This window comes from Acinetobacter sp. VT 511, assembly GCF_001077515.1.
In the GTDB taxonomy this organism is placed as follows: Bacteria; Pseudomonadota; Gammaproteobacteria; order Pseudomonadales; family Moraxellaceae; genus Acinetobacter; species Acinetobacter schindleri.
The window spans coordinates 1-57,671 of record NZ_LFRE01000117.1 but is presented as its reverse complement, the minus strand read 5'-3'; the positions used below and the strand labels follow the sequence as shown (position 1 = coordinate 57,671).

Sequence of the window (57,671 nt, the reverse complement as noted above, 5' to 3'; positions counted from 1 at the left end):
GCGTGCATAAATACCGTATTCGGGAACTGCTTGGAAACTTTCTCCATGGCATTCATATAGCCAAATGAGGTGGCAAAAACGACTTTATTCCCCTGCTGCGCCAGGTTACGGATAACACGCTCTGCGTCGGCAGTTTCTGGAACATTTTCGATATAGGAGGTTTTATATTTGCCGGCCAGCGCCTTTTCAGTCTTGATCCGGCCCTGATCATGTGAATAGGTCCAGCCATGGTCACTGGTTGGGCCAATATATACAAATGCTGCTTTATCCTGTGCTTGAGTCATTGATGCCGCCATCAGGCCACCCGCACACAGCATCCCCATCAGTGTTTTGAATCCGGTTTTAAAGGTCTTTTTTTCTTTCATTCTCTTCCGCTCTTTTTGTACTTGTGCCCCATGCACACTAATCAATAACTTTACTCAGATGAGTAAAATCGGTTCTTTTTATAATTAGCAATAACTATTCCAACTTAATTAAAAAATGATTTATTTAATTTATTTCTTTTAAAATAAAAGTATTTTTTTAATATTTTAATTTTTATTAATAAATAATTTTTTTAATATTAAATAAAATGAATTAAATAAGTGCATTTAATACAATTAAATGCTATTAAGATGTGCATTTATATTTAAAATAATTTATGTAAAATAAAAAATCCCATTTTTAAAATGGGATTTTCTTCTAAAAAGGCTTATCTGCTTTGCCAGAATTGCTGTTGTAAACTGACCGTTTCAGCTTCAATCTCAGGTACTGGTCCAATCAAGTCAATGTCCTTTTGTCCATGGCTAAAGATATAGTGTGAGCTGACACTCATCGTTGGGTTTTCCTGATGATTACCGGTACATTCAAGTAAATGTCCTTCCGAAATACCATAAACTACACGGCCTATATTGGCCCAATAGATGGTTCCAGCACACATACAGCAAGGTTCTACTGCCGTATAAAGCGTACATTGCCATAAATAATCTGCTGGATAATTGGTCGCAGCAATACGGGCTAATGTTGATTCTGCATGATTGACCGTATCAATATTACATTGGGTGAGCAGCACCGTTTCATGATCTGGCGCCACCAGTACTGCTCCAAAAGGATGATGTCCCAGCTGGGTAGCACGCCGTCCCACGTCATTGGAAAGTCTTAAAAACTTTAATATCTGCTGATGATTTGGACAGCTCATTTATTTATACCAGAATAAATTTTAAATGATTGAATATTTAAATAGATTCTTTGCATTTTAAGAAAGTGTAATTTATTTAAATATAGTCCCCGCTTATTAAATAAAATCTACTGGTTTATTTTAAACAATATAACGTTTACTTAATCCCCATTCTGCCAATATACGTCGATAAGTTGTTGACGAGCGGTCTGCTTCAAAATGTGCTTCCATGGAAATATCCAGTGGCAGCTCTTCCGGTTTTTGACTTTCTACCAGTTCCTGGTCTTCAGCAAAGATCTGTGCGTTAAAATCATAAACTGCCTGTAAATCGCCAGTGGTATCAAAATTTCGGGTTAATGGTACAAAGAGTCTGGTTTGGTTGTGTGACACTGGACAGCAGGCATTCAGGATTTTAAGAATGCCTTCATTTGGAAAATGTACAGTTAATATGGCGGAAAATGGTGGATAGACATCAAACACGCGTTTCCATAAAAAGCCTTCAGGTGCCAGATGCTGCATGCCATGAGGATAATTGCTGACATTACTGACATATTCAGTATGCAGACCATAAGACGTACGTTCGGTATTGTATTTCGGCACCACCGGATTATCGCGATCGGCAAAAGCATTGTGATGCACCCAGGCAAAATGCGCTACATCAATAAAGCCTTCTAACTGACGACCACTCGAACCGGCAATATCCACAAATGGCGGTAAAATAGATTGATGTTCTGCGGTATCCCAGGTATCTAGTACCGGGAAATTGGCAGCAATTTCATTCCGGCTAAACAGGCTGGTCCAGATCAGACCGTATTTTTCTACGACTGGAAATTTTGTGAGCGAGAAACGGTCTGAGATTTTAGTCAACTCGGGTTGCGCTGGGATTTTGATACATTTTCCCTGTTCGTTGTATTGCAGACCATGATAGGGACAGACAATATTTCCCCCAGAAACCCAGCCCTTGCTCAGTGGTACACCACGATGCGGACAGATATCGCGTACCAGATGAATGACGCCGCTTTCAGTTTTATAAATTGCCAGTTTGACATCCAGCAAAGTGACTTGCTGTGGCTTTTCGTTCACGTCCTGAATACGTGCAACCGGATACCAATGATGCGCCAGAATTTCCCAATCCTGATCATCAAACTGGCTGTAGCATGGCTTGCTAAATACATTGATCATTGGAATAGCGTTCATATCAAACCTTTTTTCTGCAAAATCCTGAATATTTTTAATCCCCTGAAACGTGGCTTGTGCTGGCTAGCGTTCCAGTTATTTACAATTGAAATTACTCGTTTTTTTACTTTTTCGTCTATTAGAATGTTTCGTATAAATCATTCTAAAAATTAGAACAGTACCTTGTAATACTTGCTTGGCTTGGACCTTAGCTTCCTGCTTTGGCATAAAACTCGCATAAAGCTTTTATTGAATTTTAAGTACAGGTGAAACAGGCTTGCGTAAATTGATAAATACCCCGTTTTCGCGCTTTTCTGATTACTTTATTGCAGTGGCGAAAAGTGGCAGTTTACGTAAGGCTGCAGATCAGTTATTTATTTCGGTATCTGCAGTTCACCGGCAGATCGCCCTGGCTGAAGAAGAGCTAGGTATTGACCTGTTTGAACGTTTGCCAAACGGACTGAAGTTAACTTTAGCGGGTGAAATGCTATATGCCGATATTCTAAAATGGCAAAAGGAGTTTCAGCAGACCTGTATTCGCTTTGATGAAATTCAGGGACTCAAACGTGGCAGTATCGAATTTGGATTAATTTCTGCCTTGAGCGAAGGCTTTGTAATGCAGTCACTACAGCATATGTATGCGCAGTATCCTTGGATCAATTTCAATATACGGGTGGCAGACAGTGAAGTGATTGCCCGAAAAATTATCGATACCGAACTGGATTTCGGGCTGATTCTTAATCCCAAAGCCCATCATCAGCTGGAAGTACTGCATTTTCTGGAATTGCCTTTGGGCTTTGTCATGTCCAAACAGCATCCCCTAGCTGAGGCTGAACGAATCTATTTTTCAGATACCTTGGATGACAATCATTTTATCGCAGCAGAGCCGCTGATCATTCATGACTATGTACAGGCCATGTACAAACATCACAAATTCATTCCGGCACGCAAAACGGAATCCAATGATATCCGCCTGATGAACAGCATGATCAAGGCCAATACCGGTATTGGCATCTTGAGTTATCTGGATGTCTTCCCGGAACTGCAACGCGATGAACTGATCTTTAAACTGATTACGGAAAAAGGTGTACGTCCTTTGACCATTGCCCTTTGCGTGGCGCCAAAACGTCAGATTTCACGAGCCTCCCAGCTAATGATCAAGCATATTATTGAACAGATGGAACAGCTAAAAAGTCAGATTTCTCAGCCAGCAGCCTAATAAATGATTTGTGAGGTCTACCTTTTCCATAAAGACGCGTTAATTCTCAAAATATGCTCACATATAAAAGAGAATGATCTTCAAATGGTAAAGAGTGTTCTAATTTTCTCAATACCTCATACGGATTTCTCTAATTTCAGTGAATAGGCTGTTGATCTATATTCAATCGAATAACACCGATTTGAGCCAATCATGAATAGTAAAACCATCCTCACGCATCAGCCTGACTTACCTGTTCATATGACATTTTCAGAACATGACTGGCACCTGTTAGCGCAATACTGGTATCCGGTAGCCTTGGCACGCGAAGTCTCTGAACAGCCAATCGGGACCATGTTGCTGGATATGCCCTTGGTAATTTATAAAATGAAGAATGAAATTATTGTGGCGCGAGATACCTGTCCACACCGAGGGGTGGCTTTAAGTCTGGGAAAAAATGATGGACAAGGTGTGGTTTGTCCTTATCACGGTCTACGCTTTGGATCAGGTGGAAAATGTAATCGTATCCCGGCCCATCCGCAGCAAAAAATCTCTGAGCGTTTCAATCTAAAAACCTATGCCGCCGTAGAAAAATATGGTCTGATCTGGTGCTCACTGCTGGCAGATAAACAGGCTGAGGCAAATATTCCGCAAATGCCTTACTGGGATGAAGCAGATTACCAGCAACTGGTTTGCCCGAAAGTTGATATTCAGTGTTTTGCCGGTCGGCAGCTAGAAGGTTTCATTGATGTCGCACATTTTGCATGGGTGCATCCAGATACTTTTGGCGATCCGGATAATTCAGAAGTACCCGATTATCAAACCTATGAAACCGATTATGGTTTTGCTGCTGACTATATCAGTACCGTTGGACGCTATCCGATCGGGCTGGATCAGCGCGGTGCAAAAGACTTTAAATGGCTACGCCATTTTGAAATCAGTGTACCCTTTACCGCGACCTTGACCATTCATTTTCCCAATGATGCCAAACAGGTCATTATGAATGCAGCTTCGCCTATGACAGCACGTACTACGCGGCTGTTTGCACCCATCTGCCGGAATTATGACAAAGACCTGCCAGTTGAAGATGCCTATGACTTTAACCTGAAAATTTTTGAAGAAGACCGGTTAATCGTCGAAAACCAGAAACCTGAATATCTGCCTTTAGACTTGTCTTTAGAAGCACATTTCCCGGCAGATCGCAGTTCTAGCATGTACCGGAAATTGCTGCGTAAGCATGGATTCAGTCCTTTATTTGCAGCTTGAGTTGAAATGAAAGGCTCTGATTTTGGCGGGATTATTTTCAAGCTTTCAGTTTGAACAGTGGATCAGAGTCTTTCTTGCATTACCTATGTTTAAAAAATAATAACAAGCGTTAATCATAATATGCCTCTCTTTTCTTGGAGAACCGTTCTAACTGCTTCAGGAACCCTTCAAAATAATCTTTCTGTTTTTCTTCAGTGCGATAGCCTGCAAATAAAGTACGGCGTAATCCTTCAGGTGCGACGCAATCCAGACGGCGGGAGCTTACCCAGCCTTTCTGTTCATATTCATTCACCACCCAGTCCGGTAATGCTGCAATTCCGCGTCCACTTGCCACCAGCTGAATCAACATCTGGGTTAAATCAGTCGTCCGGATCTGTTTTGGCAAGATATTGGCTGGAATAAACAGGCGTGACATGATGTCTAGGCGATGTTTATCCACCGGGTAAGTCACCAGTGTTTCTTCTGCCAGTTGCTGTACGCTAATCTCTTTGGCACGTACCAGTGGATGAGTATTGGAAAGTACCAAACGTGATTCATATTCAAAAATCGGAAAATACTCTATCCCTTTTAATGCGATCGGATCGGTGGTAATCAGCAAGTCAAACTCACCAGTTTGTAAAAGCTCATGCGGATTGGCTTCAAAGCCTGAAGCAAAGTCTAAATCTACATCTGGATATTGGATGCGATACTGATTGAGTAAAGGCATCAGCCAGTCAAAGCAGCTATGACATTCAGAGGAGAAAATAATACGTCCCGTCTGTCCATGGACAATACGAGTAATATCACTTTGGGCAATCTGTACCTGAGGCAATATTTCATCTGCCAGTTTAAGTAATCGCTGTCCAACATTGGAAAAGCTCACAGGCCGACTACGGCGATTTACGACTTCTACGCCAAACCATTGATCAATTTCACGCAATTGATGAGATAAGGCTGAAGGTGTAAGACACAAATCTCCTGCAGCGGCGACCAATGAACCATGTTCTCGTAAAGCAACTAAAGTTTTTAAATGACGAAGTTCTAACATGTCTTCCTGCAGAATTTTCATAAAGCAATTTCAATATGCTGATCATAAAGCATAAAATTTTTATCTGTTAGTTTTTTTCAGTTTTAAATAATAATAATGATATTTATTCAATTTGTATTTATATCTACTAACATTCCCAGCAGTTAACCCGACTTATATTTTAAAAGCTAATTTTGAAAACAAGAATGATTTGATGGTGAGGCTTTGCCTTCAGCAAATTCTGAATTTTATCCAGCCCTAGAGTAATACCATTCACTGGATCAGTTTGAATCGCATCAACTGGTAATGCGCCAAGCAAGCCAACCCGACTCATCCACAATAGGATAAAGTTGGTATTAAACTGCCCGTCATTGTATAAAATATCACGCTCACCATCACCAATTGATACCATTGGAAATGCGGCTTTTAATGCCGGATGCTGGGTAGATGCCCCCAGCAGACTGGTAATACCTAGATAAGAAACACCATAGAGACCAATATTGCCATTTGACCATAACTGTTTGCCAGCCCAGTCAATAATTTCAAAACTGTCCTGCTGTTTAATGCCATCAAATGCCTGCCATACCCCTTCTGAAGAACCGGTACCATGTACATCTGCAGCTACTGTGGCATAACCACGGCCTACAAACTCAGGATTCGGGCCGCCTGCCATATCCGCAATCTGGCCTGCAAGGCCTGTATTGTAGAGTGTCTGGATTAAAATCACTGGATGTGGTTTAGTAAAATCGGGTTGTTTATTCTGATCAGCTGGCAAGGTAACACGAATTGCGATTTTGGTACCATCACGCATTTTAATCCACTGTACAGGCAAAGTGACCATATTGGGATAATCATAATCGCGAGTGTAATTACTCCATTGTGCATCTGAATTTGTGAGTAATGGTCGTTGAACTTGACTTTCGAACTGTCGTGTTCCTAATTTAGTATTTTTTAATGTAATGGCAGGTTGTGTCATGCCTGTAGAGTCAGTAAAAGATTGTGGTTCTAGGTAACTTAAATCTGAAGTGACTTGCTAGGGGGAGAGTTTTATTGACCACACCCGCGGTCACTGCAACCACAGTGACCGTCGCTGCCATGGCAGCATAAAATTTATTGAGAGCTTAATTGCTTATATCCTAATTATTATGATGATGCATTCCTCGATCAATGAGCCGTGCATTTTTATCTATGCTCATAGTTTTTAGTAAGTTTGCTTTGACAAAATGATCTTCTTCTCTCTGTTTTTCTTTTTAGATCACTTCTTAACACTGCATTTATAAACTGACAATGCTCCTTGGGTGTTATAAAAATTCTTATACAAAACTATGCTTATTCATATCTTGATAGATTTTTGAAATCTCTGATTGAGAGAGAATTTTATAAAAATGTGATTTTCAAGACATTTTTACAAGATATTGCAACGTTACAGTAGATAGGTGAAATGTATTATTCATTATAGGAATAAGCAGATCCCAGATCTTGACATGTTATAAAAATAATCAATGCATCAAGAGACTGTAATTTATTACACCCTAACAATGAAAACTACAAATGCTGTTCTAGATTCTATTTATCCCGAGATAGCGAAAAAGCTGGATCGGAGAGCTAAATATAATTCCTTACCCTGTATTTTATTTTTAGACATTGACGGTACACTTTCAGAATTTCATCCAGATCCTGAACAGAGTTTTATCCCCTCTTCTACCCTAAATAATATTGCACAAATCCAGCAATTTTTACCTTTATATCTGGTTACTGGACGTTCTATCGAGCAAGCACAACGACTGATTCAGCCTTATCGCTGGAATATTATCGGATCACATGGCGTAGAGCTGCTACAGCAAGACGGTATAGGTCGAAAACTTTTTTATATCAATCACAAAGAACTTGAACAACTCAAATCTAGTGTACTTGAGCAGCAGCATAAATGGCAGCCGATCCGGGTAGAAACTAAAACCCATTCAGTTGCCCTGCATTTCCGTGAACATCCTGAATATGCAGATCAGGCAAAAGCCATTATTGATAATTATCTTAAACAATTATCAAGTTTTGAATTAAAAAGCGGCAAATGTGTCTATGAACTGGTTCCCCACGGCTGCAATAAAGGTGCGGCAATCCAGCATATTTTAGAGGATCTTGAAGCTGAGCAGTTTTACCCCATTTTCATTGGGGACGATTTAACGGATGAAGCTGGTTTTCACATCATTAATGACTATGGAGGTATGTCAATCAAAGTTGGCCCAGGAGAAAGCGCAGCCAAAGCTCGTTTAGACGACGTGGCAGATGTCGGTTTTTTCTTACATGAATTTTTAACATCACTAAAAGCGTTAAAACAAGAAATGAAAGGAGAAAAAACGTGTCCCGACTCATTGTATTATCCAACCGTGTAACATTACCGAACCCGAATGCCACTCAAGCAGGTGGTCTTGCGGTTGCTCTAGAAGATGCCTTAAATGGTATAGGTGGCATCTGGATGGGATGGAATGGCAAAAAGACGGCGTATAGGCAGAATTCCTTTGACGTCCTGAAAGATCAGCAGATTGAATATCATACCTGTAGTTTCTCTGAAGCTGAATATCAGGGTTTTTACTGCGGTTTTGCGAATGGTGCACTATGGCCGCTAATGCATGACCAGAATCAATATATTGATTACTCAGATCAGGATTACCGGATCTATCAGGATGTCAATTTCAAGTTTGCCCGCCAGTTGCAGAAAATTATCGAACCGGGTGACATGATCTGGGTGCATGACTATCATTTCTTAAGTGTTGCACATTACTGCCGTCAGTTGGGCATGCGCAATCGTATCGGTTTCTTCCTGCATATTCCATTTCCAGAGACACAAAAATGGAAAGATCTAGCCTGCAGCCAGCATCTTGCAGCGCATCTGGCACAGTACGACCTGCTTGGCATGCAAACGCAGCAGGATCAGAGAAACTGTTATGATTTCCTGAAAACTACATTGTCTCTAACTGCACATACCAACAATATTCTGCGTAATGGACAGCGTCAGGTAGAAGTAAAAGCTTATCCGATCAGTGTACATCCTACTGCAATCCAGCGTCGTGCGGGACAACTCACTGATACTGAACTGCCATTTGATTTCAGTTCATCACCTGATGTTAAACATATCATTTCAGTAGACCGAATTGACTATAGCAAGGGCTTATTACAGAAGGTGGATGCGCTGCGTCAATGTTTCCAGGAAACTCCTGAAATGTTGTCGAAAATACGCCAGTTTCAGATTGCCTGTCCTTGCAGACTGGAAGTTCCGACCTATGCCAATCTGTATCGGGATTTAAAACGAGGTGTCGATCAGCTGAATCAGGATTTCTCTCATACAGATCAACCGGTCTTTGACTGTCATTATGATGCTTTAGGCCATCATGCCTTGATGCGTTTATATCGCAAGTCGGAAATCTGCTGGGTCAATTCAGTACGTGATGGCATGAATCTGGTAGCGAAGGAATATATTGCTGCTCAGGATCCAGAAAATCCGGGCATTTTGATTCTGTCCAAATATGCGGGTGCTGCTGAACAGATGCGTGAAGCTTTACTGGTCGATCCTCATGATAACAACAGCATGATCAAAGCCTTAAAGCTGGCAGTGAAAATGCCGAAGTCTGAACGTATTGCACGTTATCAGGCGCTATTTCAAGGCCTGATAGACTATGACATAGTGCATTGGCGTGATTGTTTCTTAAAAGATCTTAAACATGTAAGTAGCCAGTATATTTACCAGCCACTTAGCAAGTCACCCTCTCACGATCTTTATTTACAGCATTAAATTGCTTTGATTTAAACAAAAAACACCAGCTTTATGCTGGTGTTTGTGTTTTTTCTGCTTCTGCCGCAGTTGCTGGAGCAGAAGTCAGCTGGTTCAGTACAGTAATACTGATCAGGCCAACTGCAATGATAAAGAATACCTGGCTTAGACCTATGATCTCGCTTCCGAATCCCACCAATGCTGGCCCAAGCAAAGAACCGGTATAAGCAAATACAGAAACATAAGATAAAGCAATATGTTTTGGTAATTCAGTTTGACGTCCTGCACGTGAGAACATCAACGGAACTATATTGGCGCTACCCAGACCCAGGATCGCATAGCCAATCAAAGCCACATACCACACTGGTGCAAATACCACAGTCAGAAGACCCAAACCTGCCAAAGTGGCACTGTACAGAATCGTGTTCTTTTCACCAAAGAAGCGAATAATCAAATGGCCACTTAAACGTCCTGCAACCATTAAAGCAGCAAAGCAACTGTAAGCTAGACCAGCTTGAGATGCTTGAACTTTAAATTGAGTATTCAGGTAAATTCCACTCCAGTCCATCGCTGCGCCTTCAGACAGAAAAGCGATAAAACAGATCAATCCCATGCAAAGAATTGCAAATGTTGGACGTGGTTTATGGGAAACCTTCTGAGTGTTATCTTCAGATTCTGTTGCTTCAGCTGCAGCTTCTGCTTTTAGACAGAATGGCACAGCAAATACCATGATCAGTAAAATGCTCATACTGATCACCAGTACACTTAAAGGCAGTGCAAGACCAAATGCCAGCATACTGGTCATACCTAACACACCTGCCAAACCACCCAGGCTACATACGCCGTGGAACAGTGACATCATGCTTTTACGTTGCTGACTTTCCAGTTTAATTGCCTGAAGGTTAACCGATACGCCGAGGGCGCCAGCGCTAGCACCGAAGCAGAATAAAGCGGCTGCCAATAGCAATTTAGTCGGGCTAAATGCCAATGCAGGCAGAATCATAACAAATGCAGCCAGTACCGTAGCAATAACGGAACGACAGCCGTAACGATGTGCCATACGACCTGCCAATGGCATGGCAATCATTGAACCTACGCCAGCGGCAAGCAATAGCACACCGAAATCCGAATGGCTCAAATTCAGACGTTGCTGCACCAGTGGAATCAACGGTGCCCAGGCAGCGGTACTAAAACCCAGAGCGAAAAAACATAGTGCAGTGGCAATACGTTGCCAATGACTACGTGGAAGCGCACGAAGAGAAGCAGGTAATAACGGAGCGTACATAGTAAGAACCAGTAAAAATTTCGGTGCGGTATCCCAAACCGTTGATCCATAGAAAAACCCCATGAACTTATACTTGAAATGTATTAGTTCACAGGGCTTAATTTGGATGAATTATAAGCAGTTTTATTTTAAATGGAATAGGTTTTAATCAAAAAAATCGGCCAAATTGTTAAGCCTATGATTCATTGAAAAATATAGTTTCAAAAATTTTCAAATAATTTTTCTCAGGCATTTTGTATTGGATTTGTTATCCTGATTTTGTCGTTCAATGCTCCATAAAAATTGTGAAAATCCTTCACGGACACGTGAAATCAGGCGACTGCTGGTTACCACTCTCAACTGGTTAGACCAGGTAATATGCATTCCCATTTTTTCCGCGCGTTTAACCAGATCTACATCTTCATGACATGGCATAGGTTTGAAGCCACCAAGAAGCTTATAACTCGATGCTTTAAAACAAAGGTTAGCACCATGAATATGCCGATGCCCCATATAATCCTGATAATGGTGCAGATATTTTTTTTGGGTAGCTAAACTTAAGTGCTCCCATTGCGCAATTTCAACGACTCCGCAAATCACATGTGTAGGCTGATGCAGCAGCATGGTCTTAAACCAGTCTGGATGTACTCTGGAATCTGCATCCGTACAGCAAATCCAGTCATAGCCTTGTTGGATCAAATGCTGTATACCGAGATCACGGGTTTTTCCTACACAACGATAGTTACAACTTATAGCTAAAACATTATAAGTGTTTAACTTTTCTGCTGTAGCATCAGTACAGCTATCCATCACGACAAGAATTTGAATTTGTATGCAATGACTTTGAGGCATGTCCTGATAAAATTTTTGGCGTGCCTGTTCCAATGCCTGCAGACAATGTTCGATTTCTTCTTCTTCGTTACAGGCCGGAATGACAACACCAATTTTTTTCATAACAATCCTTCCTGTACAGCAATCGAATTTACGTCATGTGTCCAGACATCCAGAAAAAAATCGGCATCCTGTAACTGTGTGTGGTGATAATAATGCAATCGCTGTTTTAAAATCTGATGAACCTGTTCTCCATTCAGACTAAAGCCTTCAATCGCATGTCGCCAGTGGCAGGCCACAATACAGCCTTGTGGACTGAGATGCGTATTCATCCATTCAACCAGTTGCAGCAGAATATTTTCTTCAAGGTAATATAGCATTTCGCTGGCAACAATCAGATCAAATTGCTGTGGTGGCAAATCCAGAGGCACAATCCCCTGCACCACTTTGACATGATCATGGATCAGGCGTTGATTCGCTAGCTGTATGGCGGTCGAATTGGCATCCATACACAGTAAAGCTTCGCATCGTTCAGCTAGCTCGGCGCTCAGTACTCCATTACTACAGCCAATTTCAATACCATTTTTAAATTTCGGATAAGGTAGTACAGCCAATGTCATATCGCGTTTGCGCTTCTCATACCAGCGCTGTTCATACTGCCAGGGATCGCCATTATTTATGCGATACAGCTCGGCGAAGTAGTCATGATTATAGATGGCCTTCGTCATCAATATAGACCTCCCATGGCTGTAAAAGACGTGCTAATGCGCTGCCCGATACGATAGCAGCTTTACCTGTACTGGAGTCCAGTTCAAGCTGGCTTTTAAAACATTGCATGGCTTCTATTTTACGCGCTAACTGCTTTGGGTTGAGTTCAAGTCTAAGGGCTTTATGCCAAGGAATACGACTATCTCCAGGACTGGCCCAATGCCAGGTCCAGATCAGCACCTGTAAACATTTTAAAGAATGCGTTGCTGCAAGCTGTTTGCTTACCTGACCTGTAATCTCATGATCAGGATGGCCATCATGTTCAAAAGTGGTTACCAGAATATCATTTGCTTGCAAATACGGTTTTAAAGCAGCAACCAACTGGTCACGTTGTTGCGCTACTTCACCATCCTGGATATTCAGCGCAATACGCTGTATCGATTGTTTCAGATCGAGAACGCCTAAAGCATTTATTGTTTCCTGGGGTCGGATATGATCCAGCTGCTCTGGTGTATATAGTCTGGAGTCGGGATGACTGGCTGTGCCATTGGTGACTGCAAACAGAACAATCTCATAACCCGCTGCATCCAGCTGCTGAATCAGTCCACCACAGCCAAGAACTTCATCATCCGGATGTGGAGCAACAATACAAATGCGACTATTTAGGGGAAATATTTTACTCAGTTCAAGCGCTTTTAAATGATGGAGCTGCTGACTCTGCTGCCATTCTTCTAGCGCTGTTCCTTCACCCTGAATAATACGGTCTTCAACGATTGGATGTTTTAAAGTGCCCATGTCTGTTCATCCTCCATCGTCAGTTGACCAATACACTGCAAATCAAATGCAGCATGGCTTTGCCGGATAAATACGGGCAAATCTGCTACACAGCGGGCAAAATCCGCCTCCTGGCAATATGGTGCTGCACCCAAGGCTTTACCACAAAGTTCCAGTACTGCCAGTGCAGAGTCTTCGACCTGGGCACGTAAAGCTCGGATCATTAGCTCATGATTATGCCTAGGGTCGGCATCAATCAATTTTGCAGCCTCATAAAATAGTGCACGAGTTGCATACAGCTTGCTACTGACCTCACCCAGATACATTTCTCTAAATGGATTAGTTTTATGATGCATGGCATGTTTTAAATAACCGGCCAGTTTGAGCGTTGCACCAAACCAGCAGGCAGCGACACCAGCCGCACCATGCCAGAATCCATGACGATCCAGATAATAGTTTGGCTTGCTGATGGTTTTGGCCTTGACCTGATTGAAGCTGACCTCAGCCGTGCGTGTATGTTGCATCCCCACGGCATGCCAGGCACTGGTATTGATCTGAATCCCATCCTGGGTCATATCTACCAGTAACAGTTGCGAGTGTTCTTCTTCATCCCGATAGGTCAATAAAGCCTGCTGTACCTGGCCGGCGGCTGAACACCATGGTTTAATTCCGGAAAGCAGATCATCTTCCAGCTGCAAAGGTTTAGGACCACCCTCTGCCGCCCAGATAGCAGTCAATCCGACAATCTGCTCAGGACCAGCATGCAGTTCATGCAGTATCGCCAGTACATCCAGATGCGATTCATATAGTTTGGCCAGACTCAAGTCTATGGCAGCAACCTGACTCAGGATCTGCCAGCGTTTTAAGGTCTGTCCTTCACCCGGGTATGGCACCTCCAGACTGTGTGGAATCAGCTGATGTAAAGCGTGATCAATCCGCTGCTCGGGATCAGTCGAAGAAGAATTAAATTCTACTTTTAATTGTTCGATCAGCTGTTTGAGGTACATTCATCTTCCTCATTAAATATCATTAAGATTCTTTTATCGGTTTCTTAAATATGAATAGCAAAGTGAGTATTTGACTATTCATTATGTAAATCACTGTTTATGAATTAATTTATGCCCAGTATTGGCGCAAAATACTGTAGCTTTTTGTCAGGAATTTGTCTGATTTGTAAATCTTAAATATTTAAAGCCATCAAAAAAACCGCCTATCTTGAGGCGGTTTTTTTGATGCAGCTATCTATGGATTACTGCTGGGCCACAAACTTGGCACGCGCTGCATGCAATTTCTTATAGCTGTCAATTAAACGTAGATGACGATCCAGCCCTTCAAGCTGCATGTTGGTTTCGGTCAAACCATAGAAACGGACTGTTCCTTCAATTGAACCTAAAACGGCATCCATACGGGCATCACCAAACATACGACGGAAGTTGTGTTCATAATCTTCCAGTTCCATTTCATCATCCAGAATGACTTCCAGAACGACATTCATGCACTGGTAGAACAAGCCACGTTCAACGGTATTGGTATTGAACTGCAGGAACTGCTCAACCAGATCTTTGGCTTCTTCAAATTGCTGCAAAGCCACATAAATTAGAAGTTTCAGTTCCAGAATCGTCAGTTGACCCCATTCAGTATTTTCATCGAACTCGATACCGATCAAGGTTTTGATTTCGGTATAGTCATCCTCATCTGCTTCTTCCAGACGCTCAACCAGTGCTTCCAGTTGTTCATCATCCAGACGGTGCAGATTCAGGATATCTTCACGGTAGAGCAAAGCCTTGTTGGTATTGTCCCAAACCAGATCTTCTACCAGATAAATTTCCGAATAGCCCGGTACCAGAATACGGCAAGCTGTTGCACCTAGATGCTGATACACCGCCATATAAACTTCATGGCCCATGTCTTCCAGAATTGTGAATAATTCTTGAGCTTCATCCGCATTCGAGTTTTGACCGTTATTAGTGAAATCCCACTCGACAAAATCATAATCTGATTTCGCGCTGAAGAAACGCCAAGACACCACACCGCTTGAGTCAATAAAATGTTCGACGAAGTTATTCGGTTCAGTTACTGCATTGCTGCTAAAAGTTGGTTTTGGCAGATCATTCAGACCTTCAAAACTACGGCCTTGTAAAAGTTCAGTCAGACTGCGTTCTAATGCTACTTCAAAGTTAGGATGGGCACCGAATGAGGCAAATACACCGCCGGTACGCGGGTTCATCAAGGTAACGCACATGACCGGGAACTGACCGCCTAGTGAAGCATCTTTGACCAGAACCGGGAAGCCCTGTTCTTCCAGACCTTTAATGCCTTCAACAATTTTTGGATATTTTGCCAGAACATGTTCAGGCACATCCGGTAGTGCCAGTTCACCTTCCAGAATTTCACGTTTTACCGCACGCTCAAAAATTTCAGACAGACATTGTACTTGCGCTTCAGCCAAGGTATTCCCAGCGCTCATCCCGTTACTTAAGTAAAGGTTTTCGATTAGATTTGATGGGAAATAAACGGTTTCACCATCAGATTGACGTACAAATGGCAGTGAGCAGATGCCACGTGCTTTATTACCAGAGTTGGTATCATAAAGATGGATACCCAATAATTCATCTTCAGGATCATAAATTTCACGGGTATGTTCATCTAAAACTTCTGCAGGTAGTTCGCCATTCGGACCTGGCTGGAACCATTTTTCATCTGGATAATGCACAAATTCGGCATTGGCAATATCCTCACCCCAGAACTGGTCGTTATAGAAGAAGTTACAGTTCAGACGCTCAATAAATTCACCCAAAGCAGATGCCAGCGCACTTTCTTTGGTCGAACCTTTACCGTTGGTAAAGCACATTGGCGACTGCGCATCACGGATATGTAGTGACCACACATTCGGCACGATATTACGCCAAGACGCGATTTCAATCTTCATGCCAAGGCCTGCCAAAATGGCAGACATATTGGCAATGGTTTCTTCTAGTGGAAGGTCTTTACCTGGAATAAACGTACTGTTTTCAGAAGCCAGACTTGGCATTAACAAGGCTTGAGCATCCGCATCAATACTTTCCACTTCTTCAATGACAAATTCAGGACCGGTTTGAATGACTTTCTTGACGGTACAACGGTCTATCGAACGTAAAATTCCTTGGCGATCTTTTTCAGAAATATCAGCCGGCAGTTCCACCTGAATTTTAAAAATCTGTTTATAGCGGTTTTCAGGATCAACAATATTGTTTTGCGAAAGGCGGATATTATCAGTCGGAATGTCACGTGCTGCGCAATAGACTTTGACAAAATAAGCCGCACATAAAGCTGAAGATGCCAGAAAATAATCGAATGGGCCGGGTGCCGAACCATCGCCTTTATAGCGGATCGGCTGATCGGCGATTACCGTGAAGTCATCGAACTTGGCTTCCTGACGAAGATTATCGAGATAATTGACCTTAATTTCCATGTGGATACCTAAATATTCTTATGTGCCGTCACGGACAGATAAGATGCTGAATCTGAATATACAAGCCGGTTCACGGAGGAGAACTTGAATGAAAAATAGAAAATGGTCAGGTTATACCATTTGACGAAGTGTCTGGATAACGCTGCCGAGAATGGGCGCTATTATAGAATTATTTTATGAAATTGATAATGTTTGTCTGAAATTCTGGCAGATTAAACCAGACCCTCAGTCGTTCCTGAGCCGCCAGAGCATGAATCCACTTCCAGTCATGGCTTATGCTATTAATCAAAGTTGCAGATAAGGCAGATTTTCACCCGCCTAGTCTGAATGATTTCATAATTTTAAAAATCATAACTCAGTGCAACTACTGCAAGATTACGCTGCTTGTCATCATAGCGGTCGTAACCTCCAAAGATATACTCACCTGACACACTCAACTGCGGTAAAAGCGCATAACTGAGTCCGGCAGAAGCATAACGAAAGGCAAACTGCTTTTCGGTATCGCCCAGTTCACCGCCCTCATATTTGCCTTCATCGTTAAAATAGCTTCCTGCTGCTGTAATGCTGGCATTGAAACGATCATTCAACTGATGGTTCAGGTTAAGCGTATAAAAAGTATCGCCCTGATTGGCATAAGCCACATCATACAGATAGGTCGATACACTGGCGCCAATACTGGTCTGATCATTCAATGCACGACTTATATTTAAACCTAGCTCATTTCCGGTAGTATGCTTGCCGCCCGGATAATAATAGGTTGCGTTCCATAGATCCCAATCATAATTTTCGCTGCTATGGGTATAACCCAGCAGAAAGTTATGCTCGAATTTGTCTGAACGATGTCCCTGACGCCCCTGCACTTCTGCATAAGAGTATCCAAGCGTAGATCCCCAATATCCGACATAAAAATTACCATAAGCCAGATTCAATGCAGCCTGTACAGCAACGTCGTCATTTTCAGGCGCATTGGTCAAACCGCGGGAGACGTATTTGGAGACCACACTCAAGTTTCCGCTTGCTTCTATTTGTTTTACTTCCGCATCATCGGCATAACAGTAAAAACTTGAAACAGCAGCACAGCCAAACAGCACTGTTTGATTGAATATTTTCATAAAATATAAATTGTATTAAGCAAAGCCGGAGATAAAACGAAAGCAGTCGAGATTTTATCTCCGTTTTGGGGAAAAAATTGAAATTCGTTTTACTCCTGCTTTACTAGACGACAGGAATAAAACCATGATTTAAGCGCGAGGCGCCTTGTAAAAAGGTGCAGATGAAGGCGCAAGAGCAGGCTTGCCACGAATATGGTCTGCCAGTTTTTCAGCGATCATAATCGTAGTTGCATTGAGGTTGCCGGTAATGATCAAAGGCATAATCGAGGCATCAATCACACGCAGACTCTGCATTTCATGCACGCGTCCATAACCATCGACTACCGCCATGTCATCTTCACCCATTTTACAGCTGCAAGAGGGATGATAAGCCGTTTCTGCATGCTGACGCACAAATTCATCAATCTCGGCATCGGTCTGTACCTCTTTACCTGGACTGATTTCTTCACCGCGATAAGGATCAAGTGCCGGCTGCTGCATAATTTCCCGGGTGATCCGGATCGCATCACGGAACTCGCGCCAGTCCTGTTCCGTACTCATGTAATTAAACAGGATACTCGGATGCTCGAATGGATCTTTGGATTTAAGCTGAATACGGCCACGCGACGGTGAGCGCATTGAGCCAACATGAGCTTGAAAACCATGCTCGTGAATGGCATTGGTGCCATTGTAGTTAATCGCAATCGGTAAAAAGTGATACTGAATATTCGGCCATTCAAATTCATCTGAAGAGCGGATAAAACCACCTGCTTCAAACTGGTTACTAGCACCAATGCCCTTACCCAAAAATAACCATTCTGCCCCAATCATCGGCTGGTTATACCATTTCAAGGCCGGATATAAGCTAACCGGTTTTTTGCACTTATATTGCAGGTACATTTCCAGATGGTCTTGCAGGTTTTCACCCACGCCTGGCAAATCCTGAACCACCGGAATATCCAGACTTTTTAACAGTTCAGCCGAACCCACACCAGAACGTTGCAGGATTTGCGGTGATGCAATTGCACCAGCACAAAGTAGCACTTCACGATCGGCAAACACCTGAATCGGCTGCAAGGTATTTTGCCCCTCGAAATACTCTACACCTATCGCCTGTTTCTGGTTAAACAGAATTCTATTGGTCATGGCGTGGGTAATAATCGTCAGGTTGTCGCGACCTTTGGCCATATCGAGATAACCACGTGCTGTACTGGAACGACGGCCTTGCGGTGTCACAGTTCGATCCATAGGACCGAAGCCTTCCTGTTGGTAACCGTTCAGATCATCGGTACGTGGATAACCGGCCTGTACACCCGCTTCGATCATGGCATGAAACAGTTCATTATTGCCCTGTTTAGGCGTTGCCACCGAAACCGGTCCAGAATCGCCATGATAATCATTGCCACCAATATCACGGCTTTCCGCTTTTTTATAATATGGCAGACATTGGGCATAGCTCCAGTGCTCAAGCCCCTTCAGGCTGGCCCACTGTTCCAGATCCATGGCATTACCGCGAATGTAGCACATGCCGTTAATTAACGAAGAACCGCCTAGGCCTTTCCCGCGCCCGCATTCCATCCGACGGTTATTCATATATGGTTCGGGGTCGGTCAGGTAGGCCCAGTTATAACGGCGTCCCTGCAAGGGATAAGCTAAAGCGGCTGGCATCTGGGTTCTAAAATCCAGCCGATGATCCGGACCACCCGCTTCCAGCAACAAGACTTTGATCTCTGGATCTTCCGTTAAACGCGCTGCCAGTACATTACCCGCAGAACCTGCACCAATAATAATATAGTCGTAATTCATTCATCCTCCCCTTATGCGTTAAACACGGATTGGAAAGGATTCAATTCCACCTGAACTGATTTGGTCTGGGTATATTGCTGTAGTGTGACAATACCGTTTTCGCGACCAACACCCGAATGTTTATAGCCACCGACCGGCATTTCTGCTGGCGATTCACCCCAAGTATTGATCCAGCAAATACCGGCTTCGATCTGATGAATGATCCGATGGGCGCGAGACAAATTAGGCGTGACTACACCAGCGGCCAGACCATATTCTGTGGCATTGGCACGTTGAATCACTTCTTCTTCCGAGTCATAACTGAGGATACTCATGACCGGTCCAAAAATTTCTTCACGGACAATCGTCATGTCGTCACGGCAATCGGTAAATACCGTGGGTAGCACATAAGCGCCTTGAGCAAATTGCTCATCTTCGGCACGGCCACCACCACAAAGTAAACGAGCACCTTCTTTTTTACCCTGTTCGATATAATCCAGCACTTTTTCCATATGAGAGAAGCTGGAAACTGGACCGAAATTGGTCTCAGGATCAAGTGGATCCCCCATACGGATATAAGGAATACGCTGCAAAATCTTGTTTTCAAATTCTGCTTTCAAGGCCAAAGGGATAAATACCCGGGTTCCATTGGTGCAAACCTGACCGGAACTATAGTAATTAGCCATCATGGCAATATCCGCCGCCAGATCCAGATCAGCATCTTCACAAATTATCAGGGGCGATTTACCACCAAGTTCCATAGTCACTTCTTTCAGGCTAGAATTCGCAGCCTGCGCCATGACCTTCTTGCCGGTGGCAACACCACCTGTAAATGAAACTTTGGCTATATCAGGATGCGAGGTCAGATAAGCACCAATTTCACTGCCACCTGTTACCACATTAAATACACCATGCGGAACACCGGCTTCGGTATAAATTTCTGCCAGTTTTAACGCAGTTAAAGGTGTTACTTCACTCGCCTTAAAGATCATGGCATTGCCCGCTGCCAGTGCAGGAGCCGATTTCCATAAGGCAATTTGAATCGGGTAATTCCATGCACCAATTCCGGCCACCACACCCAGAGGTTCACGACGGGTATAAATAAATGATGTTTCTCGTAGTGGAATTTGCTGGCCTTCGAGTGCTGGCAAAATACCCGCATAATATTCAAGCACATCAGCGCCCGTTGCAATATCGACAGTTGAGGTTTCACTAAAAGCCTTACCACTGTCGAGAGTTTCTAAACGTGCCAGCTCGTCATTGCGTTCACGAAGAATAGCGACAGCCTTGTTTAAGATACGGGAACGTTGAATCGCCGTCATTTCTGCCCAGACTTTCTGGCCTTGCTGAGCAGATTTTACCGCACGGTCGATGTCGTCTTTGCTGCAAATCTGGACTTCTGCTAGAACTTCGCCGGTCGCTGGATTAATTGTTTCAAATGTGCTGTTGGATGTAGCATCGACAAATTGTCCGTGGATATAAGGACGTTGCAGATTAAAGTGTGTCAATGGGATTCCCTCGCAGTTGAGTCATTCTTGAGTTGCTGTCGGATATAGTCACTACAAAGTTCTATCGGCATTTCAGGGTCAAGTTCTTCATTGATCAGTGCACCCCTTAACCAGAAGCCATCAATCAGCGCAGCCAGACCTTGAGCGGCTTTTTCAGCTTGTGCCTTAGGCAGCGCTTTCATGAATTCGTACTTGATATTGGAATGCAGGCGGTAATGGTTGATCTGCTGTAAACGGTGTAAATCAGGTTGATGCAAACTGCTAGCCCAGAATGCCAGCCAGACTTTCATGGCCGCTTTATCTGTTTGTGGGGCAGCAAAGTTGCCCCGCACAATGGCCAGTAAACGTTGTTCAGGTGTGCTATCCACTTGGGACTGCATTTCTGCAACAGACTTACCTAACTGCTGCAATAAATAACGCATCGTTGCTTCAATGAGCCCATTTTTACCACCAAAATAATGACTTATGATGCCGGTTGATACTCTGGCGCGCTGGGCAATCTGGCTGATTGAGCTTTCGGCAAAACCCAATTCATTCACGGCAGCTAAGGTGGCATCGATTAATTGCTGGCGACGGATCGGCTGCATACCAACTTTTGGCATAGGACTAACCTGAATAACGAATATAACAATAGAAAACCATTCTGCTAGATCAATAGCGGAGTGATGTAACAATTCATAAACGCTTTTTTAATTGAACGTTCAATTAATAAAAATTATAGTGCCGGCTCACCCTTGATGTACAGCGCAGTTTGTTTTGGATTTGCAAAAGTTTGTAATTCACAAAAACAAGGCAGCTTTACCGCAGGCTCTTGCTTTCAAATCACACTGCACTGTAGATCATCCGGCAACAAAACGATGGTCATGGATTTATGCAAAAGAAAAACGAAGAGGTGCAAGATAGTCTGAATAAAGTGGTCTTTTATTTTTCGGCAACGCTTATTCTGCTGTTTTCTATCATCACCATTTTATTTAATGAACAGGCCAATCAGGTTATTACCAATATTTTAAACTGGGTCAGTGCGACCTTTAGCTGGTACTACCTGTTGGCGGCAACACTGTATCTGGTCTTTATCCTTTTTATCGCCTGCTCACGTTATGGCGAGATTAAATTGGGTCCTAAACATTCCAAGCCAGAATTTAGTCTACTGAGTTGGTCGGCGATGCTATTTTCTGCCGGAATCGGGATTGACCTGATGTTTTTCTCGGTGGCAGAACCGCTTTCCCATTATATGCATCCACCGGTGGGTGAAGGCGAAACCTTTGAGGCTGCACGTCAGTCCATGGTCTGGACGCTGTTTCACTATGGTTTAACCGGCTGGAGTATGTACGCACTGATTGGGGTCGCACTGGGCTATTTCAGTTATCGTTATAACCTGCCACTGACCATCCGTTCGGCACTCTATCCCATCTTCGGTAAAAAAATTAATGGTCCAATTGGACATACAGTAGATACTGCTGCGGTACTCGGGACGATTTTTGGTATTGCCACCACCTGCGGTATTGGCGTCGTACAATTAAATTATGGTCTGCATGTGCTGTTTGGTTTACCGGAAAATCTCTGGGTCCAGACCGCTTTAATTCTGGTGGCCGTGATTATTACTATTTTTTCTGTCGCTGCGGGGGTCAACAAAGGTATTCGCATTCTTTCAGAGATCAATATTTACGTATCGATCGGATTACTGCTGTTCATTCTATTTGTCGGCAATACCGAGTTTTTACTGGGTGCCTTGATCCAGAACTTTGGCGACTACATTAGCCAGTTTCCTCAACTGTCTTTGACCAGTTTTCCTTTTGAGCAGCCGAAAGAATGGATGAATAGCTGGACCTTGTTCTTCTGGGCCTGGTGGATCGCCTGGTCACCTTTTGTGGGACTTTTTCTGGCACGAATTTCACGTGGTCGTACCATTCGTGAATTTGTCACTGGGACTTTGGTTATTCCATTGTTATTTACCCTGACCTGGTTATCTATTTTTGGTAACAGCGCCTTATATAGCGTTATTTTTGATGGTAATACTCAGTTAGCAGCGACCGTTCTCGATAACCCGGCCCACGGTTTTTATGATCTGTTAGCGCAATATCCCGGTTTTATGTTTACCGCAGGTGTGGCCACGATTACCGGTTTATTATTCTATGTGACCTCGGCAGATTCTGGAGCATTGGTATTAGGCAATTTCACCACTAAATTTAGCAATATCGAGCATGACTCTCCACGCTGGCTCAGTATTTTCTGGGCGATTGCGATTGGCTTGCTGACCTTGGCGATGCTGATGGCCAACGGCGTGACCGCATTACAGAACACTACGATTATTATGGGCCTGCCCTTTAGTTTCGTGATCTTCTTTGTGATGGCAGGTTTATATAAATCTTTGCGACTTGAAGATTTCCGTCAAGCCAGTACCAGTCTGAATGCAGCGCCTGTGGTCGGTAATGTCGATATTTTTAACTGGAAGAAACGCCTGAGTCGGGTCATGCTGCATCCCAGCTTGAACCAAACCCGAAACATGCTGGATGACGTGTGTAAACCGGCAATTCAGGCTGTGGCCAGCGAGCTGATCAGCAAAGGGATACACGTTGATGTACAGGAAAAACCGGTTGATCATGAACCTGAACTTTATCATCTGGATTTAGTCATTCAGCTGGATGAAGAAGAAAACTTTGTCTATGCCATTTGGCCAGTACGTTATGACACGCCAAACTTCAGTGCCCGCGGGAAACGCACCAAGCGTTATTACTACCGCCTGGAAAGTTACCTGTTTGAAGGCTCTCAGGGCAATGATCTGGTGGGTTATAGCAAAGAACAGGTGATCAATGACATTCTAGATAAATATGAACGTCATATGATGTATCTGCATATCAACCGGATTAGCCCGGGTAAACGCCCACTATTTCCGGATCGCGAATCTTAGGATAAGACCCATTAAAAAGGATTGAATAATGTCAGAAACTTTAAATGCCTTTGCCCTGTTCTTCTCCCTGCTCAATCCTTTTTTGATGAGTATTTACATGCTCGGAATTATCCGTAATTCCGAGGCCAAAGTATTCAACATGGCATTGATTCAGGGCAGCCTGATCAGCTTTATTGTTTTTATCATTTTTGCCAAGACTGGCGAAGCTTTCTTTCAGGAAGTGCTGCACGTCCGCTTTGAATCCTTCCAGATTTTTGGCGGTATTATCTTTCTGGTGATTGGCTATCGTTATGTGTTTGAAGGTGCCGATACGATTGGGGTCATGCGTGGTGCACCCAGTCATCTGGCGGGCACCATTGCCATGCCCTTTATGATTGGTCCGGGAACCATTTCGGCATCCGTGATTACCGGCATTCAGCTCAGTTTATGGCAAACCGTTCTGGTGATTTTCTCTACCCTTTTTCTGACATGTAGCCTGTTAATTCTAATGAAATATTTACATGATCATTTACAGCATAAATACTCCAACTATATCGATTTATATGTCGATATTGTCGGTCGTGTTGCTGCGCTGCTGATTGGGACAATTGCGATTGATATGATTGTCACGGGCGTCAGTGGCATCATGCAGGGTTAATTCAATCATTATAAAAGCCGTCTTAACTGCTTGTTGCGCGTCACCAGCCCTAAGACTTTTCGGCGTGCCATAATATCTTCTTGACTGCATTTCAGCATTTCACTGAGTTGTTCAATAGGTAAATTATTATTTTCAATCAGTATAATGTCCTGCTCACGTGTCCAATGAGCCGTGAGCAATTTAGCGGTTAATTTCTTGGTATTTACTCTCATTCATTTCAACGCATCATCAAACAATTGATTTCAGTTTAAAACACTATAAATCATATGCTGTTGAAGTCTGGTAAATCCATGTTTATCAAGTTATAGCACCCTTTTCACTGTGCTCAAGGCGTCTTTGGGTTGACTCACTGGACTTTGACTGGTGACGCTGGTTTGCACATTCGATTTGAGTACATAATGGAGCTTACCTTCTGCATCCTTGGTGATCGACTCAATATCAATATTACGTACCAGTTGACCATTAATCAGTAACCTCGTATTCGGATCTTGTTTGATTTCAATCAGATTTTTAGAGCTCAACTGTTCCGTAGTGCTTTTATCATAAAGCGCCATCGGGCTATCCAGATTTTCTTCGGCATATTTTAAACGCTGCTTTAAAGATGGATGCCGTTGCATAAATGCAGGTAATTTGCTTTGTATCGGGTATTCTTTCAGAAAAGTCGGATAGAACTGAGCGAATACTGCAATTCCCTGTTTAGGGTTATATCCTGCTCTTGCCATGAGTTCGAGTCCCAACAAATCTGCTTCTTTCTCCATGCGGCGCTGATAGGTACTACCATACCCATCATGTAATATGCCCGTAATCAGTGCTGAAGTTCCTGCTGTTGCCCAGGCAGTTCCCACTAAAAGTGGACTTACAATATATTTCCAGCTCTGTGTTTCACGCTGGTGCTCACGAATAACATGTGCCATTTCATGTGCCAGAATGTAAGCCAGCGCTTCATCATCCAGCATCGCACGATTTACCATCTTATAGCTCATAAAAATCATACCATTAGCCAAGGCACCTGCATTGGATTTGTCTGAATGATAAAGATGAACGCCCCATTTAATTGTCCGATCTGCTGAAATGTAATGGTCCGTATAAGGAATTATCCTGTTCATAATTTTAGCGCAACGTATCTCAGCTTCACTTAAATATTCTTTTTCGATAAGTCCCGTTTTTTGGGTAAATTTACGCTTCGCCTGTTCAACGACCTGATCTTGAGATAACAACATGAGTTGTTTACGGTCAGCTCCGTGTCCCATATGAGTGGTATTGATACAACCCGTTAGAGCCCCAACAGCAATGAATGCTGAAAATAAATTTTTCATACAAAAAATTACATTTTATTAACATTTTATTGTAGTTTTAGCGGAATTCTTTTGAATTGTGAAGCTGTATTTAATAAATGTTTGGTCACTATTCCATTGCTAATCACTTAGAAAATAAATTTTTAAACTAAGCTTCTGAATTAATTATTTTTATATTAAAAATGAGGATTGGTTAAGGTTAAATCAGGATAAGCAGAATTAAAGCAAAGAAATAAGATTAAAAAAAGTAACAGTACTCATTTCTAACTTAATCCTCCCTTTTATTCATACAAAAGCAATCTGAAAAATCATTCATGCGGATTTCGTGTCTATGAAGTGAATTTGAAACAGTAAATACATATTTAAATTGTATCTCTCTTCAATGGCTTCTATTTTTAAAGAATTAAGATAAGCCAGGGAGATCGAGATGAAATTAATAACAGCAATTATTAAACCATTCAGACTCGATGATGTACGTGCTGAACTTTCTCATCAGGGTGTTCATGGTTTGACAGTCACTGAGGTAAAAGATGCCGGGCGCCAGAAAGGTCACTCTGAAATGTATCATGGTGCTGAGTATAGTGCTGAATTCCTTCCGAAAGTAAAAGTAGAAGTTGCCGTCCCGGATGAAAAGGTGGATCAGGTGATTGAAGGTATTATTAAAGCGGCATGTACTGATAAAATTGGTGATGGCAAAATTTTTGTCACGCCTTTAGTGCAGGTCGTGCGAATCAGAACCAGCGAAACTGGAGTAGCAGCAATTTAAGCCTCTTTTGTAGGAGTAAAAATTTATCTCTACAGAAATGCTGTTTATGAATCTATGCAAATTATATTTCAGTTAGTGGATCTATATAACTCGATAACTTGCAGAACAGCTCACCCATCTCATGATGAAGTGAGCTTTATTCTGGAAAGCTTAAATATTTATTTTTGAATTTTAGCTTCGACTGTTTTGGCATGTAAGACTTCGCTATCTGCTACCGTTACTTTCTTTTTCTCAAGGTATTCTGCTGCCTTAGCAATATTTTTTTCTGCAAAATGCAAACCACCCTCACCTGCCATAGTGACGGTCGTAAACATGCAAATGCCACCTAATAATGCGAGAGTAGATATTATTCTTACTTTCATCGCTTCCCCTCCAAATTTGTAATTACTGAATTGATTTTTCTTTGTTTTAGACCAAGCAATTATTATTCCAATTCTTAAATTGGATATCTTTTATTCATTATAATATAACATAATATTTATTAAATAAAGCAATGTAATATCAATCACATATTTTTACCTAATCTTCTCTTTATAAAGTTTAGATGAAATATAAAAAAAAACCTCAAAAATGATTCATCTTTGAGGTTTTAAGATAGGCAATATTCTGTTTCGAACGTAGGTCTTGATTCTGTTTTTATTTTTGAGTTTTAGGCAGGAAGAAACTCAGTATGCCCAATAATGGCAGGTATGAACATAACTGGAATACCCAAGCAATGCTGGTATGATCTGCCACATAACCTAATCCTGCTGCTGCGATCCCACTGATGCCAAACATTACGCCAAACATCAAACCGGCAATCGTACCCACACGGCCTGGTACTGCTTCCTGAGCATACACCACCATCGCTGAAAATGCTGACGATAAAATCAGGCCAGCGAAAATTGAAAAGATACAAGTCCAGAATAAATTGGCATACGGCATGAGTAAGGCAAATGGTGCCATACCTAAAAAGGAAAACCAGATCACTGCATTACGGCCGATCCGGTCTCCAATGGGTCCACCAAAGAAAGTGCCCAAAGCGACGGCGCCCAAAAAGGCAAATAGATAGAGCTGCGCATCTCGGATTGAGATACCAAATTTATCAATCAGGTAAAAAGTAAAATAATTACTGATGCTCACGGTATAAGTAAATTTGGCGATCATCAGGATACCAATGACACCAAGCGCACGGATTAAAGTGATTCCATGCAGTTTGGACGCTGCTGTAGCACCCATCTTTTTCAGTTGTGTCTGGCTATTCGTGATGGTCCAGCGGCTAACCTTAAATAATACAAATATGCCAAAAGCAGCAAACAGCATCAGCCATGCCGAAGACGCTTGTCCATTTGGAATAATAATCAGTGCAGCCAGTAACGGTCCTACTGCAGAGCCACTATTGCCACCGACCTGAAAGGCTGATTGTGCAGTACCGAGCTTGCCACCAGAAGCCATACGCGCTACACGCGATGCTTCCGGATGAAAAGTCGAAGAACCGATCCCGATAATTGCAGCGGAAACCAGCAGCATTACAAAGCTCTGCGATAAAGCTAACAGCAGAATCCCAAACAGGGTAAAGCCCATACCGATCGGTAAAAGATAAGGCTTTGGATATTTGTCAGTATAGAAGCCCACCCAAGGTTGTAATAAAGACGCCGTCAATTGATACACGAGAGAGATTAAGCCGATCTGACCAAAACTCAGGTCATAATTAGTTTTCAATAAGGGATAGATGGCTGGTAAACAGGCTTGAATCAGGTCATTTAAGAAATGTGCAAGGGCAACAGCAAAGACAATGGGTAAAACCATTTTTGAGGCAGACCGCGTTACTTCGGTCTGTGCAATATCCGTCATATTCATCCATGTAGTATCCGGTAATGACTGAAGATTATACGCCAAGCCAAATTACTTGAAATTTATTTTATTTTTTATTTATAAGTATTCTTAAAAAAGGTATTTCGGCGAATTACTTAGCTGATGATCCTGTAATTCAATAATTTCTGCATCCAGCTGTTCCAGCTCTTCATGATGATGGGTCACATAAATCATCGGCACCTGTATTTCATCGCGGACGCGAGTAAAAAATGGCAGGATCTGCTGTTTCAGTTTGGCATCCAGGCCAGTCAACGGCTCATCCAAGAGCAGTAATTCAGGACTGGACAACAGCGCCCGCCCGATCGAAATACGCTGTGCTTCCCCACCCGATAATTGCTGAATCCGACGCTGCAATAGATGATCAATTTCCAATAATTCAGCAATCTCCTTTAATTGGAATTTTTCCTGTTCCAATTTGCCCCATTTTTTGGCGTAAAGCAGGTTCTGTTCAACATTCATATGTGGATACAGCATCGCCTGCTGAAATATCAAAGTGATTTTACGCTGATGGATGGGAATATGAATTTTCTGATTTGTATCAGTCAGGATCTGTTTATTTAAATGAATATGGCCAGATTGTGGTTGATAGAGCCCAAGGAGTAATTTAAGAAAAGTAGTTTTGCCTGCTCCCGAAGGTCCAACAATTCCCAAGACAGAATTCTGCATCTGGACTGCTGCATCTAAACTAAAGGCATCCTTTTGATAATGAAACTCACATTGCAGCATTAGCGCTCCTGAATTTTCTGCTGATATTTTTGCATAATCCAGTAATTCGCCAATAATGCTGCAAAAGCCAGACCTAGAGATAAAAGCACCAGTCGTAAAGCCATCTGTTCGCCATCAGGTTGCTGTAATAGGGAATAGATCGCAATCGGAATGGTGCGGGTTTCGTCAGGAATGTTGCCAACAAAGGTGATAGTGGCACCAAACTCGCCCAGACTGCGGCTAAAACAGAGAATACTGCCAATCAGAATACCGGGCAACGCCAGCGGTAAGCTGATACTGCAAAAAACTTTATAGGGCTGAACACCCAAAGAATTTGCTACCTGTTCCAGTTGCGGATTAATCATCTGAAAGGACAACCGGATCGGTTGCACCATTAAGGGGAAAGCTACAATCATGGCGGCCAGCACTGCACCTTTCCAGTTAAAAGCCAGCTGAATGCCCCACTGCTGCAACCATTGTCCAATCCAGCCATTGCCACCAAAGACGATCAATAATAAATAGCCCAATACCACAGGTGGTAAAACCATGGGCAGGTGCAACAGTGTTTCCACCACATATTTCAGACGAAACTCATAACGTGCCAGAATCCACGCCAATAAAATGGCAAACGGCAAACTGATCGCTGTGGCAAAACCTGCAACTTTTGCTGACAGATACAATGCACTGAGTTCCTCTGGTGTCAGCATACTAGAACCATCCTAGAGTTTAAAACCATAGTGCTGATAAATCTTTTTCGCCTCGGTATGCTGACTCATAAAACGCATGAATTTGACTGCATCGGCATTTTTACTGCCCTGCTGAGTCAAGGCAATTGGATAGACAATCGGGCTATGCGTATGAGCTGGAAAGACTCCAGCAATTTTCACTTTTTTACTCTGTAACGCATCGGTCTTATACACAATCCCGGCCTGACATTCACCACGTTCCACAAAAGCCAACGCCGAACGAACACTATCTGTTTCGACAATGCGGCCTTGCAGACCCTTTAACCATTTCAGATTGGTTATACTCTGTTTGGCATATTTGCCAACAGGCACAGATTCCATTTGTCCGGTACATACATACCCCTGAAAGGACTGGGCAAAATTAAATTGAGAACTGGCCTGAAAGCTTTGCTGACGCTGTAAAGGACTGATTAATACCAGTTCATTGCTTAATAAGGGCTTTACTTGAGATCTAGCTATTTTTTGTTTTTTTACCAGATAATTCATCCAGTCCTGATCGGCAGAGAAAAAAATATCAGCCGGTGCGCCAGTTTCAATTTGTCGGGCGAGCGATGAAGACGCTGCAAAGACCAGCACTACTTTGATTGAGGGATACTGTTTTTCATAACGTCTGGCAATCTCCGTCACCGCATTGCTCAGACTGGCGGCCGCATAGACTCGGACGGTACTGCCAGCCTGGACTGAACAGGACAGGAAAACTGCACTGAATAAGATCAATCCCTTTTTCATTGGTGACATATTCCTTAAATAAACAGACCTTGCAGGATTTGACCGGCCTGGATGCTTTGCGCTGCCGGAATACGGACAATACAATTGGCCTGCATCAGGTTACTCAGCATATGCGACTGTTGCTTCGGCAAGCTGGAAAGCTTTAGCATTCCCGATTCAAAACTTACTGCCATACGCAAAAAACGTTCCCGGCTATCAGCTTTCAAGTCATGACTCATTACTGCACTAAACCATTGCGGTAATTGCTTTTGACCTTGTAACGTACTGATTAAGGTTGATACATACACCTGCATGCCTATATAGACTGCAGCCGGATTACCCGGCAGACCGAGTAAATAACATGGATTTTGATCGGGTCGCTCAGATTTGGCGAAGAACATTGGCTTGCCAGGTTTCTGTTCGACTTTCCAGAATAACTGTTCAAAACCAATTTTCAGTGCTACCGGGCGGACAAAGTCATAATCTCCTACCGATACACCACCGGTGGTCAGAATCAGATCGTACTGGGTTCTCAGCCTTTTAAATAGCGCGCTGACCGCCTGTTCGGTATCGGCAACATGCATGATCTCAACCTGCTGGTTTCTGGACTGGAACCAAGCTTGAATTAAAGGAGCATTGGCATCGAAAATTTTGCCGGAATTCAGGTCTTCCACAGTGTCAGCCACTTCATCCCCAGTAATCACCACTGCAATTTTAGGATAGCGATAAACTGAAACTTCCCGAATCCCTGCCATACTTAAGGCTGCAATTGTTCCAATACTGAGTTGCTGCCCCTGAACAGCCAGGCATTGGCTCATGCAAATTTCTTCACCCGCTTGACGGATATCAGCATCCAGTCGCAAGGCTTCAGTCAAGATAATGGTCGAGTCCCTGAGCTGTACAATTTCCTGTCGTGCCACCGTCGTGGTCTGCAACGGAATTTTCGCACCAGTAAAGATGCGTACTGCCTGACCTGGTTCAAGTATCAGATCAGCTCCCTGTCCAGCACGAATTTCACCGATCAGTTCAAAACTGCTTTCTGCTGGCATGTCGATATCCATACAGATGGCATAACCGTCTACAGCACTTTGCGAAAATATCGGCAGCTGAGTTTTTGAATAAATATCTTCGGCTACGAAACGGTTCAGTGCCTGACTTAAGGGCAGTGTTTCAATGGCTAAATGATCAGTATGATCTAGAATCATCTGCAGAGCCTGATCGACAGAAATTAGGCCGGGTTCACTGCCACAGACGGAATGTTCTGTCGTTACAGCAGAGTTCATTCATAGCCTCCTGCATGGGGAATATTTTTCTGTACATCAAACAGATGTACGAGTGCAGGTAAAATCGCCACTAAGGATTCTTTAGCCCCTTGGCGGCTACCCGGTAAGGTAAGGATCAGGCTGTTTTCAATATAACCTGCGACACCACGGCTCAGTGCTGCGTAAGGTGTGCGACGTTGACCAAAACTGCGTGCAGCTTCCATCAGTCCCGGAATTTCACGGGTTAGTAAGGGTTGAATAGTTTCCACTGTCAGATCTTTAGGGCCGAGTCCCGTACCACCCACTGTCAGAATTAATGGATAATCATTTTTTTGCTGTTCAATTAAAGCTTTTAGCTGTTCAGGACTATCCGGAATCACCTGATAGTGGATAAAGCCAAAATTAGCTTCTTCCAGAATTTCCATCACATTCTGCCCGGCTGTGTCGGCTTTCTTGCCAGATGCCACGGTATCAGAAAGTACAATGACAGAGGCTGGTAAAGGTTCTTTCAGAACACGGGTGAAATGTGATTTTCCACCCTTTTTTTGCCCCAGTTTAACCTGATCCAGACATAATTCTTCCGGCTCACAATGTGGTTTCAGCATATCGTAAAGGGTCAAACCTGCCAGACTGACTGCTGTCAGTGCTTCCATTTCCACACCCGTTGGACCAATCGTTTCCACTACCGCAGTAATCACTACATGAGCTTCTTCAAGCTCATATTCCACATCGGCCCGATAAATTGGCAGTGGATGACATAGAGGAATGAGTTCATCAGTACGTTTTGCGCCTAAAATCCCTGCGATCCGAGCGGTTTTTAGCGCATCACCTTTGTCGGTATTACCATTACGCAGTAATTCAATGCAGTGTGGCGGCGCATGCAGAATCCCGGTGGCAAAAGCAGTGCGGTAACTCTCCGGTTTCATTCCGACATCTTTCATGGCTTATCCTTCTTGAATCTTTTCATTTTTTACTCAAACTTGAATTTATAGCGGCCATTGATAAACAGGAACATCTGGCTGGATCAGATTCAAAGGCAATTTTTCCGATGTATGTGCATCAGTACAGTTATGAGTATGCGCATGCTTTCTATGAGGGTGATGATCTGAACCCTGGTCACGACGAATGCAGCAACCTTCGACATATTGGCTACTGCCATCCATATAGAATTCTTCTTTCCAGATCGGTACTTCATGCTTAACCCGTTCCACGGCTTCTTCGCAGGCTTGAAAAGCTTCCCGACGATGTGGTGCATAGGCCATGGCAATAATGGCGATATCCCCAATATCCAGTGAACCGATGCGATGTACAACTCGGACATAGGACACGCCATATTCAGCCTGAATTTCCTGCTCGATCTGGCGAATCATCTTTTCAGCAACAGGTGCATAAGCGGTATATTTCAGTGCCTTAACCGCTTTACCTTCATGATGATTTCGTACTGTTCCGACAAAAATACCGATTCCCCCACATTCAGGAAAATATTGAATCCCGTCAAATACGTCCTGTTGCAGCGGTGTGTCCTGAATACGGGCAAATTGTTTCAGTTCCATCTCAACCTCCTGCGACCGGTGACAGCAACACTAGAGTACTGTCCTGGTTTAATCGGGTCTGGCGAGAAATAATGTCTTCACCGATGGCACAGGCACAACGCTCTAACAAGTTGAAAGCTTCTGGAAAGGACTGAATGACTTTATTGAGTACATCGGCAACCAGACTGTCTATCTGACATTGCACAGTTAAATCTTGAGGCAACTGACGTTCGATCGCACCGAAAGATTCGATTTTGACGGTAATCGATGATTGAAGTTTTGTAGTCATCTTAGCCTCCTATCATATGCATGCTGATTTTTCGGAAATTTGAATGGGTTTTATGGGATGGATTGAACAGTCTTTGCTGAGCCTGAATGGCCTGAAAGCCAGCAGCTTTATTCCAGATATAGGGTTGCAGCTGTTGTTGCAGGGTTTGTTCAGCTGATGCTAGGTGCTGTCTTAACTGTTGAATACTGTTTTTGAGTTTTAGACCTTGAGTTGAGAATAAGCAGTTAAAAAATTCACCCTGAGCATTGAGTCGTAAACGGTCACAGTTACCACAGAATGAATTAGTAATCGTTGAAATAATGCCGATCGACATACCTTCAATGTAATAGCTTCGTGCTGGATTAGTCCCCTGACCTTGTCTGATCTTTACTTCAAATACTTGTTCCAGTTGATCCAGAATGTCCTGCTCGCTAACCACATGATCACGTGACCAGTTCTGGTCGCCATCGAGTGGCATAAACTCGATAAAACGCAATTCAACTTGTTCGCGTTTGGCCCAGTGTGCCAAAGACAGAATCTGGTCATCATTGATGCCTTTGATGAGTACTGTATTAATTTTGATTTGAAAGCCAGCCTGCTGGGCTGCTTGAATGCCTTCTAATACGGGTTGCAGTTTTTTTGCAGTTAATTGTTCAAACTGCTCTGCATCCAGGCTGTCCAGACTGATATTCAGGTCATCTAGCCCGGCCTGCTTTAATTCTGCTGCATATTGTTTGAGATAATGACCATTCGTAGTCATTGAAATACGTTTCAAGCCGCTTTTTTTCAGTTGTTGTAATTCAGCAATAAAATGCACCACACCTTGGCGCATTAAAGGTTCGCCACCGGTAATCCGGATCTGTTCAATACCACGGCGAACCATGAATTCACAAAAATGATAGAGTTCTTCAAAGCTGAGTAAATCGTGTTTTTTCATCCATTCTGGATGTTCTGGCATGCAATAAACACATTTAAAATTACAGCGATCCGTCACAGAGATACGGAGCTTACGCTTATTGCGTCCAAACTGATCCTGAAATACCGGGACTGGTTCAGCCTGCTGTAAAGGATTGATATGGTTCATTACTTATTCCATCAGGGTCGATCATCAACTTTGTTTCTAGCCAAATGTTTTGCTGACCGATGCCCTATTAAATTGCTATTGCTCTAGGGTTAAATTGCAATAAATGTTCCAACTTTGCGCAGAAATTGCGGTTTTTTAATATTTGAGTGCGATTTATTGGAATTTAAGAAAAATAAGAGTTTTAAACAGATGTATTGCCCTGCTTTTAAGCACCATTCACTCAGCACTTAGAGAAAGTGCAGTTGCTGATGCTGCTGCAATTCATCAAAGGAGTTAATGCTGTGAAAAAACAGTGCATGATTTTTAAATCGCGCCATTTGCATGTGCATTTTCGCAAAACAATGTCTTAAACTGCGCTGATTTTGTTCGAGATGCTGAACCAGTGTCGGCAAACTGCTTCGTTTAAGTAAGCAGAATGGATACAACGCTATATCATTTATTTCCACTACAGCCACTTCACAAAGAGGATCTCGCTGCATGGCCCGATGTAATCCAGAAATAACCTTTTTGGGAATGTAAGTCACATCGCATGGTACAAACAGCACGTAGTCAGACTGCACATGAGACCAGGCACTTTTCATGCCCATCAAAGGTCCGTGAAAGCCCGGTTCATCATCCTGAAAATAACGGATTGATGGAATAAGGCACTCATAAATGGAGTGATCACGGTGGCTGTTGATCCAGACCTGACCAACACGCGATCTAAGCTGCTGGTGAATCTTGATCAGTTGAATTTCATCATCAAACTTTTGCAGCAGCTTGTTAATACCATTCATCCGACGCGCCTGGCCACCAGCCAGGATGACTAAATCGGTGGGTGGATAATTTATACTCTTATGGATTCTTTTCATTATACGGACTCCGTCTGGCAAGCTTTAATCAGACCACGAATTTCAGGTAAGCAGGAACCGCAGTTACCGCCGGCTTTTAGACATGCGGTCACCTGTTTTTCATTGGTGATATTTTTTTCTTTTATGGTTTGGATGATGCGATTTTTACCGACTTTAAAACAGCTGCACACTAGCGCACCTTCACTCTTGCTCATTGAGATCGCCTGACCGGCCAGCAACGCTTTACGGTGCATGGCACTGAGTCGTTCACGCTGAAATAGCCCCGATAACCAGTCGCGATCTGGCAACAGCTCTTTTGGTGCGATATACAGGCTGGCAATCAGCTTGCCGTCCTGCAACACTATGCTATGACTGATATGCGCGGTCTGGTCCTCCAGATTCAGCCATTCAAAGTCCTCTTCAGTAAAAGGCAATAAGTTCTTTAACTGTTGGGTTGTGGTATTGAATTTCTGACGATCCGCAATTTCATAACGTGTCGCACGAATAGCCTTTACCTTGGTCCACCAGATGGTTTTATCAATTAAGGGTTGCACATAACTTTCATAACCTTCACGTACATACAGCACGCCCTGCCACTGGGTATGGAATGGCTGGATCAACACTGGCGTATGCTTAAACTCGGGCTCGCCAGAAATGGCATCGACCACCGGATTCACCAGCTTGCCGATACGTGCATCGGATGCCACCTGATCACTCCAGTGGATTGGTGCAAAGACCTGACCACGACGGATATTGTTACTAACCTGAGCACGTAAAATACATTGTCCCCATTCAGAACGAACTTCGACCAGTTCACCATCCTGAATCCCGTATTTCAGTGCATCATTCGGGTGAATTTCACAGTAAGGTTCGGCACGATGTGTACTGAGGTTGGCAGATAATCCAGTGCGGCTCATGGTATGCCATTGGTCACGAATCCGACCAGTATTCAGAATTAAAGGATATTCACTGGAAACCTGATTGACCGGATCAATCGCAGTAGTCGTAATAAATCTCGCTTTACCATCCGCATGACTGAACTGGCCTTGGGCAAATAATCGACCTATAGATTGAGCAGGTTGCTGTTTATCCCAAACCGGCCATTGCACTGGTTCCAGTTTGTCATATTCTTCTGCGGTTAAATTACTCAAGCCTTGCAGATTAAAATAACGGAAATATGGAGTTTCTAGACGTTGGGAAATTTCTACATTCTGATAGGTAGAGAGTCCGGCATGTTCTTTAAAAATTTCATGGCTATTGTGAAAATCAAACCCTCTGAAGCCCATTTGCTTCGCCACCTGTGCAATCGCCCACCAGTCAGCTTTGGCTTCACCCGGCGCATCTAAAAAGGCATGTTGCCTTGAAATACGGCGTTCCGAATTGGTGACGGTTCCATCTTTTTCGCCCCAGCCTAAAGCTGGAAGTAATACATCAGCATATTGAGTAGTATCCGTATCCTGACAGATATCAGAGACCACTACGAATTCACATTTATCCAGAGCACGCTTCACTTGATCGGCATCGGGCAAGCTGACGACCGGATTTGTGGCCATGATCCAGATGGCTTTGATCTTGCCGCTTTCGACTGCCTGGAATAGATCAACTGCCTTAAAACCCGCTTGCTTGGCAATATATGGACTTTGCCAGAAGTTTTGCACCAGCTGTTGATGCTCCGGATTCTCTAAATCCATATGGGCTGCCAGCATATTGGCCAAACCACCGACTTCACGGCCGCCCATCGCATTTGGCTGGCCGGTCATAGAGAATGGGGCTGCACCGAGCTTACCAATTTTTCCGGTGAGCAAATGGCAGTTAATAATACTGTTGGCTTTATCTACGCCACGGGATGACTGATTTACGCCCATGGAGAACAACGTCATGACTTTGTCAGTCTGGGCAAATTTTTCAAAGAATTGACTCAGCTTAGCAGCTGAAATACCGGTGCGTGCCGCCACATCTTCAATCGAAGCTTCCGCAGTACTGCTGGCCAAGGCCTGTTCCAGCCCTTGGGTATGTGCAGCAACAAATTCCTGATCTACATCACCATGCTGATATAAGTACTGTAATAGGCCATTAAATAGTGCAACGTCTTGCCCTGGCAGAATAGACAAATGCAGATCTGCTGCTTCACAGGTACTGGTAAAACGCGGATCAATCACGACCACGAACAGGTCACGCTGTTCCTTGGCTTTCATGATGCGCTGGTAGAGCACCGGATGACACCATGCAGTATTGGAACCCACCAGCACCACCATGTCAGTATGTTCGAAATCTTCATAACTGGCTGGAACCAGATCTTCACCAAAAGCTCGTTTATGTGCAGCAACAGCCGAAGACATACACAGGCGTGAATTGGTATCAATATTTGCCGTGCCGAGATAGCCTTTGACGAACTTATTCACCACATAATAATCTTCGGTCAGCAGCTGACCCGAGACATAAAAGGCAATGCTGTCACGGCCATATTGATCGATGTATTGCTGGAATTTATGGGCAATCGTTGAAGTTGCAGTATCCCAATCAGTAACTTCACGCTGGTCTTTACGGCCTAACATTGGATGCAATAAACGGGTTTCCAAGCCTAAAGTATCGGCCAGATTACTGCCTTTGATACATAACTTGCCGAAATTGGAAGGATGTTTGACATCACCTTCGACAGTCACTTTAGTTCCGGATAATGTCGACGTCACATGTGCAGCCACACCACAACCCACGCCGCAATATGGGCATGTGGTCTGTGTGGTTTTAGTTTTTAATTCTGTGGAGCTATGCAGTTCCACCACTGGGATACTATTCATTGCTGCTGTGCTCCTAAATTATCTAAATTCACGTAATTCCGATTTTTATCTTGGCTTTATTTGAAATATGAAATTCATGTAAGCATTCACTATCGTGAGGTGGCATGGATGCCACCGATACCCATCATTACAGGACGTAATGTATGGGAATCCAAGATTTTTGTTACTTTTGATCTTTCAAAAGTAAGGGAATGCCTACACGTAAACGGTTGCTTTAGCACTCCATTTGAGGCTATGACATCCTTCTTATGAAGTACTAATTACAGAGATCTAATTACCCTGCTTTCTTTAATGCAAAATCCCGACCAAAAAGCAGCTTGTTACGAATCGTTGCAATTGGGGTTTGATCTGCAATTAGCTCGGCATACCAGGCACCATCCTCAGTATCACCAAACAGCACGGCACCAATGACTCTATCTTTTTGAATAATAATGCGTTTATAGATCTGACGTTTCTCATCATTTAGCACGATATCTTCAAAATCCTCTTTTGGCTCGAAGTCACCTGCCGAGAACACATCACAACCACTCACTTTCAGTTGAGTCGGAACGGTTGGCGCTTTAAAGGTCAAGCTTCCATGCTCAGCTAGGTGTGATGCACAAATGAACGCTTGGCCCCAAAGTGGTTCAACCAGACCAAAGGTTTGACCACGGTGCTCGATACATTCACCCACCGCATAAATACTTGGGTCGAAAGTCTGCATGGTGTCATTCACTAATACACCACGGTTACAACGTAAACCTGCGCTTTGTGCTAAAGCCATGTTTGGACGGATCCCCACGGCAAACACCACCAGATCACCATCCAGCACAGTCCCGTCTTTGAGTTTGACTTGAGTCACATGACCCTCTTCACCCATCAGGCATTCAGTATTGGCTTCGGTGATAATCCGGATGCCTTTGGCTTCGATTGACTTTTTCAGCATCTGGCTGGCTTTGCTGTCCAGCTGACGATCCATAATGCGATCCATCAGATGCAATACTGTGACATTCATGCCTTGCTGTTTTAGTCCATACGCTGCTTCCAGACCTAAAAGTCCTCCGCCAATGACTACGGCATTTTTTCGGGTTTTGCAGTAGTTCAGCATGTTGTTGACGTCATAAATGTCGCGGAAGCTCAGTACACCTGTTAAGTCACTCCCTGGAATTGGTGGAACAAATGGTTTGGAACCAGTCGCCAGAATCAGGCGGTCATAACTGATCACTTCGCCCTTTTCGGTATATACGTGTTTACGAGGACGGTCGATGCGAACCGCCGGATCACCGGCAATCAGACGGATGCCTTTGTCAGCATACCAGGCATGTGGATGCAGCATGATATCATCAATGGTTTTCTCACCCGAAAGTACTGGTGATAGCATAATACGGTTGTAGTTACCCCACGGTTCTTCACCAATCACAGTAATTTCATAACGGTCAGGTGCCATATCCAGCAGGTCTTCCAAACAACGCATACCAGCCAGGCCATTACCCACCAAAACCAGCTTCATCTTTTCCTGAGCAGTGCCATTATTGGTGATATAGGTTTTTTGAGGGGTCGGACTGATCCAGACTTTGCCATTTTCAATCTTGCTCGGAAATACCAGCAGCTTTTGGTCTTTATCTTCCAGACAGCGTCCGGTTGCCAGACTGAAATGCTGCTTGTAAATCGGTGAAGCGACGACGCGTTCCCCTTGCAGATCACCCAGAATCCCGCGTGAAATTACAAATGCTTTACTAAATGGATCCTGGTTACTTAAGGCATAAACACGCTTTTCATGACCTACACGGAACAAAGCAATTTGCTGATCTTCCACCAATGCCGCTACGCCAGTATTTGGGGTAATGTCATCCAGTGCACACACTTCGACCCAATTCAGTTCATTCATATCTTTTAAAATGGTCATCTTCTTTCTTCCTTATGCTTTGAATCAGGCTTCAACTACTGGGATACGTGTGATATCACGTTCAGCTTCAGTTTTCGGACGGATCTGGCCGCGTACTTCAGTAAATTGAACATGAGGATCATTCTGCAATTCAGCTTTGGCATTAATAAAGGTTTTAAAGCGCTTACGTACTTCAGGATCTTCAATCGCAGTACGCCATTCGTCCTGATAAGTACCCACCACATGCTGCATACGCTGTTCCAATTCAGCGGCCAGACCAAGCGAGTCATTCACGATGACATCTTTCAGATAATCCAGGCCACCTTCAAGGTTGTCACGCCATACCGAAGTACGTTGCAAACGATCTGCAGTCTGGATATAGAACATGAAGAAACGGTCGATATAGCGGATCAGGGTTTGAGTATCCAGGTCAGATGCCAGTAGTTCCGCGTGGCGTGGTTTCATACCGCCGTTACCGCAAACATATAGGTTCCAGCCTTTTTCAGTGGCAATCACGCCCACGTCTTTGCTTTGTGCTTCGGCACATTCACGGGTACACCCAGACACAGCCATTTTCAGTTTGTGTGGAGAACGCAGGCCTTTATAACGGTTTTCCAGGAAGATCGCCAAGCCAACCGAGTCATCTACGCCATAACGGCACCAGGTGCTACCGACACAAGATTTCACGGTACGTAAGGATTTACCGTAAGCATGACCCGATTCAAAACCGGCATTGATCAGTTTTTCCCAGATTTCCGGCAATTGATGCACTTGTGCACCAAACATATCGACACGTTGACCGCCTGTCAGTTTGGTATATAGGCCATATTCTTTAGCAATCTGACCAATCGCAATCAGGCCATCAGGCGTAACTTCACCACCCGCCATACGTGGCACGACTGAGTAAGAACCATCTTTCTGGATATTGCCCAGGTAGTAGTCATTACTGTCTTGCAAGCCAGCATGGCTTGGTTTCAAGACGAAATCATTCCAGCAAGATGCGAGAATGTTCGCTACTGTCGGTTTACAGATGTCACAACCCAGCCCATGTCCATGTTGATGAATCAGGTCATCAAACGTTTTGATTTCATTAACCCGAACCAGGTGATACAGCTCTTGACGTGAGTAAGCAAAATGTTCACACAAATGGTTATTCACCGTTACACCTTGGCGTTGCAACTCGGACTTCAATACTTGAGTGACGAGTGGCGCACAGCCACCACAGGCGGTTGCTGCTTTGGTGCATTTTTTCAGAGCGCCGAGTGAAGTTGAACCATCAGCAATCGCAGAGCAGATATCTGCTTTAGACACGTTATTACATGAACAGATGGTTGCACTGTCTGGAAGTAGATCCACACCACTACCGCCTGCTTTAGCAGTCGCCTGATCAAAGCCCGGCATAATCAGGCTTTCAGGATTCTCAGGTACAGCCAGCCCATTCAGCATCATTTGCAGCAGGTCGTTATATTCTTTGGCACAACCGACCAGTACTGCACCCAACAGTTTGGTCTTTTCGGCATTGACCACGATTTTCTTATAGACTTGAGCCGCTTCATCGGCGTAGAAGTAGCTCAGTGAACCTGGTGTCATGGCATGTGCATCACCCACCGAAGCAACATCTACACCCATCAGTTTCAGCTTGGTGCTCATGTCTGCACCAGCAAATGCTGCACATTCTTCTTGCAGCACATGCTTTGCAGCGATACGTGCCATGTCATAGCCTGGAGCCACCAGACCAAAAATCTTGTTATTCCAGAGTGCACATTCACCAATCGCGTAAATATCTGGATGAGAAGTCTGACAGTAATCATTGATCATGATTCCGCCACGTTCACCAATGGCCAGCCCGCTTTGACGTGCCAATTCATCACGTGGACGAATCCCTGCAGAGAACAGGATAATATCGGTTTCCAGTTCCGCACCATCACCAAACTTCATCACATGTTTGGCATTGGCACCGTCTTCAATAGATGAGGTTGCTTTTTGGGTATGAACTTTAACACCCAGATTTTCAATTTTTGAGCGTAAAACTTTTCCGCCAAGATCATCAATCTGGACTGCCATCAGACGTGGTGCAAATTCAACCACATGTGTTTCCAGATTTAGATCACGCAGGGCTTTGGCTGCTTCCAGACCCAACAGACCACCACCGATTACCACACCAGTTTTTGCATTTAAACTCGCTGCACGAATGGCATCCAGGTCTTCAATCGTACGGTAAACAAAACAATTTTCACGGTCATTCCCCGGGATTGGCGGAACAAAAGCATAGGAACCCGTTGCCAGAATCAGCTTGTCATAAGTTAACTCTTCACCATGCTGGGTAGTCACAGTACGAGTATGCTGATTGATTGAAACTGCTTTAGTGCCCAAGCGCAGGTCGATCCCATATGCATCCGCAAAGTCGCTACGGCAAAGGGTCAAATCTTTTGCTGATTTTCCACTGAAATATTCAGTTAAATGAACACGGTCATATGCCAAACGTGGTTCTTCAGCCAGAATAGTGATTTCAACCTCATCGCCCGCCTGTTCAAGTACAGATTCGATAAATTTGTGGCCCACCATGCCATGACCAATCATAATAATTTTCATATGTTTACTTCCTACTAATTTTAAAATATCTGGTATTAATTTTGCGCTTCAGCAAGGTTGCGATCCTGGATCGCCTGTTCAAACAGACGCTGCTCTTTTTCCTTATGCTCAACCGAGAAGCGGATCATTAGTACACAGCTCGCAGCAATCACTACCAGCCCACCCAGCACCATTAATGTGGTCTGGATATCCAGCATGCCTTTTAATAAGAAGCCTGCTGCAACTGCGCCTACGTTACCGCCTGCACCGATAATGCCCGCCACGCCACCCAGTGCATCACGATCAATAAATGGCACCAGCGCATAGGTCGCACCGCAGGCCATGTGGGTAAATAGGGCAAATACCGTCATGGTCAGGATTGCCAGCATTGCACTGTTCATTTGTGAGAACACTACCAGGAACACACCTTCCAGCAGGATCATCAGGAACAATACTTTGGTACGGCCATCCAGGCCTTTGCTTAGTGCGACTCTGTCAGATACGATGCCACCCAAGGCGCGTGCAAATAACGCCAGCAAACCAAAGATCCCCGCAGCCATACCCGCTTCTTTCAGGCCAAACTCGAAGTTTTCTACGTAGTACATTGCAACAATGTTATGAATGAAGATTTCGATACCGAAACAGGCAGCATAGGCACCAAACAGGATCCACACACGGTAGTTTTTCGCTGCATGCATCAGAATCGCCATGCCACCTTTTTTATCGCTGCCGACACTGACGCCTTGGGCACGTAATTCACTAAAGTTGCCTTGAGGACAGTCTTGAGTCAGTTTCCAGTACAGGAAGCCTACTATCACCATCATCACGCCTGGCACAATCAGTGCAATTCTCCAGCCCATTGCCTGTTCAACACCGAACATCACCAGGGCAGCCAGCATTAATGGCATCAATACCTGCGTGGCGCCACCACCTGCATTGCCCCAGCCTGCAGTTGTCGCATTTGCCGTACCTACGACATTTGGTGCAAACATAATGCTGGTGTGATATTGGGTAATCACGAAGCTGGCACCAATGGCACCAATCAATAAGCGGAAGAACAGGAAGGATTCGTAGCTATTAGAAGCTGCGACACCAAAGACAGGAATACTGCCGATGATCAGTAATGCAGAATAGGTTTTACGTGGACCGTATTTGTCACATAAAGGCCCCACAATCAGACGAACCAGAATAGTGATAGCAACTGCAGCAATATTGATATTGGCGATTTGTGCTTTGGTCAGATTGAATTCACCCGCAATGACCGGCATCAGCGGCGCACAGGCAAACCAGGCGAAGAAACAGACAAAGAATGCCAGCCAGCTCATGTGGAAGGCACGCATCGCTGCGCTGGAAAAACTGAATAGACTTATTTTTGTTGCTTTTTGAGCTTGTAAATTTGAAGACATGACCATCTTCCTCCAGAACTGAACGTTATAAATATCCTGGCCTGTGGCTTTGGCAGGTCAGAATCGAACAGAACGGACGTCATTGGCCGTCTAAATTTTCAGGTATAAGTCGCCTTTGACTCAATACTCTTATCTTGTTAAATACTTAGCAGGATCTATGCCAATTTTATAAAAAAAGGCTTTTTTACTTATTTTTTAAGGATAAAGCGCTAGCCCAACTTATTTATAGGCAGTGCAATCCCCTACGACATTGATGGAATTGCACTGTTTCAAAGCTTTTGCACAAAAAGGAATCATAAAAATACAGAAACCCCTATTTAACATTGCATAAGAATGGCGCAAAAATTGCATATAAATCCGTTCAAGATGTACCGATCATTGGATCAAAATAAAGCTGTAATATGCCAAAACTTAAAATTGCACTCATTGATGACAATGCCGAGCGTGCTGAATTTATTCAGGATTCATTGACTGCGCATGATTTTATCGTCGTTGCCTGCCTGATCGTCCACGATCTGAGTATGGCGCATGTCAAGAATCTGCAGGCAGATGTCATTCTATTGAATATGGATCACCCGCATCGAGACATTATCGAAAGTTGCGTGAGCCAGTATGAATTACCTACGGTTCTTTTTACCCAGAACTCCAATAAGGACACCATCAAAAGCGCGATTGATGCCGGTGTGACGGCGTATATTGTTGATGGTATCGATCCGAGCAAGCTGAATAGCATCATGGAGATTTCCATTGAGCAATTCCATAAGCATAAAAAACTGCTGAATGATCTCAAGGAAACCCAAGATAAGCTGGCAGACCGCCGTGACATCGACAAAGCTAAATCCTTGCTGATTCAACTGCATTCCATGAGCGAAGAACAGGCTTTTGCTCTGCTGCGAAAAAATGCCATGAGTCACCGCATAACTTTGGGTGAAATGGCAAGGCGTCTGCTGGATGCACAAAAACTGTTATCGGGCAAATAAGGAGAAGAAAATGTCTGAACTGGAACAGCATGAAATTAATATCGGCTTTATTCCTTTGCTCGATTGTGTCGCAATCTTATGGGCGGAAAAACAGGGTTATTTTCAGGAACAAGGTTTAAATGTGAACTTGATCCGGGAAGCTTCATGGGCCAGTCTGCGTGACCGTCTGGCTTATGGTTTCCTTGATGTCGCGCACTGCCTGTCTGCGATGTTGCCAGCCGCGGCACTTGGTCAGGATCAACTGAAAGCCAATCTGCAAACGCCTTTGGTGCTCAGTATTAATCAGGCCTTTATAAGTCTGCGCCAGGATCTTTGCTATGCGCTGGATTTACATCCGGATGTCGATGAAAAAACCAGTTCGCAAAAAGTCGTGCAAGCCCTGAAAGAAAATAAACGTGTGAATCTGGCGCATGTATATAAATATTCAATCCATCATTTCTGTTTACGTGAATGGCTGGCATTGACCGATCCAGATTTGGCTAAAAACTTTCATATGCTAACCTCGCCACCGCCCTCGATGGTGAAAGGTATTGCCCAACATGTCTTTGATGGCTTTTGTGTGGGTGAGCCGTGGAATATACAGGCACAGATTGAAGGTCATAGTTTTATTGTGGCCTCCAGCCCAAATATTATTCCTGCAGTGGCAGACAAAGTACTAGCAGTCTGTCAGGAGTGGGCAGAACAACATCCACTGACCTTAAAAGCTTTAGTGACTGCGATTCAGAAAGCCCAGGCCGATTTGCAACAGAGAACTGACCTGTCTGAAGTCTGGGAGATGCTGGTCGATTATAAGATTATCCAGTTTGAATGTTCTGATCATCAGCATGTTTATGACTTCCATAAGATTCAGACAATTATCCGTAATATGCATGGTGAAAGTGCCCAACCCAAACTGGAAGATTTTAGCTGGCTCTTGCAGCAAATGGAAAAATGGGAAAATATTGAAATGACCGCAGCCGAGAAAAAACAGATTGCGCAATCCTGTATTTATCAGCAAGAAGCAACCGCTGTTTAAAACATTATCTATTCTCATAAAAAAGACCCAGAAAAATTTTGGGTCTTTTTAATTTAATACTTTATTTAGCTGAATGCCTGTTGTAAATTCAGTTGCATAAATTTCTGCAAGGACAGTTTTCCAGCAATGATCTGATTGATGAATTGTGCCATTTCGTCATACAACATCTCATAGAGCTGCGGTTCTAATGCCATATGTCTTAATTGGATCTGCAAATGCATTAAAAGTTCCTGCTGCTCGCATTCGCCCTGCTCCAGAGCATAGACATAACCGAGCACTGCTCCTTTTAAAACCACATCAAAAGGCAAGCTATATTTGAGCAAGGTCGCCAACGAGCCCATCACCCGCTCATTGTGCTCAAGTTTTCTGAGGGGTTCACGACCTACACGTGCGCATGGGTCCTGATAAGCATGGGCACAAGATTCACTAAAGCTTTGAGCCAGACGTTCCAGATCTGAGGCATGTTTTGGAATCTGGTAACATAGACTATGTTTCACTTGAGCTAAGGACTGGTGCATAAATTTTCTGACTGCCTGATCTGACATGGCAATCCCAATAGTCGGATGTCCACGCAGGCTGGCATACCAGGCCATCATCGCATGTACGCCATTCCATAAGCGGTTTTTAATCACCTGGATATTGGCAATATCATCCACCAGAATCATCTGCCGCATTTTCGCCAGTAAGGGACTGTTATTTTCTACATAAATCGGCATATCCGTTTCAGCATTAAACAGAATCAGATCCATCGAATGCAGGATATGACTCGGCTGGAAGTTACGGCGCAGGTCTTCTATATATAGACCTGCCTGATGTTCCTGCTCGGCATTCAATGCGGTTGAATCATCCAGATCAACGGTGGACAGATCTTCATCTAGCTGGTACTGCTTGAACATGTTGTATTTAATGCGCAACTGACGATACAGTTTCTGGTCTGATAGCTTGGACACCATACGGTTGACCACGGTGTCACAGAAGTAATGCTGATCCATAATCTTCTGTGCAGTCTGTTCATCGGTAATCCGTCGCAGACTGTTCAGAATCTGCTGTATCACCTTCTGTTTAGCACCGATTTTATTCAGGATAATGAGCACTGTCAGTGGTTGATCCTGCTGCTCATAAGTCAGATAACGTGCGTATAAACCTTGTGCAATGACCTCCGCTTCAGAAACCAGTGCTTCCTCAGGTACGCAAATGGCAACCAGACTGGATTCAATATACATGTTCTGCATCTGTTCCAGATCATGTGCATCAATCACGCTCATATTTTCAATACGCTGATCAAACGAATTCTGTCCATAGCGGATACAATAAGTACCAAAAGCATTGACGCTTGATTGATACAGCGGATTACGTGTCGAAGCAATTATTTTGCGCGGACGAGTGTATCCATCCCAGTGTGATAATACCTGAGCCAGATAACCGCCCCCAATTGCACCAAAACCGTGTATCCCGACCGTCAACTGATTCAGTGTTTGCGGAAAAGCCGTCTGTAGTTCTGGCATGTCCAGAACGGGCACAAACTGGTTTAATTCCGTCAAGAAATCTTCGACCGTTTCATAATAATACTGGGCTTGTGCCAGCATCGATTCATTCGGTGTTTTGATGTCTTTGAAAAGCACCGTCATCCCGCCTGCATCATAGGCAGAGCGCAGACCATTTTCAGAATCTTCAAACATCAGGCACTGGGCCGGACTTAAATTGATTTTTTCGGCTGCACTGATAAAAATTTCCGGATGAGGTTTCCCCTGTTTAATCTCATCGCCACAGACCAGTACATCAAAAAACTTATAGACATTGGCATTGATTAAATATTCTTCTGCGATCGCACGTCGGCTTGAGGTGGCTACCGCCATTTTCAGACCAGCTTTGCGCAGGCGTTCCAGCACTTGTAATAAACCTTTTTTAATCGGAACGCCGTATTGACGCACGTGCTCCAGTTCCAGCACATCGGCACGTTGACGAATCTCGGCATAAGGTACATCTTCTCCATAACGCTCTTTAGCCAATTGCTCTGCACTACGAGCACTAAGGCCCAAACACTGCATTAAATAACTTTCAGAAAATTCAATGCCAATCAGCTCACGTGAAGCTTGTTGCAAGGTTTGAAAGCGCAAGCGTTCGGTATCAAACATGGTTCCATCCATATCGAAAATTGCACCGTGTACGATTTGATTTTTAAATTCTAGCATTGCTCCCCTTTTATAATTCAATGAGTTAAGAAGTGAGCAATACCTTAAAGAAAAACAAAACTAAATTAAACCAATGTAAAGATATGAAATAGTTTGGATCAAAAAATAACCAATAAAGACTGAAATGCTATGTTTTATGTTTTTATACGTAACCAGAAGGTTAATTTAAGTAAGTCAAAAACTTTATTTTTTAATGATTTTTGAATATCAGATTCTTTTATCAAATTGAAGATTTTAGTTAATCGTGGCATCCATTTTGCTTAGTCAGTATTACGTTTTATAAAATTTATAATATTGAGGGGCAACACTATGAGTTACGTTGCACGTGAACCCAGTCAAAGAAATAAGTTACTGTTTGGCTTGGGGTCGTTTTTAATACCAATTCTCATCTGGTGTGCAGTCAGCTATTTGCCATTTATCTGGCATCCACAAGTCCAGATTACGGATTCAGGTAGTGTTGCCTATTTACAGGTGGATAGTCGTATTGATAAAAACCTGTTTTTTTCTGCTGCCCAGTCTGCGGTAGATCTGGGTCTTGCCCCACCGCAAGGTATTCTGGTGAATCCGATTTATCTGCCTGCACCTCATGAAGTTGCCATTGCTTTGGTCACAGCTTTTACCACGGAGCCGGCTCAGGCCAATGCGCCCTGGTTTCATGAAAGTCTGTGGCACAGTATCAAACTGGTGTTTACTGCGTTCTTTATTTCTTCCCTGGTCGGTATTCCACTGGGTATTTTATGTGGATTCTCCAATAAAATTTCCCAGCTGACCGAGCCCTTTGTTGAATTTTTCCGTTATCTGCCTGCTCCGGCCTTTGGTGCACTGGCAGTGGCAATTCTGGGCATTAATGATGCACCAAAAATTGCCATCATTGTGATTGGAACCCTGTTCCAGCAAATCCTGATCATTGCCAATACCACACGTCTGGTGGATCGCAGCCTGATTGAAGCCGGTTTTACCCTAGGCACCAATAAACTCAAAAGTCTGTTACATGTGGTGATTCCTGCAGCCCTGCCTGAAATTTACCGCAATCTGCGAGTACTGCTGGGTTGGGCATGGACTTACTTAATCGTGGCTGAATTGATCGGCAGTACCTCCGGAATTACCTGGTTTATTACCCAGCAAGCCCGCTATCAGAACTTTGATAATGTCTTTGCCGCGATCCTGATTATCGGTGTGATTGGTCTGCTTTGTGATGTGATCTTGATGAAATTGGGACAACGCTTATTTAAATGGAAACCGGGAGCTAACTGATGCAAAACACTGAATTTAATACCCGCGAATACTTTGACAAGATTTATAGCCGTCCGGTGATTCTGGAAGCGAAGCAACTGACACAAAAATTCAGTCATGGCAAAACTGAACGTACGGTTTTAAATGCTCTAGATTTGAAAATTCATAAGCGTGAGTTCATCTGTGTGATTGGGCCTTCCGGTTGCGGCAAGTCAACCTTTAGCCGTGTAGTCGCCGGACTGGATCCTTATAGCAGTGGTGAGATTCTGGTGGATGGCCAGCCGATTACCGGCCCAAGTCCGGAGCGTGGCATGGTGTTTCAGGGCTATACCCTGTTTCCATGGAAAACCGTCAAGGAAAATGTCATGTTTGGTCCGCGCATGAAAGGCCAAAGTAGTGCAGCGGCTGAAGCACAGGCACGTGAATGGATCAATATTATTGGTCTGGAAAAGTATGAAAACCAGTATCCGCATGAGCTGTCTGGCGGGATGAAACAGCGTGTCGCGATTGCCCGGGCTTTAGTCAATGAACCGAAAATCCTGCTGATGGATGAACCTTTTGGTGCACTTGATCCGCATACCCGGCAAAAAATGCAACGTCACCTGATGGACCTGTGGCAAAACATTGATATCACCATCATTTTTGTGACTCACGATATGGATGAAGCCATTCTTTTGGCCGACCGGATTGTAGCACTGAAAGCCAATCCGGGTGAAATCAAGGAAATTATTGAAGTTGATCTACCTCGTCCACGCCATCCAGACGTCATACTTAGTCCTGAATTTAAACAGTTAAGACAACGTGTCGATTATCTGGTGCATGCTGAAGAAGATGAACTGGATCCGGCACTGGCAGAACTGCCGGTTATTCCGCGTATGACCAAGGTCAGCAGCAATAAATAATCTTGTTCAAAATGCCTTTGGGACGACCCGAAGGTTTTAATCGCTGTGTTGGACGACCAACATAAGAGGTGATTGTCATGCAAGCGCAATATGTACTCCCACTGGTTGATATTTCAAAATTGCAAAGTCCGGATTTAGCCGATCGTGTAGAAGTAGCAAATGCTCTGGATCATGCCTGTAAAGAAGTTGGATTTCTCTATCTGCAAGGTAGCCAGTTTAATTTTGACTACGCTAAAACCCTGATTGAAATGGCCCAGTCCTATTTTTCTCAGGATCTGGACACCAAAATGCAGCACTATATTGGCAAATCAAAAAACCATAGTGGCTATGTGCCGATTGGCGAAGAACAGTTTGCCGGCAACAGTTATGATTTAAAAGAAGCCTATGATGTCAATTATGATTATCAGGGGGTAAGAAAAGACTGTCCTTTACTGGGGCCAACCTTATGGCCAGACCATCCGGATTTCAAGTTTATTGTCAGCCAATACTATAGTCATCTGCGTGAAATCAGCCAGCAGATTTTTTCTGCCTTTGCACTGGCATTGGGCGTTCGCGAGGACTTTTTCGCAAGCAAAATTACTGATGCACCAAGTCAGCTACGCTTGATTCATTATCCCTATAATCCGGAAGTGAAAGATGCCGAAGGCATTGGCGCACATACCGATTACGAATGCTTTACCTTGCTGTTACCCACCGCACCCGGCTTACAGGTTTTGAATAAAGCCGGTGAATGGATCGACATTCCACTGATTGAAAATACACTGGTGATGAATATCGGTGACATGATGGAAATTCTGTCAAATGGTAAATATCTCGCCACCAAGCACCGCGTGAAAAAGGTCTCGGAAGAACGTTATTCGTTTCCGCTGTTTTGCGCCTGCAATTATGACACCGTGATTGAACCGGTTATTCATACTGAAAATTCCAAATATTCTGCCCTGATTGGAGGTGAACATCTGTTTAATCAGACCGCTCAGACCTTTCAATATTTAAAACAGCGCGTTGCTAGCGGTGAACTGATCTTAAAAAATGCTGTACCACTTTCCTCTTTTGGACTTGAAGAACAGGTGGAGACAGCATCATGAATCTGTTTGAAGTGATTAAAACTTTAAAGCCTACTATCCCTCAGCCAGAGATTATTCCGGGTTTTTTATACGGTGCTTTCCGGCGTAAAAGTATCAGTTTTTATAATGGTCTGACCGATGAAAATACCATCGTGTACTGGTTCCAATCACGCAGTTTTACCATTGATCTGCGTCTAAAAAGCCAGACGGGAACTGCTGTTCAGCAACGCCAAGGCTGGATTGGCAATACGCTTTGGGATAGCGCTAGCCAACTCTTGTCCTGGGAAGTGAAAGACTACGCCAATTATCAGAATCATGTGCAGTGGCCGGAACCAGCCAAGCTACATGCGATTGGCAACTGCATACTGGAATTTTCTCCAAGCAATGTCTATGTCGAAGACTGGCGCCAGCAGGTACAGCACGGTTTATTTTTAGGCCTGAGGCTTCAGTCTGCATTTGATGTTCAATCGGGTCAGACACTGGAAATGGATGGTGGCCTGATTATTTGCGCTGATCATATTGCTTATGCCCTGACGCGTTTGCCTGAAGTGCAAAGTGCAGTCGCTCAAATGGATTTGAAAGCAGTCAATCCGACCGTGTTCGCCTTGGTAGAAAGTTTTGAAGTTTCTATCGGGACTGATGGCCAAGCTAAAACTTACAGCACCCGCACAAGCGAAACAGGCAAAGCCTTTAAGCTGGAAAATTTTGAAGTTCTCAATGAAAGCAGTCTGGTTCAGCATGTCATTTTAGATGGTCGCAACATTGACCTGATTTTTGAGCTGGATATATACCAGCCGGATTACCAGTTTCAATATGCAACCCCCACGACTACACAAGCTAAAAGCTGGCTGAAGTCAGAACAGGATCACCTGATGCAGCATGCAGCACGGGTGTTATAGGGAGAAATATGTCTTTTTTATATCTTTCAATTGCCATTATTGCAGAAGTCATTGCAACTTCTGCATTGAAAGCTTCCAATGGTTTTAGCGTGCTCTGGCCTTCACTTGCCACCATTGCCGGTTATGCCGTTGCCCTGTTTTTCCTGTCACTGACCATGAAAACCATTCCGATGGGCATTGCCTATGCAATCTGGTCTGGTGCCGGCATTATCCTGATTTCAACGGTTGGCCTCTTGGTATTTAAACAGCAACTGGATCTTCCCGCGCTGATCGGTCTGACGTTTATGATCATTGGCATTATTTTTATCAATGTCTTTTCCAAAAGTACGCAGCTTTAATTTTTTAATACTCATCTGACCAATAAAAAATCCCCAGACCGGGGATTTTTTAAGCACGAGATCAGGCTTTATTGCAGCTCTTGTACCAGCGTTGGAACAATCACGCCATCCACATTCATTTCAGTCGTATAAATGCCGTTGGCCACATTGAACTTGTTCACATGGTAGCTGGAGCCATAGATCGAGTCGAAACCATCACCTTTGGTAAAGACTTTCTTGTTGGCGGCCAGATCAAGTAAATGCGTGCCATCAATGAACTGCATATAGGTTTTCGCATCGACCCCGACACGTTTAGACATGATCTGTGCGGCATCTTCACGAGTCGCCGGATCATTGATGTATTTGACGGTTTTATCCCAGACCTGAATCACCTTTTTCCATTGCTCTTTATTGGCTTCCAGATGGGCAGGATTCACGGTCAAGGTATCGTAGATTAATCCCGGCTTGTCTTTAGAGGTGAAAATGATTTTTGAACCGGCCACTGCAGATAGAGCCTGATTTGCCACTGGCTGCCATACTGCAATCGCATCAATATCAGGAGTGGCAAACACCTGTGGCAATTCATTGGTCATGGTATTGACCAGTTTGACCTCATTCATGCCAATTTTGGCATCATCCAGTGCAGTGGACAGTAACAAGTGATCGACGAGGCCTTTTTCAGTCGCAACTGTTTTACCGCGCAGATCCTGAATCGAATTAATACCATTCTTGGCAATAATTACATCATTCCCGGCCGAATAATCGGTCGCCATGATCATCACGCCTTTGGTCCCGCCAGAGCCAGTGACCAGATTATCACCATTGGTGACCATGACTGCATCCAGCTGGTTGGCAGCAAAAGCTGAAAGTGAAGCAGAATAGTCAAACCATTTAAAATCGGCATTAACTCCGGCATCTTTCAGCCAGCCTTTTTCAATCGCCACCTGCCAGGCCACAAATCCCGGCCAGTCACTATAACCAATCCGGATGGGCTGAGTAGTCAAACTCCCTTCTGCCTTGGCATTTGGTTCAGGTACTTTAGCGGTATTGTCACAACCGCTTAAAAGGATTGCAGACAGTACGGAAACGGACATCAGTGCTTTTTTGATCATTTTGCGACTTCCCCTATGCATTCACATTTAAATTTGGTATTTGAAAGTTGTTTAGATTTTATAAATTCGCGCCAGCCACCGAAATGACTGATATCTGTTGCATCTTCAAGTGCATAGCCTTCACAGATAAAGCCTTTGACCCAAGTACCATCAATCAGCTGGACATTACCGATCCCCAAAGGTGCCGGCACTTCTGCAACAATGTCTCCGAACAGTGCACGCGGAATGTCCCAGACCTCTACTTCAATTGAAAAACCTTTCGCGTTGTATTGCAGGCCAGGTTTTGGCGGTGTCGTATTTTTTAAAGCATAGAGTTTGTAATGCGAAGCAGTCCGGGTCTGCTTGATCAGGGTGCCACTGCGTGTGGTCAGCTGAAAATTCAGAGGCATACCGGTCAGATGTGCTCCGACGACAGCCAGTTTGACGCTGTGCCCCGATGAGATTTCAGTTGTTTTTTCATAGCTAAGTTCAGAGGTGCCTAGCTTTAACTGGCTCGATTGCTGCCATTTTTGCCCGAATTTGGCCAGTGCTTCATCCATCCAGGCTGGCGCAATAAAGGTCACACCCGTTGGAAGACCATCGGCACGAATACTATTTGGTAATGCCAAAGCCGACAGATCGGCAAAATTGACAAAATTGGTATAAGCGCCCATATGGCTGTTTTTCACCAGAGGATCCGCTTCTACATCTGCAATGCGATAAATGGTGGGTGCAGTAGGCACCATCAAGGCATCAAATGATTCAAGTGCCACATTAATTTTTCTGGCCAATTGAGCACGTTCATATTCATCCTGCATGGCATCGACCGCACTGAACCGGTCTGCCTGCGCAATAATCTGGCCAATTACCGGATGGGTCTGCTCACGTTGCACCATTTTTTCCACGGCACTGGTACGTTCAGCCACCCAAGAGCGATTGTAAAGTGCAGTCGCCAGTTGTTGAAATGGAGCAAAATTAATCGGCTCAACCGTATAACCCAAGCTTTGTACACGTGCGATCGCCAGATTAAACGCTTTTTCAGTTTCAGCATCGCCATAAAATTCCAGTGTATCCGGAATGGCAATTTTCCCTTTTGAAAATTGGCTCGGTACATTTTGAGGATGCGTTCTGGAATACTCATCGCTGGCATCATAGCCCTGCATGACTTGCGCCACCTGCCAGGCATCATCCACCGTTAAGGCAAAAATCGAAATTACATCGATGGTGCGACAAGCCGGAATCAGGCCAGTAGTCGAGAACCAGCCTTTGGTCGGTTTGAGTCCGACAATATTATTGTGCCCTGCTGGTATACGTCCTGAACCTGCAGTATCTGTACCCAGACTGAATGGCACTAATCCATTGGCTACCACTACACTGGAACCTGAACTCGAACCACCACTGATATATTCAGGATTAAAGCTGTTCTTCACGGCGCCGTATGGGGAACGCACACCGACCAGACCCGTCGCAAACTGATCTAGATTGGTTTTACCCACGACAATCGCGCCGGCAGCTTTTAATTTGGCTACTGCTGTTGCATCGGAAGTCGCCAGATAAGCTGCCTCTTTACATGCTGCTGTGGTATAGAACCCTGCAACATCAATATTGTCTTTGACTGCAAATGGCACCCCATAAAGTGGCAAGCTTGCACTATCTGCGCCAGTCAATGCATCAATTTGTGCCTGTAATTGTGCTGCTGTTGCAATTGAAATCCAGGCATGATCGTCATTATTCAATCCGGCAACATACTCAATCAGGTCACTAAGCTGGATATTGTTATTCTGGTAGGCGTGTTGCCAGTCCTGTACAGTCCATAAGTTGTGCACAGCTGTTCTCCTTAAGTGTGTTCGGTATTTTGTGGAATGGGTGGCATGACGGCATCCATCAGTTCGAGATGCCCTTTAATCACGCCTTTCAGTGCAATAAATTGTTCGCTTATTTCTTTCAGGTCACTGCTCGCGCCCTGCATCAGCATGACTTGCAGAATTTTTTCATCATCCAGCTGGATATGCAGTGAATTGATCACTTGTGCCAGATACTGCTGTTGCAGATCGACCAGTTGACTGCGCAGCGGTTTCAGACTGACGTCATAGAGCAAGGTAAGTGTGCCAACCATGACTTCATCGCGAATCACCAGATCATCAATCAGGTGGCGGTTAATCATGTCGACTATGGCCTGCGAGCGGCTTTCATAGTGCTGCTCGACAATTTTTTGATCCATTGCATGTAGCGTGGTTTCTGGCACGGTAATACTGATCCGTGCCAATTTTTGTTTAGGCACGATGTTGATCCTTGGGTTGGTATTGGGAAGACTGTTTAATGTGAAAGCCTGCGCGTACGCTGAGCAGCTCAACCAGAAAGTGAAGCCATGGATGCATTTTTTTATTTGATGTCGGATTGTTCATGTGCATCTCCTGTGGATATTACAAAACCAAAATTTCGTATTACTTAGGAAAATGCAGAAAGCGTGCCAGTTTTTAGTTATTTGGATGAAGTGAATAAACTTATATAAAAGGGCGAAAAAAAGCCCCATAACATTGAAATGGGGCTTGTTCTAAAGCAAAAATAAGTTTTGTATTTCACCGGTTTATTCCATTTAGATTGCTCATGTCCTCGCTATTCTTTTTATACATGAATGGTTAACCGATGTTTGTAATGAGTGATCAAGTGTTTTGTTCTCCTCTATTTATAGTTGTATATAAATAAAAGCATAAAGTGTGCCAACTTATTTTTTATAAATAAAATTATCTAAAACAGTTATTTATTAAAATAAAAAGTGCTTAAAAATATTGGTCAAATGTTTATGCGCCAAGAGTGAACAGATTTGCACCAAAACGATATCGTTTGAAATAAAGTTATTGAGTAATATCTCTTTTCTGCTCATGATTAGGAAATTGTAAAATGTGGTGGTGATAGAACTATCAAAAATTGGATCGGTATTCAATTTAAAGAATTATCTAATAGATCTCTTTCATAAATCAAAAAACGATCTTCTTTTTGGTTAATATTTGCACTCCGGATTTCTTGGCATTCGTGCATAATCTGCGGATGAAATACATCGATTCAAACAAGCTCTCTGATCCTCAGTTCAAGCGATACACAGGCATCTCATGGTCAACTTTCTATTTGATGGTTGAGCAATTGCAGAAGCATGTCTCTGCCAAAGGCAGACCGCCCAAGTTAAGCCTGGAGGATCAGGTTCTGCTCTGTCTGAGCTATTGGCGGGAATACCGAACCTTATTTCACGTTGCGACGAGTTACGGGATTTCAGAGCCCACAGCCTCAAGAATTGTCCGTCATGTTGAAGACTGCCTGATTCGGTCCAATCTGTTTAATTTACCCAAAGATTTACCCGAGGGCGAAGGCATCGACTGGAATGTTGTGATCGTGGATGCCACGGAAATTCCAATCCAAAGGCCTAAAAAAACAGAAGAAAAGCTATAGCGGCAAGAAAAAGACCCATACCTTTAAAGTACAGGCCATGATTCACTACAAAACTCAGCAAATTCTGAGTTTATGTACCAGTCGCGGTGCAGTGCATGATTTCGAGTTGTTCAAACGCAATTTAAACCAGATTCCTTTTAAGGCTTTTATCCTTGCAGATAAAGGCTATCAGGGGATTTATGTGTTGTATCCGAATAGCCTGTTACCATTAAAAGCCAAAAGACACTGTAAATTAGATCCTGAATTGAAAATCTATAATCAAGAAATCAATAAAAGAAAAATCGGAATTGAGCATGTATTTGGCAGCCTGAAAACCTTCA

Annotated in this window: 52 protein-coding genes and 1 pseudogene (1 of these 53 running past the window's edge); 16 read left to right on the top strand and 37 right to left on the bottom strand. The window is 43.7% G+C overall.

Annotated features, from left to right (window positions below; all coding sequences use genetic code 11):
* From ACS72_RS16325 to ACS72_RS16315, 3 genes are all read right to left on the bottom strand, one after another.
* A protein-coding gene (locus ACS72_RS16325; protein ID WP_048882739.1) for a BMP family ABC transporter substrate-binding protein crosses the window boundary here: on the bottom strand, positions 1-365 show its 5' portion. 727 nt of this gene lie to the left of the window's left edge; 365 of the gene's 1,092 nt are visible here — the first part of the coding sequence; its start codon is at positions 363-365; its stop codon lies beyond the left edge, outside the window.
* 326 nt (positions 366-691) lie between these two features.
* Positions 692-1,177: a nucleoside deaminase gene (locus tag ACS72_RS16320; protein WP_048882738.1), complete on the bottom strand. Its 486-nt coding sequence runs from the start codon at positions 1,175-1,177 to the stop codon at positions 692-694.
* A gap of 120 nt (positions 1,178-1,297) precedes the next feature.
* Positions 1,298-2,353 (bottom strand): aromatic ring-hydroxylating dioxygenase subunit alpha, encoded by a 1,056-nt coding sequence (locus ACS72_RS16315; protein WP_048882737.1) that lies wholly within the window; start codon positions 2,351-2,353, stop codon positions 1,298-1,300.
* A gap of 268 nt (positions 2,354-2,621) precedes the next feature.
* Between ACS72_RS16315 and ACS72_RS16310 the strand changes: the two genes are divergently transcribed.
* Positions 2,622-3,551, top strand: coding sequence for a LysR family transcriptional regulator (locus tag ACS72_RS16310; RefSeq protein ID WP_048882814.1), 930 nt, complete (start codon positions 2,622-2,624; stop codon positions 3,549-3,551).
* A gap of 192 nt (positions 3,552-3,743) precedes the next feature.
* The gene (locus ACS72_RS16305) at positions 3,744-4,796 is read left to right on the top strand and encodes a Rieske 2Fe-2S domain-containing protein (protein ID WP_048882736.1); all 1,053 of its coding nucleotides are present in this window, start codon (positions 3,744-3,746) and stop codon (positions 4,794-4,796) included.
* A 109-nt stretch (positions 4,797-4,905) separates the two neighbouring features.
* On the opposite strand, the gene ACS72_RS16300 is transcribed toward ACS72_RS16305, so the two are convergent.
* Together ACS72_RS16300 and ACS72_RS16295 are read right to left on the bottom strand one after the other, a co-directional pair.
* Positions 4,906-5,823 carry a LysR family transcriptional regulator gene (locus ACS72_RS16300; RefSeq protein ID WP_048882813.1) on the bottom strand — a complete coding sequence of 306 codons (918 nt, stop codon included), beginning with the start codon at positions 5,821-5,823 and terminating at the stop codon, positions 4,906-4,908.
* A 160-nt stretch (positions 5,824-5,983) separates the two neighbouring features.
* On the bottom strand, positions 5,984-6,778 hold the full coding sequence (locus ACS72_RS16295) for a CocE/NonD family hydrolase (RefSeq protein WP_048882735.1): 795 nt from the start codon (positions 6,776-6,778) through the stop codon (positions 5,984-5,986).
* Between the two features lie 562 nt (positions 6,779-7,340).
* Here ACS72_RS16295 and otsB point away from each other — a divergent pair.
* Positions 7,341-8,192 carry a trehalose-phosphatase gene (otsB, locus tag ACS72_RS16290; RefSeq protein WP_228156221.1) on the top strand — a complete coding sequence of 284 codons (852 nt, stop codon included), beginning with the start codon at positions 7,341-7,343 and terminating at the stop codon, positions 8,190-8,192.
* Positions 8,159-9,589: a trehalose-6-phosphate synthase gene (locus tag ACS72_RS16285; protein ID WP_008303539.1), complete on the top strand. Its 1,431-nt coding sequence runs from the start codon at positions 8,159-8,161 to the stop codon at positions 9,587-9,589. The genes otsB and ACS72_RS16285 overlap by 34 nt, the downstream gene beginning before the upstream one ends.
* A gap of 31 nt (positions 9,590-9,620) precedes the next feature.
* Here the strand turns inward: ACS72_RS16285 and ACS72_RS16280 are convergent, their stop codons facing one another.
* The 10 genes from ACS72_RS16280 to betI all read right to left on the bottom strand — a co-directional run bounded on the left by ACS72_RS16280 (position 9,621) and on the right by betI (position 21,582).
* Complete coding sequence (locus ACS72_RS16280) at positions 9,621-10,853, bottom strand: MFS transporter (RefSeq protein WP_048882733.1); 1,233 nt, start codon at positions 10,851-10,853, stop codon at positions 9,621-9,623.
* A 210-nt stretch (positions 10,854-11,063) separates the two neighbouring features.
* On the bottom strand, positions 11,064-11,786 hold the full coding sequence (locus ACS72_RS16275; protein ID WP_004809364.1) for a glycosyltransferase family 2 protein: 723 nt from the start codon (positions 11,784-11,786) through the stop codon (positions 11,064-11,066).
* Positions 11,783-12,391, bottom strand: coding sequence for a class I SAM-dependent methyltransferase (locus ACS72_RS16270; RefSeq protein WP_048882732.1), 609 nt, complete (start codon positions 12,389-12,391; stop codon positions 11,783-11,785). Before ACS72_RS16270 ends, ACS72_RS16275 begins: the two co-directional genes overlap by 4 nt.
* Positions 12,372-13,166, bottom strand: coding sequence for a PIG-L deacetylase family protein (locus ACS72_RS16265; protein WP_048882731.1), 795 nt, complete (start codon positions 13,164-13,166; stop codon positions 12,372-12,374). The genes ACS72_RS16270 and ACS72_RS16265 overlap by 20 nt, the downstream gene beginning before the upstream one ends.
* On the bottom strand, positions 13,154-14,152 hold the full coding sequence (locus ACS72_RS16260) for an acyl-CoA dehydrogenase (RefSeq protein ID WP_048882730.1): 999 nt from the start codon (positions 14,150-14,152) through the stop codon (positions 13,154-13,156). The genes ACS72_RS16265 and ACS72_RS16260 overlap by 13 nt, the downstream gene beginning before the upstream one ends.
* Positions 14,153-14,394: 242 nt before the next feature.
* Positions 14,395-16,596 carry an OsmC domain/YcaO domain-containing protein gene (locus ACS72_RS16255; RefSeq protein WP_048882729.1) on the bottom strand — a complete coding sequence of 734 codons (2,202 nt, stop codon included), beginning with the start codon at positions 16,594-16,596 and terminating at the stop codon, positions 14,395-14,397.
* Between the two features lie 341 nt (positions 16,597-16,937).
* Entirely contained in the window at positions 16,938-17,708 is a 771-nt protein-coding gene (locus ACS72_RS16250; protein ID WP_048882728.1) for a hypothetical protein, read from the bottom strand.
* 129 nt (positions 17,709-17,837) lie between these two features.
* Positions 17,838-19,493, bottom strand: a complete 1,656-nt coding sequence (betA, locus tag ACS72_RS16245; protein ID WP_048882727.1) for a choline dehydrogenase — start codon at positions 19,491-19,493, stop codon at positions 17,838-17,840.
* Positions 19,494-19,504: 11 nt separating this feature from the next.
* A complete protein-coding gene (gene betB, locus ACS72_RS16240) occupies positions 19,505-20,980 on the bottom strand; it encodes a betaine-aldehyde dehydrogenase (protein WP_048882726.1) in 1,476 nt (491 codons plus the stop codon).
* The gene (gene betI, locus ACS72_RS16235; protein ID WP_048882725.1) at positions 20,977-21,582 is read right to left on the bottom strand and encodes a transcriptional regulator BetI; all 606 of its coding nucleotides are present in this window, start codon (positions 21,580-21,582) and stop codon (positions 20,977-20,979) included. Before betI ends, betB begins: the two co-directional genes overlap by 4 nt.
* Positions 21,583-21,837: 255 nt before the next feature.
* On the opposite strand from betI, the pseudogene ACS72_RS16230 reads away from it, so the two are divergent.
* Both ACS72_RS16230 and ACS72_RS16225 read left to right on the top strand, forming a co-directional pair.
* Positions 21,838-23,888 (top strand): annotated as a pseudogene (locus ACS72_RS16230) (choline transporter).
* Positions 23,889-23,916: 28 nt separating this feature from the next.
* Complete coding sequence (locus ACS72_RS16225) at positions 23,917-24,525, top strand: MarC family protein (RefSeq protein ID WP_004809382.1); 609 nt, start codon at positions 23,917-23,919, stop codon at positions 24,523-24,525.
* An 8-nt stretch (positions 24,526-24,533) separates the two neighbouring features.
* On the opposite strand, the gene ACS72_RS16220 is transcribed toward ACS72_RS16225, so the two are convergent.
* Together ACS72_RS16220 and ACS72_RS16215 are read right to left on the bottom strand one after the other, a co-directional pair.
* Entirely contained in the window at positions 24,534-24,737 is a 204-nt protein-coding gene (locus tag ACS72_RS16220; protein WP_004809384.1) for a hypothetical protein, read from the bottom strand.
* Between the two features lie 90 nt (positions 24,738-24,827).
* Positions 24,828-25,841, bottom strand: coding sequence for a M48 family metallopeptidase (locus ACS72_RS16215; RefSeq protein WP_048882724.1), 1,014 nt, complete (start codon positions 25,839-25,841; stop codon positions 24,828-24,830).
* A 406-nt stretch (positions 25,842-26,247) separates the two neighbouring features.
* On the opposite strand from ACS72_RS16215, the gene ACS72_RS16210 reads away from it, so the two are divergent.
* The gene (locus ACS72_RS16210) at positions 26,248-26,586 is read left to right on the top strand and encodes a P-II family nitrogen regulator (protein WP_048882723.1); all 339 of its coding nucleotides are present in this window, start codon (positions 26,248-26,250) and stop codon (positions 26,584-26,586) included.
* A 158-nt stretch (positions 26,587-26,744) separates the two neighbouring features.
* Here ACS72_RS16210 and ACS72_RS16205 read toward each other — a convergent pair whose 3' ends face one another.
* The 15 genes from ACS72_RS16205 to ACS72_RS16135 all read right to left on the bottom strand — a co-directional run bounded on the left by ACS72_RS16205 (position 26,745) and on the right by ACS72_RS16135 (position 44,220).
* Positions 26,745-26,900, bottom strand: coding sequence for a hypothetical protein (locus ACS72_RS16205; RefSeq protein WP_249888300.1), 156 nt, complete (start codon positions 26,898-26,900; stop codon positions 26,745-26,747).
* Between the two features lie 322 nt (positions 26,901-27,222).
* A complete protein-coding gene (locus ACS72_RS16200; protein ID WP_004809388.1) occupies positions 27,223-28,425 on the bottom strand; it encodes an MFS transporter in 1,203 nt (400 codons plus the stop codon).
* A gap of 84 nt (positions 28,426-28,509) precedes the next feature.
* Positions 28,510-29,166 carry an ATP-binding cassette domain-containing protein gene (locus ACS72_RS16195; RefSeq protein ID WP_048882721.1) on the bottom strand — a complete coding sequence of 219 codons (657 nt, stop codon included), beginning with the start codon at positions 29,164-29,166 and terminating at the stop codon, positions 28,510-28,512.
* Entirely contained in the window at positions 29,166-29,852 is a 687-nt protein-coding gene (modB, locus tag ACS72_RS16190; RefSeq protein ID WP_048882720.1) for a molybdate ABC transporter permease subunit, read from the bottom strand. The genes ACS72_RS16195 and modB overlap by 1 nt, the downstream gene beginning before the upstream one ends.
* A 12-nt stretch (positions 29,853-29,864) precedes the next feature.
* Complete coding sequence (modA, locus tag ACS72_RS16185) at positions 29,865-30,620, bottom strand: molybdate ABC transporter substrate-binding protein (RefSeq protein ID WP_008303511.1); 756 nt, start codon at positions 30,618-30,620, stop codon at positions 29,865-29,867.
* A 14-nt stretch (positions 30,621-30,634) separates the two neighbouring features.
* A complete protein-coding gene (locus tag ACS72_RS16180; protein WP_008303508.1) occupies positions 30,635-31,882 on the bottom strand; it encodes a molybdopterin molybdotransferase MoeA in 1,248 nt (415 codons plus the stop codon).
* Entirely contained in the window at positions 31,879-32,802 is a 924-nt protein-coding gene (gene moaCB, locus ACS72_RS16175) for a bifunctional molybdenum cofactor biosynthesis protein MoaC/MoaB (protein WP_048882719.1), read from the bottom strand. The genes ACS72_RS16180 and moaCB overlap by 4 nt, the downstream gene beginning before the upstream one ends.
* 45 nt (positions 32,803-32,847) lie before the next feature.
* Positions 32,848-33,414 (bottom strand): molybdenum cofactor biosynthesis protein MoaE, encoded by a 567-nt coding sequence (locus ACS72_RS16170; protein WP_048882718.1) that lies wholly within the window; start codon positions 33,412-33,414, stop codon positions 32,848-32,850.
* 1 nt (position 33,415) lies between these two features.
* Positions 33,416-33,682 (bottom strand): MoaD/ThiS family protein, encoded by a 267-nt coding sequence (locus ACS72_RS16165; protein ID WP_004809395.1) that lies wholly within the window; start codon positions 33,680-33,682, stop codon positions 33,416-33,418.
* A 1-nt stretch (position 33,683) separates the two neighbouring features.
* The gene (moaA, locus tag ACS72_RS16160) at positions 33,684-34,745 is read right to left on the bottom strand and encodes a GTP 3',8-cyclase MoaA (RefSeq protein ID WP_048882717.1); all 1,062 of its coding nucleotides are present in this window, start codon (positions 34,743-34,745) and stop codon (positions 33,684-33,686) included.
* Positions 34,746-34,972: 227 nt separating this feature from the next.
* Positions 34,973-35,596, bottom strand: coding sequence for an NTP transferase domain-containing protein (locus ACS72_RS16155; protein WP_048882716.1), 624 nt, complete (start codon positions 35,594-35,596; stop codon positions 34,973-34,975).
* Positions 35,596-38,373 (bottom strand): nitrate reductase, encoded by a 2,778-nt coding sequence (locus ACS72_RS16150; RefSeq protein WP_048882715.1) that lies wholly within the window; start codon positions 38,371-38,373, stop codon positions 35,596-35,598. The genes ACS72_RS16155 and ACS72_RS16150 overlap by 1 nt, the downstream gene beginning before the upstream one ends.
* 274 nt (positions 38,374-38,647) lie before the next feature.
* Positions 38,648-40,258 carry a nitrite reductase small subunit NirD gene (nirD, locus tag ACS72_RS16145; RefSeq protein ID WP_048882714.1) on the bottom strand — a complete coding sequence of 537 codons (1,611 nt, stop codon included), beginning with the start codon at positions 40,256-40,258 and terminating at the stop codon, positions 38,648-38,650.
* Between the two features lie 24 nt (positions 40,259-40,282).
* On the bottom strand, positions 40,283-42,829 hold the full coding sequence (gene nirB / locus ACS72_RS16140; protein WP_048882713.1) for a nitrite reductase large subunit NirB: 2,547 nt from the start codon (positions 42,827-42,829) through the stop codon (positions 40,283-40,285).
* Between the two features lie 35 nt (positions 42,830-42,864).
* Positions 42,865-44,220, bottom strand: coding sequence for an MFS transporter (locus tag ACS72_RS16135; RefSeq protein WP_171249884.1), 1,356 nt, complete (start codon positions 44,218-44,220; stop codon positions 42,865-42,867).
* Positions 44,221-44,615: 395 nt separating this feature from the next.
* On the opposite strand from ACS72_RS16135, the gene ACS72_RS16130 reads away from it, so the two are divergent.
* Both ACS72_RS16130 and ACS72_RS16125 read left to right on the top strand, forming a co-directional pair.
* The gene (locus tag ACS72_RS16130; protein WP_048882711.1) at positions 44,616-45,194 is read left to right on the top strand and encodes an ANTAR domain-containing response regulator; all 579 of its coding nucleotides are present in this window, start codon (positions 44,616-44,618) and stop codon (positions 45,192-45,194) included.
* A 10-nt stretch (positions 45,195-45,204) separates the two neighbouring features.
* Positions 45,205-46,209 carry an ABC transporter substrate-binding protein gene (locus ACS72_RS16125; protein ID WP_048882710.1) on the top strand — a complete coding sequence of 335 codons (1,005 nt, stop codon included), beginning with the start codon at positions 45,205-45,207 and terminating at the stop codon, positions 46,207-46,209.
* A 65-nt stretch (positions 46,210-46,274) separates the two neighbouring features.
* On the opposite strand, the gene mtlD is transcribed toward ACS72_RS16125, so the two are convergent.
* Positions 46,275-48,401, bottom strand: a complete 2,127-nt coding sequence (gene mtlD / locus ACS72_RS16120; protein WP_048882709.1) for a bifunctional mannitol-1-phosphate dehydrogenase/phosphatase — start codon at positions 48,399-48,401, stop codon at positions 46,275-46,277.
* A 309-nt stretch (positions 48,402-48,710) separates the two neighbouring features.
* Between mtlD and ACS72_RS16115 the strand changes: the two genes are divergently transcribed.
* From ACS72_RS16115 to ACS72_RS16095, 5 genes are all read left to right on the top strand, one after another.
* Complete coding sequence (locus tag ACS72_RS16115) at positions 48,711-49,655, top strand: ABC transporter permease (protein WP_048882708.1); 945 nt, start codon at positions 48,711-48,713, stop codon at positions 49,653-49,655.
* Positions 49,655-50,536, top strand: coding sequence for an ABC transporter ATP-binding protein (locus tag ACS72_RS16110; protein ID WP_048882707.1), 882 nt, complete (start codon positions 49,655-49,657; stop codon positions 50,534-50,536). The genes ACS72_RS16115 and ACS72_RS16110 overlap by 1 nt, the downstream gene beginning before the upstream one ends.
* Positions 50,537-50,613: 77 nt before the next feature.
* Positions 50,614-51,621 (top strand): isopenicillin N synthase family oxygenase, encoded by a 1,008-nt coding sequence (locus tag ACS72_RS16105; RefSeq protein ID WP_048882706.1) that lies wholly within the window; start codon positions 50,614-50,616, stop codon positions 51,619-51,621.
* A complete protein-coding gene (locus ACS72_RS16100) occupies positions 51,618-52,499 on the top strand; it encodes a hypothetical protein (protein ID WP_048882705.1) in 882 nt (293 codons plus the stop codon). The genes ACS72_RS16105 and ACS72_RS16100 overlap by 4 nt, the downstream gene beginning before the upstream one ends.
* An 8-nt stretch (positions 52,500-52,507) precedes the next feature.
* Positions 52,508-52,837, top strand: coding sequence for a multidrug efflux SMR transporter (locus ACS72_RS16095; protein ID WP_048882704.1), 330 nt, complete (start codon positions 52,508-52,510; stop codon positions 52,835-52,837).
* Between the two features lie 68 nt (positions 52,838-52,905).
* Here the strand turns inward: ACS72_RS16095 and ACS72_RS16090 are convergent, their stop codons facing one another.
* Genes ACS72_RS16090 through ACS72_RS18955 form a run of 4 tightly spaced genes read right to left on the bottom strand, consistent with a single transcriptional unit; the run spans position 52,906 to position 56,312 of the window.
* A complete protein-coding gene (locus ACS72_RS16090) occupies positions 52,906-53,928 on the bottom strand; it encodes an ABC transporter substrate-binding protein (RefSeq protein ID WP_048882703.1) in 1,023 nt (340 codons plus the stop codon).
* Entirely contained in the window at positions 53,925-55,733 is a 1,809-nt protein-coding gene (atzF, locus tag ACS72_RS16085; protein ID WP_048882702.1) for an allophanate hydrolase, read from the bottom strand. Before atzF ends, ACS72_RS16090 begins: the two co-directional genes overlap by 4 nt.
* Before the next feature lie 11 nt (positions 55,734-55,744).
* Entirely contained in the window at positions 55,745-56,188 is a 444-nt protein-coding gene (locus ACS72_RS16080) for a CopG family ribbon-helix-helix protein (protein ID WP_004280384.1), read from the bottom strand.
* Positions 56,181-56,312, bottom strand: coding sequence for a hypothetical protein (locus tag ACS72_RS18955; RefSeq protein ID WP_004647016.1), 132 nt, complete (start codon positions 56,310-56,312; stop codon positions 56,181-56,183). Before ACS72_RS18955 ends, ACS72_RS16080 begins: the two co-directional genes overlap by 8 nt.
* A 643-nt stretch (positions 56,313-56,955) precedes the next feature.
* Between ACS72_RS18955 and ACS72_RS17765 the strand changes: the two genes are divergently transcribed.
* On the top strand, positions 56,956-57,351 hold the full coding sequence (locus ACS72_RS17765; protein WP_081405806.1) for a transposase family protein: 396 nt from the start codon (positions 56,956-56,958) through the stop codon (positions 57,349-57,351).
* Positions 57,299-57,671, top strand: a 373-nt coding sequence (locus tag ACS72_RS16075) for a transposase family protein (RefSeq protein ID WP_048882701.1), incomplete at its 3' end; no start/stop codon positions are given. The genes ACS72_RS17765 and ACS72_RS16075, both read left to right, overlap by 53 nt.

Bases quoted from the DNA above. Each gene is read 5' to 3' on its own strand.
- ACS72_RS16320 (WP_048882738.1), bottom strand. From the start codon at position 1,177: ATGAGCTGTCCAAATCATCAGCAGATATTAAAGTTTTTAAGACTTTCC.
- ACS72_RS16315 (WP_048882737.1), bottom strand. From the start codon at position 2,353: ATGAACGCTATTCCAATGATCAATGTATTTAGCAAGCCATGCTACAGC.
- ACS72_RS16305 (WP_048882736.1), top strand. From the start codon at position 3,744: ATGAATAGTAAAACCATCCTCACGCATCAGCCTGACTTACCTGTTCAT.
- ACS72_RS16300 (WP_048882813.1), bottom strand. From the start codon at position 5,823: ATGTTAGAACTTCGTCATTTAAAAACTTTAGTTGCTTTACGAGAACAT.
- ACS72_RS16295 (WP_048882735.1), bottom strand. From the start codon at position 6,778: ATGACACAACCTGCCATTACATTAAAAAATACTAAATTAGGAACACGA.
- otsB (WP_228156221.1), top strand. From the start codon at position 7,341: ATGAAAACTACAAATGCTGTTCTAGATTCTATTTATCCCGAGATAGCG.
- ACS72_RS16280 (WP_048882733.1), bottom strand. From the start codon at position 10,853: ATGTACGCTCCGTTATTACCTGCTTCTCTTCGTGCGCTTCCACGTAGT.
- ACS72_RS16275 (WP_004809364.1), bottom strand. From the start codon at position 11,786: ATGAAAAAAATTGGTGTTGTCATTCCGGCCTGTAACGAAGAAGAAGAA.
- ACS72_RS16270 (WP_048882732.1), bottom strand. From the start codon at position 12,391: ATGACGAAGGCCATCTATAATCATGACTACTTCGCCGAGCTGTATCGC.
- ACS72_RS16265 (WP_048882731.1), bottom strand. From the start codon at position 13,166: ATGGGCACTTTAAAACATCCAATCGTTGAAGACCGTATTATTCAGGGT.
- ACS72_RS16260 (WP_048882730.1), bottom strand. From the start codon at position 14,152: ATGTACCTCAAACAGCTGATCGAACAATTAAAAGTAGAATTTAATTCT.
- ACS72_RS16255 (WP_048882729.1), bottom strand. From the start codon at position 16,596: ATGGAAATTAAGGTCAATTATCTCGATAATCTTCGTCAGGAAGCCAAG.
- ACS72_RS16250 (WP_048882728.1), bottom strand. From the start codon at position 17,708: ATGAAAATATTCAATCAAACAGTGCTGTTTGGCTGTGCTGCTGTTTCA.
- betA (WP_048882727.1), bottom strand. From the start codon at position 19,493: ATGAATTACGACTATATTATTATTGGTGCAGGTTCTGCGGGTAATGTA.
- betI (WP_048882725.1), bottom strand. From the start codon at position 21,582: ATGCCAAAAGTTGGTATGCAGCCGATCCGTCGCCAGCAATTAATCGAT.
- ACS72_RS16225 (WP_004809382.1), top strand. From the start codon at position 23,917: ATGTCAGAAACTTTAAATGCCTTTGCCCTGTTCTTCTCCCTGCTCAAT.
- ACS72_RS16220 (WP_004809384.1), bottom strand. From the start codon at position 24,737: ATGAGAGTAAATACCAAGAAATTAACCGCTAAATTGCTCACGGCTCAT.
- ACS72_RS16215 (WP_048882724.1), bottom strand. From the start codon at position 25,841: ATGAAAAATTTATTTTCAGCATTCATTGCTGTTGGGGCTCTAACGGGT.
- ACS72_RS16210 (WP_048882723.1), top strand. From the start codon at position 26,248: ATGAAATTAATAACAGCAATTATTAAACCATTCAGACTCGATGATGTA.
- ACS72_RS16205 (WP_249888300.1), bottom strand. From the start codon at position 26,900: ATGTTTACGACCGTCACTATGGCAGGTGAGGGTGGTTTGCATTTTGCA.
- ACS72_RS16200 (WP_004809388.1), bottom strand. From the start codon at position 28,425: ATGAATATGACGGATATTGCACAGACCGAAGTAACGCGGTCTGCCTCA.
- ACS72_RS16195 (WP_048882721.1), bottom strand. From the start codon at position 29,166: ATGCTGCAATGTGAGTTTCATTATCAAAAGGATGCCTTTAGTTTAGAT.
- modB (WP_048882720.1), bottom strand. From the start codon at position 29,852: ATGCTGACACCAGAGGAACTCAGTGCATTGTATCTGTCAGCAAAAGTT.
- modA (WP_008303511.1), bottom strand. From the start codon at position 30,620: ATGAAAAAGGGATTGATCTTATTCAGTGCAGTTTTCCTGTCCTGTTCA.
- ACS72_RS16180 (WP_008303508.1), bottom strand. From the start codon at position 31,882: ATGAACTCTGCTGTAACGACAGAACATTCCGTCTGTGGCAGTGAACCC.
- moaCB (WP_048882719.1), bottom strand. From the start codon at position 32,802: ATGAAAGATGTCGGAATGAAACCGGAGAGTTACCGCACTGCTTTTGCC.
- ACS72_RS16170 (WP_048882718.1), bottom strand. From the start codon at position 33,414: ATGGAACTGAAACAATTTGCCCGTATTCAGGACACACCGCTGCAACAG.
- ACS72_RS16165 (WP_004809395.1), bottom strand. From the start codon at position 33,682: ATGACTACAAAACTTCAATCATCGATTACCGTCAAAATCGAATCTTTC.
- moaA (WP_048882717.1), bottom strand. From the start codon at position 34,745: ATGAACCATATCAATCCTTTACAGCAGGCTGAACCAGTCCCGGTATTT.
- ACS72_RS16155 (WP_048882716.1), bottom strand. From the start codon at position 35,596: ATGAAAAGAATCCATAAGAGTATAAATTATCCACCCACCGATTTAGTC.
- ACS72_RS16150 (WP_048882715.1), bottom strand. From the start codon at position 38,373: ATGAATAGTATCCCAGTGGTGGAACTGCATAGCTCCACAGAATTAAAA.
- nirD (WP_048882714.1), bottom strand. From the start codon at position 40,258: ATGACCATTTTAAAAGATATGAATGAACTGAATTGGGTCGAAGTGTGT.
- nirB (WP_048882713.1), bottom strand. From the start codon at position 42,829: ATGAAAATTATTATGATTGGTCATGGCATGGTGGGCCACAAATTTATC.
- ACS72_RS16135 (WP_171249884.1), bottom strand. From the start codon at position 44,220: ATGGTCATGTCTTCAAATTTACAAGCTCAAAAAGCAACAAAAATAAGT.
- ACS72_RS16130 (WP_048882711.1), top strand. From the start codon at position 44,616: ATGCCAAAACTTAAAATTGCACTCATTGATGACAATGCCGAGCGTGCT.
- ACS72_RS16125 (WP_048882710.1), top strand. From the start codon at position 45,205: ATGTCTGAACTGGAACAGCATGAAATTAATATCGGCTTTATTCCTTTG.
- mtlD (WP_048882709.1), bottom strand. From the start codon at position 48,401: ATGCTAGAATTTAAAAATCAAATCGTACACGGTGCAATTTTCGATATG.
- ACS72_RS16115 (WP_048882708.1), top strand. From the start codon at position 48,711: ATGAGTTACGTTGCACGTGAACCCAGTCAAAGAAATAAGTTACTGTTT.
- ACS72_RS16110 (WP_048882707.1), top strand. From the start codon at position 49,655: ATGCAAAACACTGAATTTAATACCCGCGAATACTTTGACAAGATTTAT.
- ACS72_RS16105 (WP_048882706.1), top strand. From the start codon at position 50,614: ATGCAAGCGCAATATGTACTCCCACTGGTTGATATTTCAAAATTGCAA.
- ACS72_RS16100 (WP_048882705.1), top strand. From the start codon at position 51,618: ATGAATCTGTTTGAAGTGATTAAAACTTTAAAGCCTACTATCCCTCAG.
- ACS72_RS16095 (WP_048882704.1), top strand. From the start codon at position 52,508: ATGTCTTTTTTATATCTTTCAATTGCCATTATTGCAGAAGTCATTGCA.
- ACS72_RS16090 (WP_048882703.1), bottom strand. From the start codon at position 53,928: ATGATCAAAAAAGCACTGATGTCCGTTTCCGTACTGTCTGCAATCCTT.
- ACS72_RS18955 (WP_004647016.1), bottom strand. From the start codon at position 56,312: ATGAACAATCCGACATCAAATAAAAAAATGCATCCATGGCTTCACTTT.
- ACS72_RS17765 (WP_081405806.1), top strand. From the start codon at position 56,956: ATGAAATACATCGATTCAAACAAGCTCTCTGATCCTCAGTTCAAGCGA.